57 protein-coding genes (2 of these 57 only partly in view) are annotated in these 55793 nt (G+C 71.9%); 4 read left to right on the top strand and 53 right to left on the bottom strand.

The window, feature by feature from the left end:
- The 53 genes from EIM48_RS11880 to EIM48_RS11620 all read right to left on the bottom strand — a co-directional run.
- Positions 1 to 276: the 5' portion of a flagellar motor protein gene (locus tag EIM48_RS11880; protein WP_019397891.1), read on the bottom strand. It extends 465 nt beyond the left edge of the window; the window shows 276 of its 741 coding nt (coding positions 1-276); it begins with the start codon at positions 274 to 276; its stop codon lies off the left edge, out of view.
- Positions 277 to 388: 112 nt separating this feature from the next.
- Positions 389 to 2296: a chemotaxis protein CheA gene (locus tag EIM48_RS11875; RefSeq protein ID WP_125111735.1), complete on the bottom strand. Its 1908-nt coding sequence runs from the start codon at positions 2294 to 2296 to the stop codon at positions 389 to 391.
- Between the two features lie 3 nt (positions 2297 to 2299).
- A complete protein-coding gene (locus tag EIM48_RS11870) occupies positions 2300 to 2929 on the bottom strand; it encodes a protein phosphatase CheZ (protein WP_019397897.1) in 630 nt (209 codons plus the stop codon).
- Positions 2926 to 3318 carry a chemotaxis response regulator CheY gene (gene cheY / locus EIM48_RS11865; RefSeq protein WP_019397898.1) on the bottom strand — a complete coding sequence of 131 codons (393 nt, stop codon included), beginning with the start codon at positions 3316 to 3318 and terminating at the stop codon, positions 2926 to 2928. Before cheY ends, EIM48_RS11870 begins: the two co-directional genes overlap by 4 nt.
- Before the next feature lie 26 nt (positions 3319 to 3344).
- Positions 3345 to 4085 carry an RNA polymerase sigma factor FliA gene (locus EIM48_RS11860; RefSeq protein WP_019397899.1) on the bottom strand — a complete coding sequence of 247 codons (741 nt, stop codon included), beginning with the start codon at positions 4083 to 4085 and terminating at the stop codon, positions 3345 to 3347.
- On the bottom strand, positions 4082 to 4915 hold the full coding sequence (locus tag EIM48_RS11855) for a P-loop NTPase (RefSeq protein WP_019397900.1): 834 nt from the start codon (positions 4913 to 4915) through the stop codon (positions 4082 to 4084). Before EIM48_RS11855 ends, EIM48_RS11860 begins: the two co-directional genes overlap by 4 nt.
- 37 nt (positions 4916 to 4952) lie before the next feature.
- A complete protein-coding gene (gene flhF, locus EIM48_RS11850) occupies positions 4953 to 6311 on the bottom strand; it encodes a flagellar biosynthesis protein FlhF (RefSeq protein WP_125111734.1) in 1359 nt (452 codons plus the stop codon).
- Between the two features lie 171 nt (positions 6312 to 6482).
- Positions 6483 to 8528, bottom strand: a complete 2046-nt coding sequence (gene flhA / locus EIM48_RS11845) for a flagellar biosynthesis protein FlhA (protein ID WP_125077144.1) — start codon at positions 8526 to 8528, stop codon at positions 6483 to 6485.
- 41 nt (positions 8529 to 8569) lie between these two features.
- Positions 8570 to 9706: a flagellar biosynthesis protein FlhB gene (flhB, locus tag EIM48_RS11840; protein ID WP_019397615.1), complete on the bottom strand. Its 1137-nt coding sequence runs from the start codon at positions 9704 to 9706 to the stop codon at positions 8570 to 8572.
- 68 nt (positions 9707 to 9774) lie between these two features.
- Complete coding sequence (fliR, locus tag EIM48_RS11835; RefSeq protein ID WP_019397614.1) at positions 9775 to 10569, bottom strand: flagellar biosynthetic protein FliR; 795 nt, start codon at positions 10567 to 10569, stop codon at positions 9775 to 9777.
- A gap of 15 nt (positions 10570 to 10584) precedes the next feature.
- Positions 10585 to 10854 (bottom strand): flagellar biosynthetic protein FliQ, encoded by a 270-nt coding sequence (locus EIM48_RS11830; protein ID WP_125111733.1) that lies wholly within the window; start codon positions 10852 to 10854, stop codon positions 10585 to 10587.
- A gap of 1 nt (position 10855) precedes the next feature.
- A complete protein-coding gene (gene fliP / locus EIM48_RS11825) occupies positions 10856 to 11623 on the bottom strand; it encodes a flagellar type III secretion system pore protein FliP (protein WP_125111732.1) in 768 nt (255 codons plus the stop codon).
- Position 11624: 1 nt separating this feature from the next.
- A complete protein-coding gene (fliO, locus tag EIM48_RS11820; protein ID WP_028915060.1) occupies positions 11625 to 12026 on the bottom strand; it encodes a flagellar biosynthetic protein FliO in 402 nt (133 codons plus the stop codon).
- 2 nt (positions 12027 to 12028) lie between these two features.
- Entirely contained in the window at positions 12029 to 12361 is a 333-nt protein-coding gene (fliN, locus tag EIM48_RS11815) for a flagellar motor switch protein FliN (protein WP_019397610.1), read from the bottom strand.
- On the bottom strand, positions 12358 to 13371 hold the full coding sequence (gene fliM, locus EIM48_RS11810; protein ID WP_019397609.1) for a flagellar motor switch protein FliM: 1014 nt from the start codon (positions 13369 to 13371) through the stop codon (positions 12358 to 12360). The genes fliN and fliM overlap by 4 nt, the downstream gene beginning before the upstream one ends.
- Positions 13372 to 13384: 13 nt before the next feature.
- Entirely contained in the window at positions 13385 to 13903 is a 519-nt protein-coding gene (locus tag EIM48_RS11805) for a flagellar basal body-associated FliL family protein (protein ID WP_028915059.1), read from the bottom strand.
- Positions 13904 to 14174: 271 nt separating this feature from the next.
- Complete coding sequence (locus tag EIM48_RS11800) at positions 14175 to 15326, bottom strand: flagellar hook-length control protein FliK (protein ID WP_125111731.1); 1152 nt, start codon at positions 15324 to 15326, stop codon at positions 14175 to 14177.
- Positions 15323 to 15778, bottom strand: a complete 456-nt coding sequence (fliJ, locus tag EIM48_RS11795) for a flagellar export protein FliJ (RefSeq protein ID WP_028915057.1) — start codon at positions 15776 to 15778, stop codon at positions 15323 to 15325. Before fliJ ends, EIM48_RS11800 begins: the two co-directional genes overlap by 4 nt.
- A complete protein-coding gene (fliI, locus tag EIM48_RS11790; protein WP_019398885.1) occupies positions 15775 to 17181 on the bottom strand; it encodes a flagellar protein export ATPase FliI in 1407 nt (468 codons plus the stop codon). Before fliI ends, fliJ begins: the two co-directional genes overlap by 4 nt.
- The gene (locus EIM48_RS11785) at positions 17178 to 17801 is read right to left on the bottom strand and encodes a FliH/SctL family protein (protein WP_019398886.1); all 624 of its coding nucleotides are present in this window, start codon (positions 17799 to 17801) and stop codon (positions 17178 to 17180) included. Before EIM48_RS11785 ends, fliI begins: the two co-directional genes overlap by 4 nt.
- Positions 17798 to 18787 (bottom strand): flagellar motor switch protein FliG, encoded by a 990-nt coding sequence (gene fliG, locus EIM48_RS11780; protein WP_028915055.1) that lies wholly within the window; start codon positions 18785 to 18787, stop codon positions 17798 to 17800. Before fliG ends, EIM48_RS11785 begins: the two co-directional genes overlap by 4 nt.
- Positions 18788 to 18800: 13 nt before the next feature.
- Complete coding sequence (fliF, locus tag EIM48_RS11775) at positions 18801 to 20501, bottom strand: flagellar basal-body MS-ring/collar protein FliF (protein WP_125111730.1); 1701 nt, start codon at positions 20499 to 20501, stop codon at positions 18801 to 18803.
- Positions 20502 to 20518: 17 nt separating this feature from the next.
- Positions 20519 to 20896, bottom strand: coding sequence for a flagellar hook-basal body complex protein FliE (gene fliE / locus EIM48_RS11770; protein ID WP_125111729.1), 378 nt, complete (start codon positions 20894 to 20896; stop codon positions 20519 to 20521).
- A gap of 207 nt (positions 20897 to 21103) precedes the next feature.
- Positions 21104 to 22393, bottom strand: coding sequence for a CDP-glycerol glycerophosphotransferase family protein (locus EIM48_RS11765; protein ID WP_199728418.1), 1290 nt, complete (start codon positions 22391 to 22393; stop codon positions 21104 to 21106).
- Positions 22390 to 23520 (bottom strand): DegT/DnrJ/EryC1/StrS family aminotransferase, encoded by a 1131-nt coding sequence (locus EIM48_RS11760; protein WP_028915052.1) that lies wholly within the window; start codon positions 23518 to 23520, stop codon positions 22390 to 22392. The genes EIM48_RS11765 and EIM48_RS11760 overlap by 4 nt, the downstream gene beginning before the upstream one ends.
- A 76-nt stretch (positions 23521 to 23596) precedes the next feature.
- Positions 23597 to 25105 (bottom strand): glycosyltransferase, encoded by a 1509-nt coding sequence (locus EIM48_RS11755; RefSeq protein WP_158675214.1) that lies wholly within the window; start codon positions 25103 to 25105, stop codon positions 23597 to 23599.
- The gene (locus EIM48_RS11750; protein WP_125111727.1) at positions 25102 to 26379 is read right to left on the bottom strand and encodes an ATP-grasp domain-containing protein; all 1278 of its coding nucleotides are present in this window, start codon (positions 26377 to 26379) and stop codon (positions 25102 to 25104) included. Before EIM48_RS11750 ends, EIM48_RS11755 begins: the two co-directional genes overlap by 4 nt.
- Positions 26370 to 27923 carry a CDP-glycerol glycerophosphotransferase family protein gene (locus EIM48_RS11745; protein WP_158675213.1) on the bottom strand — a complete coding sequence of 518 codons (1554 nt, stop codon included), beginning with the start codon at positions 27921 to 27923 and terminating at the stop codon, positions 26370 to 26372. Before EIM48_RS11745 ends, EIM48_RS11750 begins: the two co-directional genes overlap by 10 nt.
- Entirely contained in the window at positions 27920 to 28387 is a 468-nt protein-coding gene (locus EIM48_RS11740; RefSeq protein ID WP_084220825.1) for an adenylyltransferase/cytidyltransferase family protein, read from the bottom strand. Before EIM48_RS11740 ends, EIM48_RS11745 begins: the two co-directional genes overlap by 4 nt.
- Before the next feature lie 52 nt (positions 28388 to 28439).
- On the bottom strand, positions 28440 to 29153 hold the full coding sequence (locus tag EIM48_RS11735; RefSeq protein WP_199728417.1) for an acyltransferase: 714 nt from the start codon (positions 29151 to 29153) through the stop codon (positions 28440 to 28442).
- Positions 29154 to 29163: 10 nt separating this feature from the next.
- Complete coding sequence (locus EIM48_RS11730) at positions 29164 to 30621, bottom strand: sigma-54 dependent transcriptional regulator (protein ID WP_125111725.1); 1458 nt, start codon at positions 30619 to 30621, stop codon at positions 29164 to 29166.
- A complete protein-coding gene (locus tag EIM48_RS11725) occupies positions 30618 to 30998 on the bottom strand; it encodes a response regulator transcription factor (RefSeq protein WP_019398891.1) in 381 nt (126 codons plus the stop codon). Before EIM48_RS11725 ends, EIM48_RS11730 begins: the two co-directional genes overlap by 4 nt.
- 23 nt (positions 30999 to 31021) lie before the next feature.
- Entirely contained in the window at positions 31022 to 32452 is a 1431-nt protein-coding gene (gene rpoN, locus EIM48_RS11720; RefSeq protein ID WP_125111724.1) for an RNA polymerase factor sigma-54, read from the bottom strand.
- Between the two features lie 208 nt (positions 32453 to 32660).
- The gene (locus EIM48_RS11715) at positions 32661 to 33302 is read right to left on the bottom strand and encodes a response regulator transcription factor (RefSeq protein ID WP_019398893.1); all 642 of its coding nucleotides are present in this window, start codon (positions 33300 to 33302) and stop codon (positions 32661 to 32663) included.
- Positions 33303 to 33394: 92 nt separating this feature from the next.
- Positions 33395 to 33976, bottom strand: a complete 582-nt coding sequence (locus tag EIM48_RS11710; RefSeq protein ID WP_125111723.1) for a PilZ domain-containing protein — start codon at positions 33974 to 33976, stop codon at positions 33395 to 33397.
- Complete coding sequence (locus EIM48_RS11705; RefSeq protein ID WP_125111722.1) at positions 33973 to 34206, bottom strand: hypothetical protein; 234 nt, start codon at positions 34204 to 34206, stop codon at positions 33973 to 33975. The genes EIM48_RS11710 and EIM48_RS11705 overlap by 4 nt, the downstream gene beginning before the upstream one ends.
- The gene (locus tag EIM48_RS11700; RefSeq protein ID WP_028915045.1) at positions 34206 to 34502 is read right to left on the bottom strand and encodes a hypothetical protein; all 297 of its coding nucleotides are present in this window, start codon (positions 34500 to 34502) and stop codon (positions 34206 to 34208) included. The genes EIM48_RS11705 and EIM48_RS11700 overlap by 1 nt, the downstream gene beginning before the upstream one ends.
- Positions 34499 to 34909, bottom strand: a complete 411-nt coding sequence (gene fliS / locus EIM48_RS11695) for a flagellar export chaperone FliS (protein WP_028915044.1) — start codon at positions 34907 to 34909, stop codon at positions 34499 to 34501. Before fliS ends, EIM48_RS11700 begins: the two co-directional genes overlap by 4 nt.
- A 101-nt stretch (positions 34910 to 35010) precedes the next feature.
- The gene (gene fliD / locus EIM48_RS11690; protein ID WP_125111721.1) at positions 35011 to 36354 is read right to left on the bottom strand and encodes a flagellar filament capping protein FliD; all 1344 of its coding nucleotides are present in this window, start codon (positions 36352 to 36354) and stop codon (positions 35011 to 35013) included.
- A 96-nt stretch (positions 36355 to 36450) separates the two neighbouring features.
- The gene (locus EIM48_RS11685) at positions 36451 to 40023 is read right to left on the bottom strand and encodes a glycosyltransferase (RefSeq protein ID WP_125111720.1); all 3573 of its coding nucleotides are present in this window, start codon (positions 40021 to 40023) and stop codon (positions 36451 to 36453) included.
- Positions 40024 to 40258: 235 nt separating this feature from the next.
- Positions 40259 to 41095 (bottom strand): flagellin, encoded by an 837-nt coding sequence (locus tag EIM48_RS11680; RefSeq protein ID WP_125111719.1) that lies wholly within the window; start codon positions 41093 to 41095, stop codon positions 40259 to 40261.
- 323 nt (positions 41096 to 41418) lie between these two features.
- Positions 41419 to 42621 (bottom strand): flagellar hook-associated protein FlgL, encoded by a 1203-nt coding sequence (flgL, locus tag EIM48_RS11675; RefSeq protein WP_125111718.1) that lies wholly within the window; start codon positions 42619 to 42621, stop codon positions 41419 to 41421.
- Positions 42618 to 44495 (bottom strand): flagellar hook-associated protein FlgK, encoded by a 1878-nt coding sequence (gene flgK / locus EIM48_RS11670; RefSeq protein ID WP_125111717.1) that lies wholly within the window; start codon positions 44493 to 44495, stop codon positions 42618 to 42620. The genes flgL and flgK overlap by 4 nt, the downstream gene beginning before the upstream one ends.
- A 3-nt stretch (positions 44496 to 44498) precedes the next feature.
- Positions 44499 to 45608, bottom strand: coding sequence for a flagellar assembly peptidoglycan hydrolase FlgJ (gene flgJ, locus EIM48_RS11665; protein ID WP_125111716.1), 1110 nt, complete (start codon positions 45606 to 45608; stop codon positions 44499 to 44501).
- A complete protein-coding gene (locus tag EIM48_RS11660; RefSeq protein WP_125111715.1) occupies positions 45608 to 46738 on the bottom strand; it encodes a flagellar basal body P-ring protein FlgI in 1131 nt (376 codons plus the stop codon). The genes flgJ and EIM48_RS11660 overlap by 1 nt, the downstream gene beginning before the upstream one ends.
- Before the next feature lie 9 nt (positions 46739 to 46747).
- Positions 46748 to 47437, bottom strand: coding sequence for a flagellar basal body L-ring protein FlgH (flgH, locus tag EIM48_RS11655; RefSeq protein ID WP_125111714.1), 690 nt, complete (start codon positions 47435 to 47437; stop codon positions 46748 to 46750).
- 27 nt (positions 47438 to 47464) lie between these two features.
- Positions 47465 to 48250, bottom strand: coding sequence for a flagellar basal-body rod protein FlgG (flgG, locus tag EIM48_RS11650; protein ID WP_019398905.1), 786 nt, complete (start codon positions 48248 to 48250; stop codon positions 47465 to 47467).
- A gap of 255 nt (positions 48251 to 48505) precedes the next feature.
- Positions 48506 to 49255: a flagellar basal body rod protein FlgF gene (locus EIM48_RS11645; protein WP_019398906.1), complete on the bottom strand. Its 750-nt coding sequence runs from the start codon at positions 49253 to 49255 to the stop codon at positions 48506 to 48508.
- 111 nt (positions 49256 to 49366) lie between these two features.
- Positions 49367 to 50587, bottom strand: coding sequence for a flagellar hook protein FlgE (gene flgE / locus EIM48_RS11640; protein ID WP_125111713.1), 1221 nt, complete (start codon positions 50585 to 50587; stop codon positions 49367 to 49369).
- A 32-nt stretch (positions 50588 to 50619) separates the two neighbouring features.
- Positions 50620 to 51288 (bottom strand): flagellar hook capping FlgD N-terminal domain-containing protein, encoded by a 669-nt coding sequence (locus EIM48_RS11635; RefSeq protein ID WP_028915036.1) that lies wholly within the window; start codon positions 51286 to 51288, stop codon positions 50620 to 50622.
- 11 nt (positions 51289 to 51299) lie between these two features.
- Complete coding sequence (flgC, locus tag EIM48_RS11630) at positions 51300 to 51707, bottom strand: flagellar basal body rod protein FlgC (protein WP_019398909.1); 408 nt, start codon at positions 51705 to 51707, stop codon at positions 51300 to 51302.
- 13 nt (positions 51708 to 51720) lie between these two features.
- Positions 51721 to 52140, bottom strand: coding sequence for a flagellar basal body rod protein FlgB (gene flgB / locus EIM48_RS11625; RefSeq protein WP_028915035.1), 420 nt, complete (start codon positions 52138 to 52140; stop codon positions 51721 to 51723).
- 101 nt (positions 52141 to 52241) lie between these two features.
- A complete protein-coding gene (locus EIM48_RS11620; protein ID WP_019398911.1) occupies positions 52242 to 53189 on the bottom strand; it encodes a chemotaxis protein CheV in 948 nt (315 codons plus the stop codon).
- Between the two features lie 95 nt (positions 53190 to 53284).
- On the opposite strand from EIM48_RS11620, the gene flgA reads away from it, so the two are divergent.
- From flgA to EIM48_RS11600, 4 genes are all read left to right on the top strand, one after another.
- Positions 53285 to 53929, top strand: coding sequence for a flagellar basal body P-ring formation chaperone FlgA (flgA, locus tag EIM48_RS11615; protein WP_028915034.1), 645 nt, complete (start codon positions 53285 to 53287; stop codon positions 53927 to 53929).
- Between the two features lie 89 nt (positions 53930 to 54018).
- On the top strand, positions 54019 to 54324 hold the full coding sequence (gene flgM / locus EIM48_RS11610) for a flagellar biosynthesis anti-sigma factor FlgM (RefSeq protein ID WP_125111712.1): 306 nt from the start codon (positions 54019 to 54021) through the stop codon (positions 54322 to 54324).
- Between the two features lie 5 nt (positions 54325 to 54329).
- The gene (locus tag EIM48_RS11605) at positions 54330 to 54674 is read left to right on the top strand and encodes a flagella protein (protein WP_019398914.1); all 345 of its coding nucleotides are present in this window, start codon (positions 54330 to 54332) and stop codon (positions 54672 to 54674) included.
- An 84-nt stretch (positions 54675 to 54758) separates the two neighbouring features.
- Positions 54759 to 55793, top strand: partial view of an ATP-binding protein gene (locus EIM48_RS11600; RefSeq protein ID WP_019398915.1) — the 5' portion only. 153 nt of this gene lie beyond the right edge of the window; only the first 1035 of its 1188 coding nucleotides appear in the window; its start codon is at positions 54759 to 54761; its stop codon lies beyond the right edge, outside the window.

The following is a 55793-nucleotide window of genomic DNA, read 5'->3' as shown; positions in this document are numbered from 1 at the left end:
GCCCTGGCGGCGGGCGATGTTGCTCCATTCCAGGATCTGCGCCATCAGCGCGGCGCGGTCGGCGGCCGGCGGGCGCAGCACCCAGCCGACGATGCCCAGGGCGCGCTTGAACACCGGCGGCGGGGTGTGCACGAAGATCGCGGCGAAGGTGCCGAGGATCACGATCACGAACGCGGCGGCCGACCACAGCGAACCGAGGCCGGCGCCCTTGAGGATGGCGCCGCCGATCAGCGCGACCAGGGCAAGGAGCAGACCGATGAGGCTGAGGATGTCCATATGTCGGGTTATCGGCGCACGTGGACTGGGACTTGAGCGGGAACGCCCGCCGGCATCGCCGCCGGCGCGCGGCTGCGCGGAACGGCGCACGCGCACGGCGTGCGCCGCGCGCTCACGGACTGCTGGCGCGCAGGCCGTCGACGTCCAGGATCAGCGCCAGGCGGCCGTCGCCGATCAGGGTCGCGCCGGCATAGCCGGGCAGGCCGCGCAGGGCCTTGGGCAGCGGCTTGATCACCACTTCCTCGCGGCCGCGCACCTGGTCGACGATCAGGCCGAAGCGGGCGTCGCCCATCTGCAGCACGACCACGGTCAGGGCGCCGTTGCCGGACAGCGGCTCCAGCCCCAGCCAGCGGCGGAGGTCCACCAGCGGCAGGGTATGGCTCTGGCGGTCCATCACCGGACGGCCGTCGAACCAGCCCAGCGCGGAGGGCTTGGCGTGCAGCACCTCCTGCACCCGCGCCAGCGGCAGGGCGTACACCGCCTCGCCGGCCTGCACCAGCAGGGTGGGCAGGATCGCCAGGGTCAGCGGGACGCGGATCAGGAAGCGGGTGCCGCGGCCGAGCTCGGACTGGATCTGGATCTGCCCGCCCAGCTCGCGGATGCGCGACTGCACCACGTCCATGCCCACGCCGCGGCCGGAGATGTCGGTGACCTGGGTCTTGGTGGAGAAGCCGGGCAGGAACACCAGCTGCAGGCATTCGTCCGCGCCCAGGCGTGCCGCGGCCTCCGGGTCGATCAGCCCCTTCTCGCGCGCCTTGGCGCGCAGGCGCTCCGGATCGATGCCGGCGCCGTCGTCCTGGACCTCGATGGTGACGTAGTCGCCTTCCTGCTGCGCGGCCAGGCGCAGCCGGCCCACGCGCGGCTTGCCGGAGGCCTCGCGCACTTCCGGCGCCTCCACGCCGTGGTCGATGCCGTTGCGCACCAGGTGCACCAGCGGATCGGCCAGGGCCTCGACCAGGTTGCGGTCCAGCTCGGTGTCGGCGCCAACCATCTCCAGTTCGACTTCCTTGGCCAGCGAGCGGGCGACGTCGCGCGCCACCTTCGGGAAGCGCGAGAACACCTTGCCCACCGGCTGCATGCGCGTGCGCATGACCGCCGACTGCAGGCGCGCGGTGGCCACGTCGAGGCTGGCCACGGCGCGGTCGAGTTCGTCGTCGCGCAGGCGCGCGCGCAGGGTCTTGAGCCGGTTGCGCGCCAGCACCAGCTCGCCGATCAGGTTGACGATCGCGTCCAGGCGGCGGGTGTCCACGCGCACGGTGTGCTCGGCCTCGCCCGCGGCGGCGGCGCGCGGGGGCGGGCTGGCCGGGCGCGGGGCGGCCGGCTTCGGCACGGGGTTGGGAGCGGGCGGCGGCGCAGCGGCCGCCGGTGCCGGGGCCGGCGCGGCGGCCGGCAGCGGCTTGGCCCCGGGCGGCGCCTTGCCGTGCAACTGGTCCAGCAGCGCCTCGAATTCGTCGTCGGTGATGGTGTCCGCAGCCGCGGTGGCCGGCGCGGGCGCGGCTGCGGGCTTGGCGCCGGGCGCGGCCTTGCCGTGCAGCTGGTCGAGCAGGGCCTCGAACTCGTAGTCGCTGATCAGGTCGTCGCCGCCGGCCGGCGCGGGCGCCGCCACGGGCTGCGGCGCGGCCTGCGGCTGCGGCGCGGGCGGCGCGACCAGGGCGAACTGCGCGATCAGCTCCGGCGGCGCGTGCTCCGGCTCGGTGCCGGCGGCGACCGCGTCGAGCATGGCCTGCAACCAGTCCAGCGAGCGCTGGGCGGCGTCGAAGTGCAGCGGGTCCAGTTCGGCGGTGCCGGAGCGGGCGGCGCCCAGGGTTTCCTCGGCGGCGTGGCACAGCTCGACCATCGGCTGGATGCCGAGGAAGCCGGCACCGCCCTTGAGGGTGTGGAAGCCGCGGAACACCGCATTGAGCTGCTCGCTGTCCTGGGGCGCGCGCTCCAGCTCCACCAGCTGCTCGCCGAGCCGGTCCAGGATCTCCTGGGCCTCGACGATGAAGTCCGCGGCGATTTCGGGCGTCACACCGCTCATGGCTTACAGCCCCAGTTCCGACAGCAGGGCGTCGGCGTCGTTCTGGCTGACCGCATGGGTGTCCAGCCCGGCCACCGCGGGGCCCGCCAGCGCGGGCTCGCGCGGCTCGGCGCGCGGCGGCAGGCCCAGTTCGCCGAAGCCTTCGTGGACGCGGCGCACGATCCCGGCGACGCGGCGGATGATCTGCCCGGTCAGGTCCTGGTAGCTCTGGGTCAGGGCGATCTCGGTGAGGTTGCGGCGGATGCGGTCCAGCACCTGGTCCTGGCCGTCGGTCACGCCTTCGGCGCGCAGGCCCTCGACCAGGGCGCGGCATTCGTCGGCCAGGTCCAGGGTGCGGTGGGTGGCCTGCTCGGTCATGCCGATGACGTGGTCCAGGCGCGCGCAGGCGTCGTCCAGTTCGACCCCCTCCACGCCATGGTCGTCGGCGCCGGGGACCTCCGGCAGTTCGCCCAGGGCCTGGCTCAGTTCGCGCGCCAGCCGGCCGAGGCCCTGCACGAGCGGACGGGTGCGGGCGGCGGCCAGGGCGTCGATCTCGGCGCGCAGTGCGCTTTCGTCGCCGCGGTCCAGGGCTTCCAGGGCGTCGTGCAGGCGCTGGACCAGCGCCGCACGCTCGGGGGATGCGGTGGTGCTCATGCCGTCGCCGCCAGCCGTTCGAAGATCTTGTTGAGCTTCTCCTCGAGGGTCTGCGCGGTGAACGGCTTGATGATGTAGCCGTTCACGCCGTTCTGCGCGGCCTCCAGGATCTGCTCGCGCTTGGCCTCGGCGGTGACCATCAGCACCGGCAGGGTCTTGAGCTTGGGGTCGGCGCGGATGCTGCGCAGCAGCTCGATGCCGGTCATGCCCGGCATGTTCCAGTCGGTGATGACGAAGTCGAACGGCTGCGCGCGCAGGGCCGCCAGCGCGGTGTGGCCGTCGTCGGCCTCGGCGGTGTTGCTGTAGCCCAGATCGTTGAGCAGGTTCTTGACGATGCGTCGCATCGTCGAGAAGTCGTCCACGATCAGGATCCGCATGTTCTTGTTCACTTCGTGCTCCGTTTGGCGTTGCGTGCTCAGTCGTCGTCCAGACCGGCATCACGTGATTCGTACTGGGACAGGCGGCCGCGCAGGCGCAGCACGGCCTGGCCGTGGATCTGGCACACCCGGGACTCGCTGACCCCGAGCACCGCGCCGATCTCCTTCAGGTTCAGCTCCTGCTCGTAGTACAGCGACAGCACCAGCTGTTCGCGCTCGGGCAGGTTGGAGATGGCCGCCGCCAGCTCGCGGCCGAAATCGCTGCGCTCCAGCAGCTGCTGCGGGGTGGGGCTGTTGCTGTTGACCTGCACGTCGCCGTGGTCCTCCACGTGCGAGTCCAGGCTCAGCACCTGGCCGCGAGAGGCGTCCTCCAGCAGGCGCAGGTACTCCGGCAGTGGCATGTCCAGCTTGGCCGCCACTTCCTGCGGCGCGGCGGCGCGGCCGGTGGCCTGCTCGATCTCGCGCACCGCGGCGGCGGCGTCGCGGGCGCGGCGGTGCACCGAGCGCGGCACCCAGTCGCCGCGCCGGATCTCGTCGATCATCGCGCCGCGGATGCGGATCGAGGCGTAGGTCTCGAACGAGGCGCCCTGGTCGGGGTCGTAGCTGCGGCTGGCCTCAATCAGGCCGATCATGCCGGCCTGGATCAGGTCGTCGACCTCGACGCTGGCCGGCAGGCGCGCCGCCAGGTGGTGGGCGATGCGCCGCACCAGGTCGGCATGCCGGGTGATGGCGTCGTCGTTGCTGCCGCGCACGGCGCGGTATTCGGCCACGGCATTCATGCGACCGCGCCTTGCCGGATCATCCGGTCGACGAAGAACTCGATGTTGCCGCGCGGGGCGGTCGGCGCCTGCCAGCGCGCCGCGCGGCGGGCGATCTCGGCGATGGCGCGGGCCGAGGGGCTGGCCGGGTAGGCGGTGGCGACGGCCTGCTGGCGCTGCACCGCCATGCGCAGCCAGTCGCACTGGGGCACCGCGCCGAGGAAGTTCAGAGAGACGTCGCCGAGGAAGCGCTCGCATACCCGCGACAGCTTGTCGTACAGGCCGCGGCCCTCGGCCGGGCTGCGCACCATGTTGGCCACCACCTGGACCCGGTCCACGCCGCGCTCGCGGGACAGGACCTTGATCAGGGCGTAGGCGTCGGTGATCGAGGCCGGCTCGTCGCAGACCACCACCACCGCGTCCTGGGCGGCCTGGCAGAAGGTCAGCACGCTGTCGGTGATGCCGGCGGCAGTGTCTACAACCAGAATGTCAAGATCACGCTGCAGGTCATTGAAAACATTGACAAGTCCCACGTGCTGGGCTGGCTGCAGTTCGGCCATGTGCCGGCGCCCGGAGGCGGCCGGCACCACCAGCATGCCGTTGGGGCCTTCCAGGATCACGTCCTCCAGCTCGCAGCGGCCGGCGACCAGGTCGGCCAGGGTGTGCTGCGGGGACAGGCCCAGCAGCACGTCGACGTTGGCCAGGCCCAGGTCGGCGTCCAGCAGCAGGGTGCGCTTGCCCAGCGCCGCCAGCGAGGCGGCCAGGTTGACCGACAGGTTGGTCTTGCCCACGCCACCCTTGCCGCCGGTGATGGCGATGCTGCGGACGGGGGCGAGCGGTGCGTGGTTCATCGTCGGGCGGAAGGGGCTCGGGGTTGCGGGGCGGGACTCAGGCGACGGCATGGTCGGCCTCCGGGATGTTCGGCTTATCGGCAGCCCGGCGCAGATCTTCAAGGCGAAGCACCAGGCTGGCGGCATTGGCCCGGTGCAGGTCCTCCGGGACCCGCTGGCCGTCGGTCACCCAGGTCAGCGGCAGCTGGTGGTCCACGACCACCGACAACGCGCTGCCCAGGCGCCCGGTCTCGTCGACCTTGGTCAGGACCACGCCCTGCGGGCGGGCCGGGCCGAAGCGGCGCACGACCTCGTCCAGGTCGGCGAAGTGGGAGTTGGCCGGCAGCACCAGCAGGGTGCTGACGTTGCGTGCGGCGCGCAGCCAGTTGAGCTGGTTGGCCAGGGCGCGGTCGCGCTGGCCGAGGCCGGCGGTGTCCACCAGCACCAGGCGGTAGTCCTGCAGGCGCTGCAGCAGCTGGATCAGGGCCGCGTCGCTGTCGGCCTCGTGCACCGCGATGCCCAGCTGGCGGCCGTAGCCGTACAGCTGCTCGCGACCGCCGATGCGGGAGGTGTCGGTGGTGACCAGGGCGATGTCGCGCGGGCCGTGCTCGGCCACGAAGCGGGCGGCCAGCTTGGCGATGGTGGTGGTCTTGCCGGCGCCGGTGGGGCCGACCAGGGCGATCACGCCGCCGGCCTCCAGCGGGTCCACCGGGCACACCGGCAGGCGCCGCGAGATCAGGCCCAGCATCAGGCCGCGGCCGCGGTGCATCGGGGTGTCGGCCGGCAGTTCCAGGACGATGTCGCGGGTGATCCCGGCGTCGAAGCCGTAGTCCTCCATCAGTTCCATCGCCGCCAGCCGCACCGGCGAGCCGCGCAGGCGCTCGTCGGTCAGGCGGTGCATCTCGCGCTCGATCATGGCGCGCATCTGCGCCAGTTCCTCGCGCATGGCGCGCAGCTGCTCGTCGTCGGCCGGCGCCACCGGGGCCGGCACCGCGGCCAGGGTCGGGGCCGGACTGGCGGCCGGGGGCGCCGGTTCCGGGGCGGGCGCAGGCGCCGCGGGGGCGGGACCGGCCGGGGCGGCAGGATGCGCCATGACCACCTCCGGCGGCAGCACCGAGACCGCGCGCGCGGTCGGGGTGGCCAGGGCCGCGGCCATGGCGGCGGCGAAGTCGTGCGGGGCAGGGGCAGGGGCGGCGGCCGGCGTCGGGGCCGCGGGCGCGGGCACCGGTTCACTGGCGCGCTGGGCCTCGATCAGGGCCCGCTGCACCGCGTCCTCGTCGTAGTTGCTGGCCGCGACGATCTCCACCCCTTCCTCGGTGCGGCGGTTGGAGAGGATCACGGCATCCGGTCCGTGCTCGGCGCGGACCATCCGCAGCGCGGTACGCATGTCGGCGGCAACGAAACGCTTGATTTTCATGGTTAGGGGCCGTGATTGGTGATTGGTGATTGGTGATTGGAAGAAGCAGATGCCGGGCCTCCGCGGCCTGTCCGTATCCGTGTTCTTGTTGCCTTGTTCATCCCACTTCCTTCCCAGTCCGCCGCGATCCGCTTTTTCCAATCACGAACCACGAATCCCCAATCACGGCTTTCAGTTGATTGTTCCGACCAGCTTCAGCCGCTTGTCCTCCGGTACCTCGGTGTAGGCCAGCACCGACAGCGACGGCACGCTGTGGCGTACCAGCCGCGCCAGCGAGGCGCGCACGGTGGCCGGTACCAGGACCACCGCCGGTTCGCCCTTCGCCTCCTGCCGCCCGGCGCACTCGGCCAGGCTTTGCTGCAGGCGTTCGGCCAACCCGGGCTCCAGCGCCGCGGCGCCGTTGCCCTGCGCGGACTCCTGCAAGACCCGTTCCAGAGGCGCGGCCAGGGTGAACACCGGCAGCTCCGGCGAGGCGCCGGCGATCTCCTGGACGATGAAGCGGCCCAGGCTGTTGCGGACCGCGGCGGTGAGCACGGCCGGGTCCTGGCTGTAGGCGCCGTGCTCGAGCAGGGCCTCGGCGATCTTGCGCAGCTGGCGCACCGGGATCCGCTCCACCAGCAGGTTCTGCAGCACCCGTGCCACCACCGACAGCGGCAGGGTCTTGGGCACCAGGTCCTCGGCCAGCTTCGGCGCGCTGCGGGCGAGGGTGGCCAGCAGCTGCTGCACCTCCTCGTGCCCCAGCAGCTCCGGGGCGTGCTCGCGCACCAGGTGGGACAGGTGGGTGGCGACCACGGTGGCCGGGTCGACCACGGTGTAGCCCAGGGCCTCGGCCTGGGCGCGCTGGTGCGGGTGGATCCACACCGCGTCCAGGCCGAACGCCGGGTCCTTGCCCTTGATGCCGTCGATCGGGCCAAGCGCGCCGCCCGGGTCCAGGGCCAGTTCGCGGTCCGGCTGGATCTCGGCGGTGGCTACCGGCACGCCGTGTACCAGCAGGCGGTACTGGTTGGCCTGCAGCTCCAGGTTGTCGCGGATGTGCACCGGCGGGATCAGGAAGCCGATCTCGTGGGTGAGCTTGCGGCGCACGCCCTTGATCCGCGCCATCAGCTCGCCGCCCTGGGTCTTGTCCACCAGCGGGATCAGGCGGTAGCCGACCTCCAGGCCCAGCGGATCGACCGGGCGCAGCTCGTCCCAGTCCAGCTCGCCGGCCGCCTGGCCCGGGGCGGCCGCCGGCCCGGCGGCCTCGGCCCGCGCCGCCGCGGATTCCTCCTGCTGCTTGCGCTGCCACAGCTTCCAGGCAGCAAAGCCGAGCACCGCGCCCAGCGTCAGAAAAGCGACGTTGGGCATGCCCGGCACCAGGCCCACCGTCACCAGGATGGCCGAGGCCACGCCCAGGGCGCGGTACTGGCCGAAGGCCTGGCCGACCACCGCCTGGCCCATGTCCTGGGCGCGCGAGGCGCGGGTCACCAGCATGGCCACGGCCGAGGACACCAGCAGCGCCGGCAGCTGCGCCACCAGGCCGTCGCCGATCGACAGCAGGGTGTAGGTCGAGGCGGCGTCGGCGGCGGCCATGCCGTGCTGGAACATGCCCACGGCGAAGCCGCCCAGCAGGTTGATGAACAGGATCAGGATGCCGGCGACGGCGTCGCCGCGGATGAACTTGCTGGCGCCGTCCATCGCGCCGTAGAAGTCGGCCTCCTCGCGGACCTCGTCGCGGCGGGCCTTGGCCTCCTCGCGGGTGATCAGGCCGGCATTGAGGTCGGCGTCGATCGCCATCTGCTTGCCGGGCATGGCGTCGAGGATGAAGCGCGCGGTCACCTCGGAGATGCGCCCGGAGCCCTTGGTGATGACCACGAAGTTGATGATGGTCAGGATCGCGAACACCACGATGCCGACCGCGTAGTTGCCGCCGACCACGAACTCGCCGAAGGCGGCGATCACCTTGCCGGCGGCGTCGCCGCCGGCCTGGCCGTGCAGCAGGATCACGCGGGTGGACGCCACGTTCAGCGCCAGCCGCAGCATGGTGGTGGTCAGCAGGATGACCGGGAAGATGGTGAAGTCCAGCGGCCGCTGCACGTAGACCACGGCCAGCAGCACCACCAGCGAGATGGCGATGTTGAAGCTGAAGAGGGCATCCAGCAGCAGCGGCGGCAGCGGCACCACCACCATGGCGAGCAGGGCCAGCACCAACAGTGGCGCGCCGATGCCATTGCGGGCCATTTCCAGCAGGCGGCGGGACAGCGGCTGGGAAGCGGTCGCGCTCACTTGCCGTCATCCTCCGGGAATTCCCTGACCTCGACCGTGCCCAGCTGCGGCGCGCGCCCGGTACCGGGGCGCCAGGCGCGCAGCTGGTACACGTAGGACAGGACCTGGGCCACGGCGGCGTACAGTCTCACGGGGATCTCCTTGTCGAGCTCACCCTCGCGATACAAGGCGCGTGCCAGAGGCGGCGCGGACACGATCGCCACGCGGTGGGCGTCGGCCACCTCGCGGATCCGCATCGCCAGCTCGTCCACGCCCTTGGCCACCACCTTCGGCGCGCGCATGCTGCCGCCGTCGTACTTCAGGGCCACCGCGTAGTGGGTCGGGTTGACCACCACCACGTCGGCGGTCGGCACCGCCTCCATCATCCGGCGCTGCGACATCTGGAACTGCATCTGCCGGATCTTGCCCTTGACCTGCGGGTTGCCGTCGGCCTCCTTCATTTCTTCGCGCACTTCCTGGCGCGTCATCTTCAGCTTGCGGAGCCGGTTCCACTTCTGGTACGGCGCATCGGCCAGGGCCAGCAGCAGCAGCGCCACCGCGGCGGCGCCCAGCAGGCGGCCGGCGAAGTACAGGCCGGTGCGCGCGGCGTCCTCCAGCGACTGCCCGGGCATGGCGCGCAGCACGTCGAAGCCGTGCACCAGCACCAGGCCGCAGGCGGTGCCCAGCAACGCCACGCGCAGCAGCGACTTGGCCAGTTCCACCAGGCCGTCGCTGCTGACCATGCGCTGCAGCCCGGCCAGGGGGTTGAGGCGCTCGGGCTTGGGCGCCAGTGCCTTGAGGTTGAACTGCAGGCTGCCCATCAGCACCGGCGCGACCAGGCAGGCCAGCAGCGCCACGCCCAGCAGCGGCAGCACCACCGCGAACAGCTTCAGCAGCAGCATGCCCATGTGCCCGAACAGCAGGGACGGGTCCTCCAGCATCCCCAGGTCGGGCGCCAGCGCGTTGCGCATCCAGCCGGCCGCGCCGCGCGCGAACATTGGACCGCCGGCGATCACCGCCACCACGCCGGCGCCGAACAGCGCCGCGTTGCCCAGTTCGCGCGAACGCGGGACGTTGCCTTCCTCGGCCGCCTTCTGCAGGCGTCTGCCGGTTGGCTGTTCGGTTTTTTCCTGGCCGTCCTCGTTCTCGGCCATGCCGGTCTCCGGCGCCGGAAGGGGGCCGGCGCGGGGCGGTCAGTGCAAGTTCCGTTCCAGGCGCCGGCTCAGGGCGCGGGGACGGCCATGCCGGCGTCGAACGCGGTGTCGAACAGCGCCTGCACCGGGCGCGCGATCTCGCCGGCCAGCAGCGACAGCAACAGCATGCCGGTCAGCACCGCCACCGGCAGGCCCAGCTGCACCGGATGCAGCGAAGGCGCGGCCTTGGCCAGCACGCCGAAGGTGAGGTTGGTGGCCAGCATCGCCATCATCAGCGGCAGGGCCAGGCCCAGGCCGCCGCGCAGCACCGCCGGGAACAGCTGCACCGGCACCGACAGCCCGGCCGCGGCATCGGTCCAGCCGGCGCCGATCGGCAGGGCCTGGTAGCTGCGCACCAGCATCGCGACCATGGCCAGGTGTCCGTCGCTGGCGAAGAACAGCAGGCCGAAGGCGAGGTAGAACCACTGCGCGACCACGCCGGAACTGGTGCCGCGCAGCGGGTCGTTCATCTGCGCGAACGCCAGGCCCATGCCCTGGGACACGATCTCGCCGGCGAACGCCCCGGCCTCGAACATCAGGCGCAGGCAGAAGCCCATGGCCACGCCCACCGCCAGTTCCCGGGCCACGCCCAGCACGCTGGCCGCGTCCAGGCCGGCGAACTCCGGCACCGGCGGCAGCATCGGCGCCAGCGCCATGGCCAGGGCGCCGGCCACCAGCACCCGCACCCGCACCGGTACCGCGCGGGTGCCGATCAGCGGCATCGCCATCAACATCGCCCCGGTGCGCAGCATGGTCCACATGACCGTGCCGATCATGCCGAAGGCCTGCTGGCCGTCGACCACCATCTGGGTTGCCGGATCCACCGCGCGCTCCCGTCCTCAGCCGATCAGGTGGGGGATGCGCTGGAACAGCGTGGTGGTGTAGTCGACCAGGTAGGCCAGCAGGAAGCTGCCCAGCGCGAACAGCGCCGCGGTCATGGCCACGGCCTTGGAGATGAAGGCGATGGTCGGCTCGTTGATCTGGGTGGCGGCCTGGACGATGCCGACCAGCACGCCCACCACCAGCATGGTGACCAGCAGCGGGCCGCCCACCCACAGGGCCACCTCGAGGGCGCGGCGCAGTTCGGTCAGGGCCAGTTCCGGGCTCATCTCAGACCCCGTTGAAGCTGGCCGCCAGGGTGCCGACGGTCAGCACCCAGCCGTCCACCAGCACGAACAGCAGGATCTTGAACGGCGCGGAGATCAGCATCGGCGAGAGCATCATCATGCCCATCGACATCAGCACGCTGGCCACCACCAGGTCGATCACCACGAACGGGATGAAGATCAGGAAGCCGATCTCGAACGCGGTCTTCAGCTCGGAGGTGACGAACGAGGCCGCCAGCACCGGGAACGGCACCGCGTCCGGGCCGTTGTAGGTGTCATGCCCGGCCAGGCCGGCGAAGGTCATCAGGTCGGTCTCGCGCACCTGGGCCAGCATGAACGCGCGCAGCGGCGCGGTGCCCAGGTCCCAGGCGCTGCGGAAGTCGATGTCGCCGTTGAGGTAGGGGCCGAAGCCGGCGTCCCAGGCCTTCTGCCACACCGGCATCATGACCATCGCGGTCAGGAACAGCGACAGCCCCACCAGGATCTGGTTGGAAGGGGTCTGGCCGGTGCCCAGCGCCTGCCGCAGCAGCGCCAGCACGATGATGATCCGGGTGAAGCAGGTCATCACCAGCAGCAGCGACGGCAGCAGGGTGATGCCGGTCATCAGCAGCAGGGTCTGCAGCGGCACGCTCACCGGGGCGTCGCCGATGCGGCCCACGGTCACGTTCGGCAGGGATGGCACCTGCGGCGCCGCCGGCGCGGCGGCGGCCAGCAGCGGCAGGCAGGCCAGCACCAGCACCACGACGGTCAGGAGCAGGCGGCGGGAGTTCATGTCAGCGGGTCCGGCGCAGCCGCTGCGACAGCAGCTGGGCGAAGTTGGGGAGTTCCTTGAGGTTGGGCAGGCGCGGCGCCTCGGGCGCGGGCAGCGGCTCGGGCAGCTCGTGCAGCAGGGTCACGCCGCCCGGGGAGACGCCCAGCAGCAGCTGGCGGCCGCCGACCTCCACCACCACCGCGCGCTCCTTGGTGCCCAGGTGCAGCGAGGCGACCACGCGCAGGCCGTCGGCGGGACGGAAGCCGGAGCCGGGCATGCGCTTGAGCAGCCAGGCCAGGCCGACGATCAGGCCCAGCACCAGCAGCAGGGCGAAGAACGCGCCGAACAGGCCCGGGCCCTGGGCCTGCGCCGCCGGCCGCGCGGCCTGCGCGGCGGGGGCGGCGGCCAGCAGCAGCGGCAGGATGCTCAACGCAGCCTCCGGATCCGCTCGCTGGGGCTGACCACGTCGGTCAGGCGCACGCCGAAGCGGTCGTTGATCACCACCACCTCGCCGTGGGCGATCAGGGTGCCGTTGACGTACACGTCCAGCGGTTCGCCGGCGCCGCGTTCCAGCTCGATCACCGAGCCCTGGTTGAGCTGCAGCAGGTTGCGGATCGGCATGCGGGTGCGGCCGACCTCCAGCGACAGGGTCACCGGCACGTCGAGGATGACGTCCAGGTTCAGGTCGCTGGCGCCCTGGACGGGCTCGGACTGCAGCGCGTCGAATTGCGCGGTCGCGGCAGGGGCTTCGGTGCTCATGCGGGCATTTCCTCGGGGGCGGCCTGGCGCGGCTTTTCGGCGCCGGGCGGGTGGGTCTGGACGATCTTCACCGCGTTCCTGCCGTTGGACAGGCCGAACTGGCCGGTGAACACCGGGATGTTCTCCACGCACACCGGGACGGTGGTGGACAGCTCGATCGGCAGCACGTCGCCGACCTTCAGCTGGGTGAGCTGGCGCAGGTCGATGCGCTTCTCCGCCAGCACGCTGGAGATGGTCACCTCGGCCAGCTGCAGCTGCTCGCGCAGGGTGGCGTTCCAGCTCTCGTCGCGGTCGATGCGGTCGCTCTGGATGCCGGCGTCGAGCAGCTCGCGGATCGGCTCGAGCATGGAATAGGGCAGGGTGACGTGGATCTCGCCGCCGCCGCCGTCCAGCTCGACGTGGAAGCGGCTGACCACCACGTACTCGCGCGGGGTGACGATGTTGGCGAAGTGCGGGTTGATCTCGGAGTTGATGTACTCGAACTCCACGTCCATCACCGGTGCCCAGGCCTCGACCAGGTCGGTGAAGGTCTGGCGCAGCATCAGCTGGATCACCCGCATCTCGGTGACGGTGAACTCGCGGCCCTCGATCCGGGTCGGGTAGCGCCCGTCGCCGCCGAAGAAATTGTCCACCACGGTGAACACCAGCTTGGGCTCGAACACGATCAGGCCCATGCCGCGCAGCGGCTTGAAGCGCACCAGGTTGAGGTTGGTCGGCACGTACAGCGAGTGCATGTACTCGCCGAACTTGATCAGGTCGATGCCGCGCACGGAGATGTCGGCCGAGCGCCGGATCAGGTTGAACAGGCCGATGCGCCACAGGCGCACGAAGCGCTCGTTGACCATCTCCAGGGTGGGCATGCGCCCGCGGATGATGCGGTCCTGGCTGGCGAAGTCGTACGGCCGCGCGGTGCCCGGGTCCGGCTCCGGCTCGGTGTTGACCGCGCCGGAATCCACGCCGTGCAGCAGGGCGTCGATCTCGTCCTGTGAGAGCAGGTCGTTGATGGTCATGGGCGCGCGCGGCTCACTGGGTCACGAAGCTGGTGAACAGCAGGGCTTCGGCGCAGGGCTTGCCGGTCTCGGCGCGCATCAGCTTGCGCACCTCGGCCAGGGCCTCGGCCTGCAGCGCTTCCTTGCCGGCGCGGTCGGCGATGCCCTCGGCGGTCTGCTGCGCCAGCAGCATCAGCAGGCGGGCGCGGATCGCCGGGGCGTGGCGTTCCAGCTCCGCCAGCTCGTTGTTGTCGCGGGTCATCAGCTGGATCTCCACCTGCAGGTACTTCGGGCCCTCGATGCCGCCGTTGAGGTTGACCACGAACGGCGGCTCCAGCGCCAGGTACTGGGCCGGGGCCGGCAGGCGCGGCTTGGCCGCCTCGGCGGCGGCCTGCTCGGCGGCCTTGGCGCGCTGGGAGCTCCAGTACCAACCGCCGCCGGCGCCGCAGGCCACCAGCACCGCGACCAGGGTGATGACCAGGGGCAGCTTGCCGCCGTCGCGGGGAGTACTGTTCGGCGAGTTGCGGGGGGTCCTGTCGGCTGCGGTGGCCACGCGTCGATCTCCTGTGGTTTGCGGCAAGGCCTATGCAAGCGGCGTGCCGCAAGCGCGGCGACGGTTTGACGACGAGCGGCGGCGGAGCCGGCGAAGGTCCGGCGCGTGGCCGCACGGCCGGCATGGCCGGGGCCTGGCGATCGGGATTGCGACAGGCACCTGCGCCCCGGCCGCGGACGCGGCCAGGGCGGGGCAGCAAACACGCACCATCGAAGCAGCGCGGCGGACCAGGTCCGGGGACAGCGGTGCCGCGCGACCGGCACCGCGACGGTCAGGCGTAGGCGTCGAGCAGGCCGCGTCGGGCCATCCGAACCGGCTGGGCCGTGGCCGCCGGTTCGTCGCCGTTTGCTTCGCCGCCACTCCCCTGGCGGCCTTGCGACGCCGCTTCGCGGTCGCCAGCCTGGCCGTGGCCAACCCCGGCATGGGCCAGCTCGAAGCCATGCTGGCCCAGCATCTCGCGCAGGCGCGGCAGGCTCTGCTCCAGCGCCTGGCGGACCTCGGCCTGGGCGCTGCTGAAGTCGGCGCTCAGGCGGTCGCCATCCAGCTGCAGGCGCACCTCGACCGGGCCCAGGTCCTGCGGCGAGACCCGGATGACGGCATGGCTGATCTTCTGCCCGGCCAGCCACTCCACGTGGCTGCCGACATCCTCGGCGAAGCCGGCGTCGCCCAGCTGCGGGGTAGGCAGGTGCGCCGGGGTGGCCGGTAGCGCGGCGGCGGGTGCGGCCACTGGCGCCGGGTTGGCCAGCGGCAGCACGAAGGCCGGTGCCTGCGATTCCGGGCCGGTCTCCGGGACCAGCGCCTGCAGGTGGCGCGCGGCGCCGGCCAGGGTGTCCAGGGCCTCGCCGGCGGCATCCTCCTGCGGCAGGGGTTCGGCAGCGGGGGACGGGGCGGCGGCCAGCGGGCGCGCGGCGGGGGCGGCCAGGTCCGGCAGCAGCGGGGCCGTGGCCTTGCCGGCCGCGGCGGGCTCGCCTTCGCCGGCATTGCCCGCAACAGGAGCGGGAACGGCGGCGCCGGCGGCCGGGGCCGGCGGCGCCGGTTCCGGCGGTTGCAGCAGCCAGGCCAGGCCCGGCGGGGGCCAGTCGCTGGCGGCGGCTTCGCCATCGCTGTCCGTGCCCGGGGTTTCCTCCGTGGCCGCCGGCGCGGCGGTGGCCGCCTCCGCGGATTCCTCCGTAGCCGGGCGGGCCTCGCCGGGGGCGCCCGGCAGCTCGTCCCGGGCCGGGGCCTCGTCCTTGCCCGGCTGGCGCGCCGGGGCGTCGGCGCGGGCAGGGCCCTTGCGCGCGGCGCCGGCGTCCTGCGGGCCTTCCAGCAGGCGCGCGAAATCCTGGCCCTCGCCGCCGGCGGAGGCGCCGCGCGGGGAGGGCGGGGCGCCTGCCGGGGCGGTCTTCGGCGCCGGGGCGACGGCGGCAAACAGGCTCGGGGTCACTGCGACTCTCCTTCCTGCCGGGCCTGCTGCGCGGCGCGCACGCGGCGCGCGCCCAGGTCGTCCATCTCGCGCTGGCTGCGGCGCTCGTCGGCCTTGCGTTCCTGGGCGCGGTAGCTCGCCGCCAGCTGCTCCAGCACCGCCTTGTCGCGGCTGGCCAGCAGCAGGCGGGCACGTTCGGCCTCCAGCCGCTCGCGGCTGCGGTCCACGTTCCGGCTCTGCTGTTCGACCGCGCTCTCCAGGCGGTCGAGGAAGGCGCGCCGGTTGGCCAGCTGCGCCGGGCTGATCGCGGACATCTGGCTGGCGGCGTACTCGGCGGCGTAGCGCCGCAGCTCCTCCAGCCGCGATTCCTGCAGTTCGTGCGCACGCTGGCGCTCGGCCAGCTCGCGCGCCACGGCATCCTCGTGCTCCTGCGCGCGGCGCAGCAGCGGATCGATGCGGCGGGACTGCATCATGCGGCGTTCTCCTTGTGCAGCAGGTCGGCCAGGGCCTGGCGGCTATGTTCCAGGTCGGCCGAGCGGGCCACGTCCTGGCCGAGGAATTCGACGATCTGCGGCCAGCGCGCCAGGGCCTCGTCCACCAGCGGGTCGTTGCCGCGCTGGTAGGCGCCGATGGCGATCAGGTCGCGGTTGGCGTTGTAGGCGGCGACCAGGCGCTTGAGCGCGCGGATGCGCTCGCGCCAGGTCTCGTCGGCGATGTCCTGGACCACGCGGCTGACCGAGGACTCGACGTCGATGGCCGGGTACAGGCCGGCGTCGGCGATCCGTCGCGACAGCAGGATGTGGCCGTCGAGGATGGCGCGCGCGGCGTCGGCGATCGGGTCCTGCGGGTCGTCGCCTTCGGTCAGCACGGTGTAGAAGGCGGTGATCGAGCCACGGCCCTTGGCGCCGTTGCCGGCGCGCTCGACCAGCGCCGGCAGCTTGGCGAACACGCTCGGCGGGTAACCGCGGGTGGTCGGCGGCTCGCCCACCGACAGGCCGATCTCGCGCTGGGCCTGGGCGAAGCGGGTCAGCGAGTCCATCAGCAGCAGGACGTTCAGGCCCTGGTCGCGGAACCACTCGGCGATGGCGGTGGCGCGGTAGGCGCCATGCAGGCGCGCCAGCGGCGGGCGGTCGGCCGGGGCGGCCACGACCACGGCGCGGCGCAGGCCTTCCTCGCCCAGCGTGCTCTCGACGAAGTCGCGCACTTCGCGGCCGCGTTCGCCGATCAGGCCGACCACGATCACGTCGGCCGCGGTGAAGCGGGTCATCATGCCCAGCAGCGTCGACTTGCCGACGCCGGAACCGGCGAACAGGCCCACGCGCTGGCCGCGGCCGATCGGCAGCAGGGCGTTGATCGCGCGCACGCCCACGTCCAGCGGCTGGGTGATGGGCTCGCGCGCCAGCGGGTTGATCGCGGCGCCGGCCATGCTCACGCTGCCCTCGGCGCGGACCGGGCCCTTGCCGTCCAGCGGCACGCCGTCGGAGTCGATCACCCGGCCAAGCAGGCCTTCGCCCACTTCCACGCCGCCGCGCCGGCGCACCGGCACCACGCGGGCGTTGGGCAGCAGGCCGTGCAGTTCGGCGCTGGGCATCAGCGAGGTGCGGTCGCCGGCAAAGCCGACGACCTCGGCCTCGACCCAGCCGCCGTCGGCCACTTCCACCCGGCAGGTGGCGCCCATCGGCGCCGCGCAGCCGGTGGCTTCCAGGGTCAGGCCCACGGCGCGGCGCAGGATGCCCTCGCGGATCAGGCCGCGGCCGGCGGCCGGGTCCGGGGACAGGGCGCCCAGGCGCATGGCCAGGCGCAGGTTGCGCGCGGACAGCCAGTCGGCCGGCACGGCGCCGCCGAGGGCGGGATTGCGGTCGGGGGCGGGGTTCATGCGCTGGCTCCGGCCTTGTGGATCACGCTTTCCAGCGCGCCGCGCAGGCGCGCCTCCAGGGTGCCGTCGATGCGCACCGCCTCGGCGTGCACGCGCAGGTCGCCGCGGCCCAGGGTCGGGTCGGGCACCAGGCGCGCCTCGGACACCAGCGCCAGCATCGGGGCCAGGGTCTCGATGTCGTCCGGGTGCAGGCGCACCTCGACCTCGCGGCTGGCGCCACCGACCGCGTCCAGCGCCTCGGACACCAGTTCCGACAGCAGCGCCGGGTCGGCCTCGTAGGCGCGGCCCACCAGGCTGCCGGCGATGCGCACGGCCAGCTCGCCCAGCGCGGCGGTGACTTCGTCCTCGAGGCGGGCGAGGGGGCGGGTGAAGTTGTCGAGGATGCCCTCGATCTGCGCGGTCAGCCGGCGCACCTCGGCCTGGCCCTGGGCGAAGCCGTCCTGGTGCCCCTGGGCGAAGCCGGCCTGGTAGCCCTCTTCGCGCGCTGCGTCCTGGATGGCCTGGATCTCCTCCAGGGTCGGCGGAACCGGCAGCGGCACTTCCTCCACGATCTCCGGCTCCGGTGCCGGGGGCGGTGCGATCTCCAGCTCCGGCGCCATCCAGCGCACGACGGTGCTCATACCAGCTCCTCGCCGCCGCCGCCGCTGAGGTTGATCACGCCCTCATCGGCCAGGCGGCGGACGATGGTCATGATCTCCTTCTGCGCCGCCTCCACGTCGGACAGGCGCACCGGTCCACGCGCCTCCATGTCCTCCAGCAGGATCTCGGCGGCGCGCTGGGACATGTTGCGGGTGATCTTCTCGCGCACCTTGATGTCGGCGCCGCGCAGGGCGATGCCCAGGCGCTCGCCGGAGACCTCGCGCAGCAGGGTCTGCAGCTCGCGGTCGTCCAGCTCGACCAGGTCGTCGAACACGAACATCAGGTCCTGGATGCGCTGGCACAGCTCGTTGTCGACCTTGCCGATCTCGCCGAGGATCGACTGGTCCTGGCCGCCGTCGAGGAAGTTGAGGATGTTGGCCGCGACCTTGACGCCGCCGATGTTGGACGACTTCAGGTTCTGGTTGCCGGCGAACTGTCGCTCCATGATCTCGTTGAGCTCGTTGAGCGCGTTCGGCGGGATGCCGTCGAGGGTGGCGATGCGCAGCAGCACGTCGGCGCGCACGCGCTCGGGCAGGAACTTCAGCGCCTCGGCGGCCTGGTCCGGGTCCAGGTGGGAAAGCACGATGGCGCAGATCTGCGGGTGCTCGTTGCGCACCAGGTCGGCCACCGCGCGCGGGTCCATCCACTTGAGCGTGTCCAGGCCGGTGGTGTTGCGGCCCAGCAGGATGCGGTCTATCAGGCTGCCGGCCTTGTCCGCGCCCAGCGCCTGGATCAGCACGTTGCGGATGTAGTCGTCCGCGCCCACGCCCAGCGAGGTCTGCCGCTCCAGCGCCTGCTCGAACTGCTCCATCACGTCCATGACCTGCTCGCGGCTGATGCCGCTCATGGTCGCCATCGCCAGGCCGAGCTTCTGCACTTCCTTGGCGCTCATGTGCTTGAGCACCTCGGCCGCGTCGCTCTCGCCCAGCGACAGCAGCAGCACGGCGGCGCGCTGCACGCCGGTCAGTTCGGACTGAAGACTAGGCTGCTTCATTTCCCAACCACTCCTTCACCACCTGGGCGACCCGCTTGGAGTCGGCGCGCACGGCCTCGCGGGCGTTGCGCAGGCGGTCCTCGTAGGCATCGGAGGGCAGCGCCGCCGGCGGCTGCGGGGCCTGCAGGCCGAGCTGGGCCGTGTCCTCGGCCAGCGCGGGCAGGTCCTCGCCGTCCTCGACCAGGGAGACCTCGGTGGCCGGCTCGGCTTCCTCCTCCTTCTTTGGCGCGGGCGGGGAGACGATCTGGCGGATGCTCGGGCGCAGCACGCCGAACAGCAGGGCCAGCACCACCACCGCGCCCACCAGCAGGCGCAGGGCATCGCGCACGCGCGGATCTTCCCACCACTTCGGCCCCTCGACCGCCGGCGCGTCGTCGCGCACGAACGGGGCGTTGACCACCGAGACCTGGTCGCCGCGGGCGGCGTCGAAGCCCACCGCCTGGCGCACCAGCTCCTGCAGGCGCGCCAGCTCCTGCTCCGACAGCGGCTGCAGGGCGACCTTGCCGTCCGGGCCGGGGCGCGGCACGTGGTCGACCACCACCGCGGCGGTCACCCGGCGGATGCGGCCGGCCGGCTGGCGGGTGTGCTGCAGGGTGCGGTCCAGCTCGAAGTTGCGGGTGGCGCTGCGCGAGCTGGTGCCGGCGGGCGCGGCCGCGGTGGTGCCGGGCAGCGGGGTGCCGTCGGCCTGCTGCTGGGCGACCGCGCCCGGCGGGGTGTTGCTGGTGGCGCCGGGGATGCCCTGCGGGCCCTCGCCGGCGGTGGTGTTCTCGCTGACCTGCTCGCTGCGCAGCTTCTGCGGCTCGGCGTTGAACAGCTCGCGGGCCTCCTCGGTGACCGAGAAGTCCATGTCCACCGTGACCTCGACGTTGACCCGGCCGGTGCCGGTCAGCGGCTCCAGCAGCTCGCGGATGCGCTGGTTGAACGAGGTCTCCTGGCGCCGCACCTGCTCGAACTGGGCGGCGCTGAGGGCCGAGGCGCTGTCCTGGCCGTTGCTGCTGAGCAGGCGGCCGTTCTGGTCGACCACGGTCACCCGCTCCGGGGCCAGGTCCGGGATCGAGGAGGCGACCAGGTGGACGATGGCGTCCACCTGGTTGCGCTCGAGCAGGGCGCCGGAGCGCAGTTCCAGCACGACCGAGGCGCTGGCCACCTCGCGCTGGCGGGTGAAGGCCGAGGGCTTGGGGATGGCCAGGTGCACACGCGCGTCGCGCACCGGGCGCAGGGTGGCGATGGTGCGCACCAGCTCGGTTTCCAGCGCGTGCTGGTAGCGCGCGTTCTCCACGAACTGGCTGACGCCGAAGCCCGGGTCGCGCTCCATCAGTTCGAAGCCCAGGCGGCCGCTCTCGGTCAGGCCGGAGCCGGCCAGCTTCAGGCGCGCGTCGTGCAGGTTGGCCTCCGGCACGGAGATGGCGCCGGTGGCCTGGTCGAGCTTGAACGGGATCTGCGCGGCGCGCAGCAGGTCGGCGGCCTCGGCCGTGGCCTTGGCGTCCAGCCCGGTGTACAGCGGGGTGTACTGCGGCTTCTGCGACCAGAAGAAGACGTACAGGCCGGCCGCCACCGCCAGCGAGATCGCCAGCAGGGTGCCGAGCTTCCGGCCCAGCTGCATCTCCTGCAGCTTGACCACCGCCTGGGCCGCCTTCTCGGTGGCCTGCTCGCGGTTGAAGCTGTCCTTGGAAAGAGTGATCGCCATCGTGTGTCAGTCCCTGGTCACAGCGGCATGTTCATGACGTCCTGGTAGGCCTGCACCAGCCGGTTGCGGACCTCCACCGTGGCGCGGAACGCCACCTGCGACTGCTGCGAGGCCACCATCACCCGGGCCAGGTCGGCGCCCGGCTCGCCGCGCTCGAACGCGGCCTGCAGTTCGCCGGCGCGGGCCTGGGCGGCATTGACCCCCTGCATGGCATTGGCCAGGGTCTGGGTGAAGCTGGGCACGCCGGAAACGCCGGCGGTCCCCGGCGCCTGCATCCCGGACAGCCCCTGGATCGCGTCGCCGCGGGCCACGTCGCCGGTGCGCGCGGCGGCCTGGCCGAGCTGGCCCTGGTAGGCGCGGATCTGCGACAGGATGGAACTGATCGAGTCGGTCATGGACTTCCCTTCGGCATGGGCCGTGTCGCCGCAGGCAATGCAAGCGGTGTGCCACGAGCGGAACGACGGGAAGCCGGCGGCAGGCGGAATGGGGGGAGGGAGGTTGCACCGCGGCCGGGCGGGTTCCGTGCGGCGGGCGGCAGGCGCCGGGCGCGCGTGCCGTCATTGGCATGGCGCCCCCCCGCGCTCCCGCCCCGGGGGCGGCGGTTACACCCCGGCCAGCTGGCGCACGCGGGCGATGACGCGGCCGGTGTTGCCGGCGTCGAGGTGGCGGAAGAACAGGCGCTGGACCTGGCGGTAGTGCGCGTCCGGCGCGAACGCCGGCAGCGACAGCAGCCGGTCCAGCTCGCGCAGCATGCCGTCGAAGTCGCGCGCCACCGGGCCGGGGAAGGCCAGCTCCATGTCGTAGAGCAGGCCGTTCTGGTGGTCGCGGTAGTGGTCCAGGTCGTAGGCGAAGGACAGGACCGGCAGGTCCAGGTAGAGCGCGTCGATGTAGACCGAGGAATAGTCGGTCACCACCAGCGAGCTGTGGCGCAACAGCGGGGCGATCTCGTGGAACCGGGCGTGGCCCAGGTCCAGCACCGGGGCCGCCGCCTGCGCCCCCGCCTCCGGCAACAGGCCACCGGCGTTGGCCAGGTAGTGCCCACGCACTCCCAGCACCGCACCATGGCGTTCCAGCACCCGGCCCAGGGCCGCGATCTCCGCCGCGGAGAAGTGGTAGCCCAGCTCGCGGGCGACGCTGGCGTCGCGGTAGGTGGGGGCGTAAAGCACCAGGCGGCGGCCGGCGCAAAGGGCCCGCACCCGCTCCAGTTCCGCGCGCAGGGGGGCCGGCAGGTCGGCCTCGGGCTGGACCAGGAAATCGTTGCGCGGCAGGCCCGTGGCCCAGACCCGCTCCGGTGGCAGCGGATGGAAGCTCGCTGCCATGGCATGGGCGTCCACGTCGGAGGAGGCGACCAGGCCGTCGTAGTGGCGGCGCTCCAGGCGGCGGAAGCGGTTGCGGTCGCCGTGCCGGCGCTGCTCCGGATTGGCCAGGGCGAACAGGCGCTTCAGCGGGATGCCATGCCACAGGTTGACCACGACCCGTCGCCGCAGCCAGGGCCTGGGTGCCGAGAAACCGCCATTGCTCCAGGCCAGGGACATGTCCATGGACGTGGAATTGGTCAGCAGCAACACGCCGCAGCGGGCCAGGCGCCACAGGCCGGCCAGGGTGCCGAGCTCGACCACGGTGTCCGGATCCACGCCCGGAGGCGGCGTCGAAGTGCCGCGCACGAACACCCAGGTCCTTACCCCAGGCTCGCCGCGCAGGGCTTCGTGCACGGCGCGGGCGTTCTCCACCAGCTGGCCCGGCTTGAGCGGATGGGCGAACAGCGCCCAGTGGTCGCGGCGCTTGGGCACCAGCAGGTCGAGCAGCCGCCACAGCGCCAGCAGCGGGATCCCGGTCCAGGCGTGCGCGATCCGCCGCCGCCAGGCGGCGCGCAGGATCCCGCCAGCTCTCACGCGGCCTTCTCCCGGGTGAGCGACCTGACCAGGTCGCAGATGCCGGCCACGTCGTCCCCGGAGAGGTCCGGGTGGATCGGCAGGCACAGCACGCGGCGGGCGGCCGCGTGCGCGTTCGGCAGGTTGCCCGGGGCCGCGGAAGGCAGCCCGCGGTACATGGGGAACTCGCTGATCAGCGGGTAGAAATAGCGCCGCACCAGGATGTCGTGCTCGCGCATGACCTGGTAGAGCTCGTCGCGCGACAGCGGGAAGGCCTCGTTGACCATCACCGGGAAGTAGGCGTAGTTGCCCTCCACCCCCGCCACCGGCTGCAGGCAATCCAGCCCGGGCACGCCTGCCAGGTGCTCGCGGTACAGGCCGTCGAGCCGGGCACGGTGGGCCAGGGCACGGTCGATGTGCTTGAGCTGGAGCAGGCCGAACGCGGCGCAGACCTCGTTCATCTTGCCGTTGATGCCCGGCGCCACGACCGTGGTTTCGTTGACGAAGCCGAAGTTCTTCAGGTGGTCGATGCGCTGCTTGGTGCGCGCGTCCGGGCAGATGATGGCGCCGCCCTCGAAGGTGTTGAACACCTTGGTGGCGTGGAAGCTGAGCACCGACAGGTCGCCGTGGCGCAGCACGCTGCCACCTGCATCGCGCACGCCGAAGGCGTGGGCGGCGTCGTAGATGACCTTGAGGTTGTAGATGTCGGCGATGCGCTCGATGGCCTCCACGTCGCACGGCCTGCCGTAGCAGTGCACCGGCATGATCGCGGTGGTCTGCGGGGTGATGGCCGCCTCGATCCGCGCCGGATCCAGGTTGCAGGTGACCGGGTCCACGTCCACGAACACCGGCTTGATCCCGTTCCACAGCAGGGAGTGGGCCGTGGCCACGAACGAGTAGGGCGTGGTGATCACCTCGCCGGTGACGCGCAGCGCCTGCAGCGCGGTGACCAGGGCCAGGGTGCCGTTGGCGAACAGGGCGATGTGCTCCACCCCCAGGTAGGCGCACAGGGCCTTCTCCAGGGCCTGGTGCATGCTGCCGCCGTTGGTCAGGATGCGGCTGTCCCAGATCCGCTGCAGGTAGGGGATGAACTCCTCCAGCGGCGGCAGCAGCGGGCTGGTGACCGGGATCGGGCGGGACGGTTTCATGGCGTGTGTCCTGGAGGGCCGGCGGCGTCCGGCGCGGGCATCGATGCAAGTCCCGTACCGGTGCCGCCGGCGGCGGTCATTTGACGAGCAGGGCCAGGCCCCCGGCTTCGGACGACAGCTCCAGCCGGCCGCCGCGGCCCTGCATCGGCAGGCAGGCCCGCCATTCCGGCATCAGTACGTGCCAGCCCACCCGGTACCGGCCGCAGGTCCCGTCGGGCGCGCGGTAGTGCATGACCAGCCCGTACAGCCCTGGCGCGGCCGGCAGCCGGTCCGGCGGCAGCGAGTAGCGCCAGCGGTGCGCGCCCGCCCGCCCCTCCGCCACCAGCTCGTGGACGCCCTCGCCATAGAGCGACTGCAGTTCGAAGGCGATCCCGCAGCGGGCCATGATCCCCTCGTGCAGGTGCAGGTCCAGCCCCAGGCCGTTGTCGTCCAGCGCCAGTTCCCCGACATGGAAGAAGCCGATGACCGGGAAGTCCACGCGCATGACCTCGCGCGGGACCGGAACCTCCGGGTTGTCCAGGAAGGGCTGCTGCCAGTAGCACGCCCCCTCGATCTCCACGATCCAGCTCCGCTCCTGGGTGACGCCGAGCAGGAAGCACAGCGCCTCCACCTCGTTGCGCCGGATCAGCTCCAGGTACAGGCACCGGCGCACGCCGAGCGAGCTCCAGTCCAGGTCGCCGTAAAGGGCCAGCAGTTCGTGCATGCCCTGCATGAAGGCGCGGCGGAAGGAGGGCGAGGAGACGATCCCGGGCGCCGCGTACAGGGCGCGGTGCAGGTTGGCCACCGCGATCTTGCGGCGGTAGGCCGCGGCCGCGGGAATGCCGGCGAAATCGTGCCATTCGATGACCATCGAACGGATCCGGTCGGCGAAGTTCCCGGCCTTCTGCGCGCTCTGGGAGATCGAGGCGGCCGCGCCCTCGGGGCGGGTGCGCCACAGGTACACCAGGTCCGGGATGATCGCCGTGCGCCGGCTATGCCAGTAGGCGCGGTGGACGAAGGGCCGGTCGGCGTAGAGCAGCCCCGGGTCCATGCCCAGGCCGTGCGCGCGCAGGAACCCGGTGCGGAAGACCTTGTTCCAGTAGAAGCAGTCGTGGATGACGTCGTCGAACTGCTCCACCGAGTCGAAGGTCCTGCGCTGCGACCACACGTAGGGTTCGTACAGGAACCCGGCCGCGGAACGCGCGCCGTCCACCAGCCGCGCGGCGCGCCCGATGGTGATGTCCGCGCCGGTGCGCAGCGCCTCCTCCATCAGCAGCCGGTAGCCGTCGGGGGTGACCACGTCGTCCGAGTCCACCAGCGCCACGTACTCGCCGCGGGCCAGCGAGATGCCGAGGTTGCCGGCGATCGCGCCGCCCTCGTTGGGCTTGCTGATGCAGCTGAAGTTCGGGTGCGCGGCCTCGTACTCGCGGCAGATCGCCAGGCTGTCGTCGGTGCTGGCATCGTCGATCGCGATGATCTCGATGTTGCGGTAGGCCTGGTGCAGGAGCGAATCGAAGCATTCGCGCAGGTAGGCGGAGGTGTTGTAGACCAGCACCACGATCGACAGCAGCGGCGCGGGCGTGGCGGGAGGGCTGGCGGGGTTCATGCGCGCAGGTCCAGGAGTTGCTCGGCGGCGTCGAGGTCGAACACGGGGATGCCGCAGTTGCGGTGGACATCCAGGCGCTCGGCGAAGGAATCGTCGATGAAGATGGCCTCGCTGTCGTCGCCGATCGCCGCGCTCTTCGGCGTGCGGTCGCGGAGATGCTCGATGCGCTCGAACAGTTCCGGGCAGATGCGGTGGCGGCGCAGGCATTCCAGCGGATCGCCGGCATGGCGGGTCAGCAGCACCACGGGCGTGCGGCGGGCCTGCCACTGGTAGAGCAGGGCCACCAGCAGCGGGTTGGCCGCCCCGCGCAGCACCAGGGTGTCGTCTAGGTCGAGGTACACGCGCGAATAGCGCAGGCCGGTGCGGTAGCGGTTGGCCAGGGCCCGGTCCAGGACCACCTCGTGCTCCTGCGGCAGCACCGTGAACGGACGGCCGAGGTGGGCGTAGACATGCAGCAGCGGATAGTTGATGCCGCGCATGCGCGAGAGCGCCATGGATCCGGCTATGCGCGGCGCCACCTCCAGCAGCTTCGGCACGCCTTCGCGGTCCTCGCGCACCTGGAAGAACCAGGCGCCGCGCAGGCGCAGCTCGGCGGCGATCGTGCCGGCCATCGCGACCATGGCGCCGGCATCGGACGCCGGAGCCGAACGCACGCTGATGCCGGACTTCACCCGTGCGCGGCTGCGGGGCGCGGCATGCAGCAGCCGGCCCTCGGCATCGGAGATGCAGTCCACCGTGTATTCGGCCCCCGGCAGGTACTCGCTGAACACGTAGGCGATGCCGGAATCCAGCAGCTGGCGGTGGCGTTCCGGCCCGTCCACGCGTTCGGCGCCCTGGCTGCCCTGGCCAATGGCCGGCTTGGCGAAGATCGGGTATTCCCGGGCCAGCCCCTCCACGTCGGCCGGGACGATGCCCAGGTGGCGCAGGCGGTCGTAGGTCAGGCGCTTGTCCCGGCAGACCGCGGCGGTGCCCGCATCGGGAACCGCCGCCGGCGCGCGCAGCGCGGTTGCCTCGGCCAGCAGAGGGATCACGCTGTCGTGCGCCGGCAGCACAAGGTCGATGCCCCATTCGTCGACCAGCGCGTTCAGCGCTTCCACCAGGCCTGGAGAGCCGGCCTGGGCGTCGATGCGCCGGTACCGGGCATAGGCGAACTCGCCGTGGTCGGACACCGAGGAGGCGCCGTGCAGCGTCACGTCCTTGGCATGGCGCAGTGCGGCGTGGATCTCCAGCCCGATCTCCGAGCCGCACGGGAAGACCAGTACGTTCAGGCGCATGCGCGCGCCTCCGCGGCCGGCCCGAACACCGCTTCCACCACCCGTCGCGCGGCGGCCCCGTCGGCCAGCGCGCAGTACTCCTGGCGGAAGGCGCGGTAGCGCGCGGCGTAGCGGGCCTGCACGGCCGGCAGGTCGCGCAGCAGGGCCAGCAGTTCGGGCGTGGTGCGGGCCACCGGGCCGGGCAGGTCGCGCTCCATGTCCAGGTAGAAGCCGCGGACCTGGCGCGCGTAGAGCTCGAGGTCGTAGCAGTAGAACAGGATGGGCCTGCCGGTCACCGCGAAATCGAAGAAGACCGAGGAGTAGTCGGTGACGAGCACGTCGGCCAGCGCGCACAGCTCGGTGACGTCCTCCAGCGCGGAGACGTCGATCACGTTGCCCGGCAGCCGCGCCGCGTCCAGGCCGGTGGCCAGGTGGTGGCCCTTGACCAGCAGCACCTGGTCGGGAGCCAGCGCGGCGGACACGGCGTCCAGGTCCAGGTGCAGGTCGAAATCGAAGCGCCAGGTGCCTACCGGCCGGTGGTCGCGCCAGGTGGGCGCGTAGAGCACGTAGCGGCGCCCGACCGGCAGGCCCAGGCGCGCGGCGAGCGCGTCGCGGTCGGGGCAGGGCGCCACCAGCGGGTCGGTAAGCGGGTACCCCGCCTCCAGCACCGGCCCGTCGTAGCGGAAGGCACGCCTGAAGGTGTCGGAGGAGTACGGGTTTGCGCTCAGCAGCACGGTCCAGGCGCGGGATTCGCGGTGGAAGTTGTCGCGCGCGTCGGCTTCGGGACCGGCGACCTCGATGTCCCAGCCCAGACGCTTGAGCGGTGTTCCGTGCCAGGTCTGCAGGTACACGGTCTCCGGCTTACGCCCGTGGCCGGCGAACACCACATTGTTCACCCGGTATCCGGCACGTGCGAGCACGCGGTAGTACTCGGGCGACCCCCGCCTTACACGTGGAGGATCGCCCGGAATGGGCTGCGTGCCGTCATAGGCCCATACGCAGCGCAGATCGGGTCGCAGCTCGCGCAGTGCCTCGTAGACGTAGCGGGGGTTGCCCGCGTAGGCCTTGCCCAGGAAGCTCTCGAACAGCACCAGGTCCGGTTCCAGCGGGGCGTCGCGCAGTTCGGTCTGGAAACGTGCCTTCGCGTCCTCGGCATCGGCCACGGCGGCATGGCGCGCGGCCGGCGCGGCGAGCAGCACCAGCGAGCCGGCGCTGTCGCTCAGGTAGGCGGACAGCCCGTGCCCGGCGGCCTGGGCGCGGAAGAAGTGGCGTGCGGCGCCCGCCTCCGGCGCCGGGCAGAGGTGCACGCCGGCATCCCCGGGCGACGCCGCCAGGCGCACGTCCCAGCGCAGCGGCCCCGGCCCGAGCAGCGACGCGACCGGCACCTCGGCGCATGCGTCTCCTCCGGCGTCGGCCCGCAGCGGCACGCACAGCGCACGCGCGTCAGGGCCGCGCGCGCACAGCCGCAGCCAGCGCGCCTCGGCCGGTGCCGCGACGAGCCGCAGGTGCAGCACCGGACCCCCGCCGGCCGCGTGCAGCGCCAGCGCAAGGCGCGGCGCGCTCAACCGCGGCTCCCCAGCGCCAGCACCGCCGCCGCCATGCGCATGGCCGCCGGCTCGGCGGCGGGGTCGCGCACGGTCCCGGTCCGGCGGATCTCGGCCTTCAGCGCCGAGGAGGAAATGTTCTCGGTCCGCGGCAGGTAGCGGACCGGGCAGTGGCAGGCCAGGTGGTCGAAATGGCCGGTCCAGTCCGAGCCCATCACCAGCAGGCCGGCCCCCAGCCGGCGGATGTCCTCGGCCTTCTGTTCCCAGCTTTCCTCGGGAAACACGTCGTCCACGTAGCGGATGGCGCGCAGCACCGCTTCCCGGTCGGCGTAGGACTGGGTGGACTGCTTGCGCTTGAGCGCGTTGAAGGCATCGCTGGACAGACCGACCACCAGGCGGTCGCCCAGCGCGCGCGCGCGACGCAGCAGGTTGACGTGCCCCACGTGCAGCAGGTCGAAGGTGCCATAGGTCAGGACGAGGGTCATGCGGGCTCCGGCGCGGTTATCCGCTGCAGGCGATGCAAGCGTCGTGCCGGGGTCAGTCCCGCGTGGGATGCCAGTAGGCCGAGCGCCGCACGCTGGCGGCGTCCGGCTTGTAGGCGGGCGGGTCGATCGCCAGGTGGGGGCGTTCCCAGGCCACGTCGCGCCGCACCATCCGTGCCGGACTGCCCACGGCGATGCAGTTGTTGGGGATGCGGCCGGTGACGATGCTGCCCATGCCGATGACGCTGCCGTCGCCGATGCGCGCCCCGCCGAGGCAGCGCACGCCGTACGCCAGCCAGACGTGCGCGCCGATGACGATGTCCTCGGCGGGGTTGATCCGCAGGCCGGTGTGGACGTCGAAGATGGGGTGGGCGTCGTCGGTGCGCAGCTGCACTTCCGAGGCCAGCATGCAGTCCTCGCCCAGCACCAGGCGCGTGCCCTCGCTGGCGGACAGGAAGGCGCGGGTGGTGGTGGTCACGCCGGCGCCGACCTCGACCCGGCTGTCCTCGCCCAGGCGGATCAGCGCCGAGAAACTGCCGACCGGGCCGGCCGCGCCGATGCGGCAGTGCGCGTTGGAACCGCGGAACTCCACGGCCACGTTGGCCAGGCGCGCGCCGGCATCCACCTCCAGCGTGCAGTCGCGTCCCTTGAACATGGGCGCCAGCGCGCCGAGCAGGCCGGCAGGCGCGAGCACGCGGTTGCCGCGGTCGTCCCGCCACTCGGCCAGCGAGGCCGAGGCGCGCATCTCCACGGCGGTGGCGGCGGTCACGGCAGGTCCCTCAGCCGGCCAGTTCGGCCTGCTCCCGCTCGATCCCGTACTTGCGCAGCTTCTCGACCAGGGTGGTGCGGCGCAGGCCCAGCAGCTGGGCGGCGTGGGCGACCACGCCCTGGCTGCGCTCCAGGGCCTCGCGGATCAGGCGCAGCTCGATCCCGGCCATGTACTCGCGCAGGTCCAGGCCGTCCTCGGGCAGGGCCGGCGCGACGGCGGGAGCGGGCGCCGGGGCCGGGGCGGTGGCCTCGGCCCCGACCGCGGTCGCCGAGCCCGCGGCTGGCGTCTTCAGTGCCGGCTCCACGCCGGCCGGGACGTGCGCGCGGTAGCGGGCCGGCAGGTCCTCCAGGCGCACCAGGCCGCCCGGGTTGAGCACGGCCAGGCGCTCGACCAGGTTGGTGAGCTCGCGCACGTTGCCGGGCCACGGGTAGCCGGCCAGCGCCGCCAGCGCGGCGTCGGCGAAGCGGATCTCGCCGCGGCCGGAGCGGGCCAGCTGCGCGGAGATGGTCTGCACCAGCGCCGGCAGGTCCTCGGCGCGCTCGCGCAGCGCCGGCATCTCGATCGGGAACACGTTGAGCCGGTAGAACAGGTCCTCGCGGAACTGGCCTTCGGCAATGCGGTCCTCGAGGTTGCGGTGGGTGGCGGCGATCACCCGCACGTTGCACTTGATGGTCTGGTTGCCGCCCACCCGCTCGAAGCTGCGCTCCTGCAGCACGCGCAGCAGCTTGACCTGCATCGGCAGGCTCATGTCGCCGATCTCGTCCAGCAGCACGGTGCCGCCCTCGGCCATCTCGAAGCGGCCCTTGCGCGCGGTCAGCGCGCCGGTGAAGGCGCCCTTCTCGTGGCCGAACAGCTCGCTTTCAAGCAGGTCGGGCGGGATCGCGCCGCAGTTGATGGCCACGAACGGGCCGTCGCGGCGCGCGGACTGCTGGTGGATGGCGCGCGCGCACACCTCCTTGCCGGTGCCGGACTCGCCCAGCACCAGCACCGTGGTATCGAACGGCGCCACCTGCGCGATCATGCGGCGCAGGCGCTGCACCGCGGGGCTGGAACCGGTCGGGCCGTCGCCGTCGCCGGCCGCCTGCTGCTCGGCGTCCAGGCGCTTGAGGCTGGCCCGGCGCAGGCAGGCTTCCAGCTGGGCGTGGCGGATCGGCGATTCCAGCGGCCACACCCCGGCCTCGTGCAAGCCGTGGGCGGCGGCGAAGGCGGCGGTGTCGCCCTCCAGCAGCAGCACCGGCGGCGGCAGCTGGGCGGCGCCCAGCCAGGCGAAGAACGCGCGCGCGGACTCGTCGTCGTCCAGGGTGCCGACCACCACCGCCATCCAGTCGCTCGGGCGCTGGCGGCCGGTGTTGACGTCGGACGGCGAGGCGGCCCAGCGCGGGTTGAGGTCCATGAACTCGAGCAACCCGCACAGGTGCTCGGCACGCGGCCCCTGGCTATCGAGGACGAGGATGCGCGATTCGCTCATGACGCTTGGACTCCGGCTAGGCGCTCCAGGATCGGTACCACTTCCTGGAGGTAGGACAGTTTGCTGACGAAGCCGTCGGCACCGGCGCGGGTGGCGTGCTCGCGGTGCTCGGCGTCGTCGAAATGGGAGGCGATGACGATGAAGGGCGGCTCGTCCTGGGCCTTGATCAGGCGCGTGGCCTGCAGCCCGCCCATCTCGGGCATGGCCAGGTCCATCAGGACCACGTCCGGGCGCAGGGCCTCGGAGCGCTCGATCGCCTCCAGCCCGTTGCCGGCGGTGCCGGCCACCTCGAGCCACTCCAGCTTGCGGAAGTGGCGCAGGACGGCATTGATGAATCCCTCGTGATCGTCGACCAGCAGGACGCGGATCTTGCGCATCGGGCTACTCCGGGGGGCGGGGGTCAGACGGCGCGCGCCAGCGCGGCGGGGGCGGCGGCGCGGCGGCGCTCGCGCGCGGTGGGGATGGAAAGCTGTTCGCGGTACTTGGCCACGGTACGCCGGGCGATGTGCACGCCCTGGCGCGCCAGCAGCGCGGCGATGGCGTCGTCGGCCAGCGGCCGGCCCGGCGGCTCGGACTCGATCAGGCGCTTCACCATCGCCCGCACCGCGGCGCCGGAGACGTTGGCGCCCTCCAGGCGCACGGCGAAGAACTGCTTGAGCTCGAAGGTGCCGCGCGGGGTCTGGATGTACTTGCCGCTGGTGATGCGCGAGACGGTGGACTCGTGCATGCCGATCTCGTCGGCCACTTCCTTGAGGGTCAGCGGGGCGATCGCTTCCTCGCCGCGGGCAAGGAAGGCGGCCTGGCGCTCGACCAGGACCCGGGTGGTGCGCAGCAGGGTCTCGTAGCGCATGGACAGGCCGCGGGTCAGCCAGCGCGCCTCTTGCAGCAGTTCGCGCATGGCCGCGGCGCCTTCGCCGTCGCCGGCGTGGGCCAGGGCGCGCTCGTAGCCGGCATTGATCGCCACGCGCGGGGCGGTGGCGGGGTTCAGCGCCACCCGCCACTGGCCGTCGGCATGCCAGGCCACCACGTCGGGGACCACGTAGCCGTCCGCCGTCTCCACCGCCTCCTGCAGCGGACGCGGTTGCAGCGACAGGATCAGGCGCACCGCCTCGGCGACATCGGCCTCGTCGACATCCAGGCGGGCGGCGATGGCGGCATGGTCGTGCGCGGCCAGCGCATCGACGCAGGATTCCAGGATCCGCGCGGCCAGCGGCCGCCCGGGGCAGGGCGCGGGCAGGGCAGCCAGCTGTGCCTGCAGGCACTCGCCGACGTCGCGCGCGGCCAGTCCGGCCGGCTCGCCGTGCAGCAGGCGCTGGCGCACCGCCTCGATGCGCGCGGCGGCCACGTCGAAGCGGGCGGTGGCGCGCAGCAGCAGGGCGGAGTGTTCGCCTTCCAGGTAGCCGGACTCGTCGCAGTGCTCCAGCCAGAAGGCGGCGATCTCCAGCTCGGCTGGCTCCAGTTCCAGGGCCAGGGCCTGCAGCACGCGCACGCAGGGGTCGCTGGAGCCGGGCTCGGCGATCCGCTGCATGCGGTCCTCGCCTTCGCCGCTCCAGCTGGCGCCGGGCACGTCCCACATCGAGGGTTCGGGCAGTTCGTCGAAGGCGGCGGTCTCGACGCCGGCCACCGCAGCCGGCTCGACGTCCCCGGCGGCCGGCGCCTGGGCTTCGGCCTGGGCTTCCTCTTCCAGCTCCAGCAGCGGGTTCAGTTCCAGCGCACGGGTGACCTCCAGTTGCAACTGCTGGGCATTGAGCTGCAGCAGCCGGATCGACTGCAGCAGCTGCGGCGTCAGGTTGAGCTGCTGGCCCAACTGCGCGGACTGGATGGCCTTCATCTTGCTTTTCCCCATTCGGCGCCGGTTTCGTTACGCCGATATGAAGCATCCTGCCCCGGTTGCGTCGGCGGAAGAATCGGGGGGTGCCTGATTCCTGAGGGGGTAGCCCCTACAGCGTGTAGGGTTTTTACCTACAGCGTCGTTGAAATCCTGACGCAGTGCGCATTTCGGGGACGGTGGCGCCGGAATTTCGCCGCGCCGGAACGGCTCAGCCCAGCTCGTGCTGGTGCTTGACCGCCAGCAGCACCAGTTCGCTGGCGCGGCGGCAGCCCAGGGCCTCCATCATGCGCGCCCGGTGGGTCTCCACCGTCTTGACGCTGATCCCGAGGCTGCTGGCGATTTCCTTGCTGCTGAGGCCGCGGCCGATCTGGGCCAGGATCTGGCGCTGGCGCGGGGGCAGGGCGGCCACGCCCTCGGGGCGGGCCTGGCGCGAGCGCCCCAGCAGCGGGGCGATCATGCGCGAGGAGATGCGCGGGCTGAGGAACACCTCGCCGTTGGCCGCCGCGCGCAGCGCCAGCTCCAGTTCCAGCGGGGCGGCATCCTTGACCACGAAACCGGCGGCGCCGCGGTCCAGGGCGTCGCGCACGTGCAGCGGGTCGTCGTGCATGGACATCATCACCACCCGCGTCTCCGGCACCTTCTCGAGGATCCCGCTGAGGGCCTCCAGGCCGGTGCGCCCTGGCAGGGACAGGTCGAGCAGGACCAGATCGGGGCGGTGGATCGCGGCCAGGTCGATGGCCTGGTCGGCGTTGGCCGCTTCGGCGACCACGTCCACCCCTTCGAAGGTCTGCAGCAGGCGGCTGAGGCCCGCGCGGACCAGGGTGTGGTCGTCAACGATCAGAACTCGCACGGCTTGCTGCCGATCCCCGGGAAAATTCCTGCCACCTTAGCCCATGGGCGTGGGCTTTTGTAGCCATCCGCGACCGCGTTCGCGGTTCAAGCCTAGCGGCGGCGGGCGTCGGCGACCTGGCGGCGGTGCATGCGGAACAGGTGGCGGCCCATGGCCTCCTCCAGTCCCGGGGGCAGGGCGGGGAAGCGCAGCCAGACCCAGCTGGCCTGCGGCCCGCGTGCGGCGGCGCTGACGATCACCGGCAGCTCGACGTCGTCGGGCAGCCAGTCGGCCGGCTGCAGGCGCACGCTGCCGGCCGAGTCCGGCTCCGGCAGGGCGGCGTCGGCCGCCAGCTGCAGGCGCAGCCCGCGCACCGACCAGCGCAGCGGCGTGGGCGGCAACGGCGGATTGGCCTGGCGCACCAGCCGCCCCAGCAGCACCAGTACCAGGTCCAGCTTGGCGTCAAGGCGCTGCGCCAGCAGTGGCAGTTCGCCGCGCTTTTCCTCGCCGGAGTCCTCGCTGCCGCGCAGGTCCTCGACCTGGGCCAAGCCCTGCAGCAGGGCCTCGGCCTGGGCGGTGCGCGCGGTGGCGTCGGCCAGGTAGCTGGCCGGCAGGACGGCGTCGCAGGTGAGCACGTCGCCGAACAGCTCGTGCTCGGCGGCCTGCGCGGTGGCGGGCCAGGCGGGATTGTTCATGCACTACCTCCGGGGGCTTGGCCGTGGTCGAGCTGCAGGATGTTCTGCAGCTGGAGCAGGCCCCGCAGCACCAGCTGGGGGGCGGTGAGGCTGAAGGTCTCGATGAACTGGCGCAGGTGCAGCTCGTATCCGGCCAGCATCTCGCCGGCGGCCCCGAAGTCCTCGCGTTCCAGCGCCTGGCGCAGGCAGGTCAGATCGTGCAACAGGGCGGCCAGCGTGGCGGCCGCCATCAGCGCGCCCCGGCGTAGGCGTGTACCGCGCGGTTGGCCTGGCGCTGCTGGCGCATCAGCGCCTGCAGCCGGTCCTGGCGGACGCGCATGGCGGCGATGACCTGCTGCTGGCGCTCGTGCAGCGCCTGCACGCCCTCCCGCAGCGCGGCGGCACCTTCCATCCGGCAGAACTCGTCCACAGCCCGGTCGTAGGCGTCCAGCATGGGCGGCATGGCCTCGATCTGGTCGCGCTCCAGCGCCTCCCGGATCCGGTCCATGGCCGCATGCAGTTCCGCCAGGCGGGCCGCGGCGCTCATGACGGCATCGCCACGCGCTGGGCCTGGGGAATGGAATTCCAGGCCGATTCGATCTCCACCAGCAGGTCCAGCGACTCGCGCAGCGGCGCCGGGTCGTTGTGCAGGTTGGCCTCGGTCAGGCGGCGGATGATGTAGTCGTACAGCGACGCCAGGTTCGAGGCGACCTGGCCGCCGGCCTCGTGGTCCAGCGAGCCGCTGAGGTGGCCGAGGATCGCGCAGGCCTCGCCGATGGCCTTGCCCTTCTGGGCGACGTCGCCCTGGTCAAGGCACGCCTGGGCGCGGCGGATGCGCTGGCCGGCGCTCTCGAACAGCAGCGCGATCAGCTGGTGCGGATCGGCTTCCGCGACGCGGGAGGAGATCCCGGTGCGGCGGTACTGGTCGGCGAGGTTGCGCTTGGCGGCGTACATGGTGGGGATTCCTCGGGCGTTCTACGACCGGTGGCGGACGGAGCAACCGGTCACACCCCTGTTATCGGCGGCCCGGGCCATGGCTTGAGCTGGCTCCCGGATCAGTCCTTGCTGGCCTGGGCCAGCAGTCCGTTGAGCGAGCTGGCGCTGCCCTGCAGCTGCACGATCATGCTTTCCATGGCGGTGAACTGCGCCAGGTAGATCGAATGCAGCTTCTCCATCCGCAGGTCCAGCTGGTCCAGCTGGTCGTCCAGGCGCTCGCGCTGCTTCTTCAGGCTGTCGGTGCGCTGGGCGATGGTGCCCTCGTCGCTGTCGAGCTGGGCCTTGAGCAGCGTCTTCAGCGGAGTGGTGAGCGCGCCTTCGGCGCCGAACAGCCGCGACATGGCCTGCGGCTCCGACGCCAGGGTGTCGCCCAGCTTCGCCTTGTCGAAGCTCATCGTGCCGTTCTTGTCGACGCTGATGCCCAGGGCCTTGAGCGCCTGCGAGTTGCCGCTGGTCAGGGTACGCAGCTGCTGCTGCAGCCCGCGGACCAGGATGTCGCCGGTCAGGGCGGAGGCCGTCCTGGTGTTGGCGTCGTAGCTGCTGGTCGACTTCAGGACCGAGCCGAGGCTGTTGTAGGCCGAGACGAACGACTCGATGGCCTTCTCCAGCGCCGAATTGTCCTGCTTCACGTCCAGGCGGAACGTCTCGCCCGGCTTCGCCGCGGCGAGGGCCAGGGTCACCCCGGGCACCAGGCCGCTGATGCTGTTGCTGGCGGAGGTGCGCTCGAAGCCGTCCACCCGCACCCGGGCGTCGGCGGCGGCCACCTGTTCGGCCAGGCCGCCGCCGGCCCCGTTGCTGACCGCCAGCAGCCCGCCGTCGCCACCGCTGGCGGTGATCGACAGGGCATTTGCGACGCCGGTTTCGCGGGCGGTGAACACCAGATGTTCGCCGTCGTCGGCGGTGATGACGGTGGCGCTGACCCCCTTGCCGCCGGCCGCACGATTCACGGCGCGGGCAATGTCGGCCAGGGTGGCGCCCTCCGCGAACGCCACGCTCAGGCTCTGGTCGTCCTCGCTGCCCCAGGCGATGGTCAGGGTTCCGCTGCCGATCACCGCGCCGGGCGCGTGCCCGGCCGAGGACAGCTTCTGCGCCGTGGCCACCGACAGCACCTCGACCGCATAGCTGCCGGCCATGCCTTCGGACGAGCCGGTGGCGGTGAAGCCGGCGCCTTCCTGCACGGTGGCCTGGAAGGCGGGCTTGTCCGCGGCGGACGCGAGCTTGTCCAGCGCGGTCTGCAGCGAACTGAGGGCGTTCTTCACCTGGCCCACCGCCGACAGCTTGGCGTCGACCGTGCTGGCCTGGCTCTTGATCCGGGCCTCGGTGGGCAGGCGCGCGGCCTGCACGAGCTGGGCCGCCAGGCTTGCGATGTCCAGCCCGGAACCGCCCGTCGAGATCGATGCCATGGTGTTTCCTCGCTTGTCCAGGTTGCGCTGCCGCGCAGTGCTCCGGTGTCGATAGCGGCCGCCGGCGGCGCATCTTGAGGCGCCGCCGGCCGGACCTCAGTCGGGCAGCCAGGTGGCCAGCCAGGCGCCGGCACTGGCCTCGTCCAGCATCCAGTCGCGGTGGACCGCCTCGCGCAGGGCCTCGCCGGCCCGAGCGGCCGCGTCCAGGTCGCTGAGGTGCATGCGGATGGCCTCCATCCAGTCGCGGAAGCGCCGCTTGACCCGGGTGACCGGCAGGCCGTCGCGGAACGGCTCCACGTCGCTGCACACCACCGGGAATCCGCAGGCGCCGAACTCCAGCAGGCGCAGGTTGCTCTTGCAGCGGTTGAACTGGTTGTCCTCCAGCGGCGCGATCGCCAGGTCCAGGTCCAGGGCGGCCAGGCGCGCCGGGTACTGCTCGATCGCCACGCCCGGGTGGTACTCGTGCACGTACGGGCGCAGCCGCTCCGGGCACATGCCCATGAACACCCACTCGACCTCGCCGGCAAGCGCTTCGACCACGTCGGCCACCATTTCCAGGTCGCCGCGATGGCCGATGCCGCCGGCCCAGCCCACGCGCGGGCGCTTGCCCTGGCGCCGGCCGCCGCGCAGTCCGCCCCACCACTCGGCCGGCAAGCGGTTGCGCGACACCCGGATGTCCGGGTGCAGGACGCGCAGCGCCTCGGCCAGCGGCTCGGTGGAGACCACCAGCCGGTCCACCTGCTTGAGCGCCGCACGCATGCTCTTGAGCACGTCCTGCGGCAGCTGGTTGCGATGCGCGCTCTTGAGCGGCACGTTGGGCAGGTAGTCGTCCAGCTCGGCCACCTTGAACACGTCGCTGAAGCCGGTCATGCGCCGCTGCGACTCGGCCTGTTCGGGCAGCATCTGGCGCTGGAACACCACCGCCTGCGGCGCCATCCGCTCCAGCTCCACCGGGCTCAGGTAGCGGTCGCCGACCCTGGCATCGGCCACCCCGTGGGCCGACATGGCCCGGGCCGGGTGGATCACGCGGTAGTAGCCGCAGCCGTGGCGGTCGGCGGGCAGGGCCAGGACCACGGGCAGGGGCCGCCAGGGCAGGGGATCGTGGTTCAGCCACGACGCGGTCTCGACCTGGAACGGCCGCTCGCCCAGCGAAAGGTTGAGGTTGTGCGCCGGGTCGCGCGCCAACCGCGGCAGCCATTGCCGGTACAGCTCCTCCAGCGAGGCCTTGGCCCGCTGCGCCTTGTCCTCCAGCGGCGCGGTGTCCACCCGGGCGCGGCTGGCGCCACCCTCGTGCAGGACCAGGGCATGCGGGGTCCAGACCACCAGGTAGCCGGCCTGGCCCACCCGCAGGCAGAAGTCCACGTCGCTGTGGGCGTGGCGCAGGTCGCCGCCACGCAGGCCACCCACCTCGTGGAACACGGCAGTCCGCACCATCAGGCAGGAGCCGGGGACCGCGGAGTAGTCCTGGTCCACCTGCAGGCGGTACATGTAGCCGGCGTCCTGCGGCTTGTGCCCCTCGAACGCAGGCGCCGCACCGATCCCGGCGCCCAGCACCAGGCCGGCCGCCTCCACGCTGCCGTCGGGCTTGATGAGCTTCGGCCCGACCACGCCGACCTCCGGCCGCTGGGCGTGGTTGAGCATGGTGTCCAGCCAGTCGCCGTCGACGATGGCGGTGTCGTTGTCCAGCAGCAGCAGGTACTCGCCGCGCGCTTGCGCGGCGGCGGCGTTGACCAGCGCCGGATAGTCGAACGGACCGGGATGGCGCAGCACGCGCAGGCGTTCGCTACCCATGGCCTCGATGCCGTCCAGCCAGCGGCACGCCGCCTCCTCGGTGCTGCCGTTGTCGACGACCAGCACCTCGTAGTTCGGGTAGCGGGTCTTCTCCAGCAGGGTGTCGAGGCAGCGCTGCACCAGGGCGAACTGGTCGCGGGTCGGGACCAGTACCGACACCAGCGGCTGGTCGGGGTGGCCATAGCCGACGCGGTACAGGCCGGGCAGGTGGCTGGCCACGCTCGCCCCCTCATAGCCGCGGTCGCGCAGATGGCGCAGGATCGCGCGCTCCTCCTCCGGCAGGCTGCGCAGCACCTGGAGCGGAGTGACCAGCAGCGGCTCGTGCACGTGGCCCAGGCCGGCGAAGCCGCCCGATTCGACCAGGCGCAGCAGCAGGTCCAGTTCCGCGGCCTCGCCGTGCTCCGGCGCCAGGCCGCCGGCCTCCAGCAGCACCTTGCAGTTGTACAGCCAGTGGCGGGCGTGGCTGCCCGGGGCGGACAGCAGCAGGTCGAGGTTGAAGTCCGGGCGGAACAAGGCGGAGAGGCCGCCGCCGGGATCGCGCTGCACCGCGTCGGCGTACACCGCGCGCAGCTCCGGATTGGCGACCAGGTTCACCGCCATCAACTGCATGGCCGGGGCCACGAACTCGCAGCCGGCATCGACCACCATCAGCCAGTCGCATGCGCCGGCCGCGGCGATCGCGTTGGCCGCGCCGGCCGCGCCGGCGGAAGCGCCGGCTGGCAGGGCCTCGATGCCCTGCGCTGCGTCGGCCGGCAGTGCGGTGCCGTCCGCGGCGACGCACCAGGTCTTCAGGTGCGGATACAGCTCCCGGGCCTGGGCCAGGCTGCGCAGCGTGCGGCCCAGGCGCAAGGGATCGCTGCCGTTGACCAGCACGCCGATGACCGGGTTGGCTTCCTGGGCCAGGGCGCCGGCAATGATCTGCGCCTGCGCCGGCAACGGCGTGCGCGCCTCCAGCCAGCCACGCAGGCCGCCCGGGGCCGCTGCCACCGGCTGCCTGGCACGCACGGCCTCCTGGGTGGTCTCGATGAACTTGTGCAGCTGCTTCCAGAACCGGTCCTCGATCTTCACGACCAGTTCGCGGATGCGTCCGCACTGCGAACGCGCCAGCTCGAGCGATTCCTGCGAGTCGTCCCAGGCGAAGCCGCCGCCGCCGAGGTCGGCGACGGTCTGCGGCGTGACCGCCAGGTTCTCGTACCCGGGCGCGACCAGCGGCACCACCGGGCAACCGCACATGATCGCCAGGCGGCAGGTGGTGGAGGACTCGTAGGTGTAGAGCACGCGCGCCTGGCGCAGCACGTCCGCCAGCTCGTCCAGCCCCAGCCGGTTCTCCGGCGAGAGCACCACGATGCCGGGCGGCAGGCGCGAGAAGTCCACCTCCGAGGCGGGCACGCGGTTGAGGTAGAGCAGGTCCAGCGTGCGCTCGACCTCCGGCTGCGGGCTGAAGCGCTCCGGATCCACCATCGGCACGGTAAGCAGCTGGCCCGGGCGCTCCGGGTCCATGAACTCCCTGCGGTGGTAGATGTACAGGTCGTCCGGGCCGGGATCCATCGGCTTGCCGCCGATCACGCCCTCGCGGTTGAGCATGTAGCGCACCGCCACCGCGGCCGGGATCGGCGAGCCCTGCACGATTTCCGGATAGATGGCGATGCCCGGCCGGCCTTCCGCCACGTGCCGGGCGATCATCTCGTCCGTGAGCACGGGCGTTTTCAGCGCCGGGTTGAGCACCTTGGCCCCCACCAGGTAGGCGTCCGCGCCCTCGAGGTTGAGCGCATGGCACAGGTAGTGGACGCACTGCACCCCGGACGAGGCCTCCTGGTAGTCGGGAGCCATCAGGTAGTAGGGGAAGCGCAACCTGCGGTGGAGTCTGCTCTGGTACATGGATCACCCGGGGAGTGGATGGCCGCGCGGCCCGGACCGGCGCGCGCCGTGGGGCGGCACCCGGACCGGATCCCGGAAGCGGGGCCATCCGCCGCCGGGCCGTCGTCGCGCAGCGGCTGCCGCCGGCGACCGGGAAGCTGATGCAAGCCGCGTGCCGCCGCCGGGCGCCGGAAAAAGGGAAGCCCACCCCGGTGGGACCGGGGCGGGCCTGGTGCGGTTACCGCGCTGGCCTGGCTTACTGCAGCAGGCTCAGGACGTTCTGCGGGATCGCCTTGGCCTGGGCCAGCATCGCCGTACCGGCCTGCTGCAGGATCTGGTTGCGGGTCAGTTCGGCGGTCTCCTTGGCGTAGTCGGCGTCCTGGATGCGGCTGCGCGAAGCGGCCATGTTCTCGGCGCTGACCTGCAGGTTGGCGATCGCGGAGCTGAAGCGGTTCTGGATCGCACCCAGGTCGGCGCGGGCCTCGTTCACCGACTGCAGGGCGGTGTCCAGGGCCGACAGGTTGCTGGCGCCGCTGCCGGCGGTCATCGCCTCGACGCTGAAGGACGAGGAGGTGATCCCGCTCAGGGCCGTCTTGATGTCGTTCAGGGTGACGTCGATCTTGTCGTGGTCGGTGTCGTTGGCGCCGACCTGGATCGAGATCACCGTGCCGCTGGTGTTCAGCAGGTGGATGCCGTTGAACTTGGTGTTCTCGATGACGCGCGAGATTTCGTCCTTCAGCTGCTGGACTTCCTTCTGCAGCGCCGCCTTGTCCTCGTTGGAGTTGGTGCCGTTGGCGGCCTGCACGGCCAGCTCGCGGATGCGCTGCAGGTTGTTGGAGATTTCCTGCAGGGCGCCTTCGGCGGTCTGCGCCAGCGAGATGCCGTCGTTGGCGTTGCGCGCCGCCTGCTCCATGCCGCGGACCTGGGTGGTCATGCGCTGGGCGATGGCCAGGCCGGCCGCGTCGTCCTTGGCGCTGTTGATGCGCAGGCCCGAGGACAGGCGCTGGATCGTGGTCGCCAGGCTAGCGCTGTTGGTGCTCAGGTTGCGCTGCGCATTGAGCGACATCACGTTCGTGTTGATGACTTGTGCCATTTTGAGTCTCCTCTAAGCGATTCATCCCGGCGGGTAGGACTGCGTAAGCCTTGGCCGGACCTCCGCAGGGGGGTCATCAATCTGACCGGTGCCGCTGCTGTATTCATTAACGGCGGCAGGGTTCGAAGCTTTAGCGCCGCGCCGGGATTTTTTTCTTATGCGCCAGGAACTTGCATGGCCCCAAAGGGCTTCTTTCCGGGCGCGTCCGGCTACGGTATCGATTAACGGCAGCGGCTTCCCCGGCTTTAGGGGGAGGAGCGAAAAAGAAAAACGGCGCGGTTGCCCGCGCCGTTCCGTTTCCAGGTCAGGAGGCCCGCGCGCGCTCAGCGCAGCAGGTTGAACAGCGATAGCCCCTGCATGCGGGTGAACACGGTCTGCGCCGTCTGCAGCGCGGTGCTCTCCAGCTGGAAGCGGGTGATCGCGTCGGCGTAATCCAGGTCGCGCATGCCCGAGAGGGTGGTCTTGAGCGTCACCGCGTTTGCCTCGCGCAGCGCGGCCGAGTCCTCGATCAGCGCCATCTGCGCGCCGCCGGAAGCCCGCGCGTCGATCATTGCCTCCGCGGCGCGCGCGATGTCGCGCATCGAGGACTGCAATGCGTTGCGGCGGGCCGCGCGGTCCGCCCCGGTCACCACCGGCGCTTCCAGCGCATCCACCAGCTGCTGCACCGTGGCGAACACGTCGCGCGTCCCGGACGGACCGATCTGCAGTTCGTCGCCGTCCGCGGGCTGCCCGCTGATCGAAACGCGCAGGCCACCGAACTCGATGTCCGTCTTCGCCGTCCAGGTCCCCGCGGCGACCGCGTTGCCATTGGCGTCGGACACCTCGTAGCCGTCGCCGCCGGTGAAACGGATCGTGTAGCTCTCGCCGTTCCAGCCGCCGGCGGTGCTGCGGCTGAAGCTCTCCAGCACGCCGGTGCCGGTGTTGGACGCGGCCATGCGCGCGTCCAGCACGCCGTCGCCGGTGCGGATGCGCATGAACACCTCGCTGCCCGGCAGCGTGTCCTGCACGAAGGTGCCGGGCGCGATCTCGACCTGGCGCTGGGTCTGGTCGCCGTTGTAGGCCACGCCGCCGGCGACGCGGGTGAACGGCGCGACGTCGTCGGCCGCGCCGCCGAACAGGTAGCGGCCGGCGCCATCGTCGCTGTTGGCCAGGCTGATCAGGTTGTCGCGGATCGCGCGCAGCTCGGCGGCGATGGACTTGCGGTCATCGTCCGAGAGCGTGTCGGTGTTGGCCTGCACCGCCAGCTCGTTGATGCGGATCATGTCGTCGCCGATCAGCGCGAGGACGTTTTCCTGCAGGCCCAGGCGGTGGTTCACGGTGTTGGCGTTGAGCCCGAACCGCTCCAGTTCGGCCAGCGAGCGGTCCAGGCCCACGGCGGCGCCCACGCCGACCGGGTCGTCCTTGGCGGTGATGTTTTTCTGCCCGGTCGCGACCTGCTGCTGCAGCTGCGAGAGCTTCTTCTGCCGCGCCAGCATGGTGGCCAGCGACAGGTCGTACATCAGGCTGGTGGAGATGCGCGAGTTCATCGGCGGACGGCGCTCAGGATGGACTGGAACAGGTTGTCGGCGGTGGAGATGATCTGCGCGGCGGCCTGGTAGGCCTGCTGCAGGCGCAGCATGTTGGCCGCCTCCTCGTCGAGGTTGACGCCGGCCACCGCGTCGCGCGCGGCCCTGGCGTCGTCGTGGATCACCTGCTGCGCGTCGGCCGCGTACTCGGCCTGGCGCGCGGCCGAGCCGACCATGGTGGTGAGGCCGCCGACCGCGCCGTTGAGGCTGATGGTGCCGCCGCTGACCACGCGCGCGTCGTCCAGGTTGGCCAGGCGGGTGGCATTGCCGTTGTCGCCGCTGCCGGGTGCCGCGCGCGAGATGGTGAACTGGTCGCCGGCCGCCGGGATGCCGTCGAGCACTACGCTCCAGCCGTTGGCGCTGATGCGCTGGCCCGGGGTGAAGGCGAACGGGCCGGCGCCGTCGATGGTGTACTGCCCGGCGTCGAGGAACTCGATGACCGCGTCCTGCAGCAGGGCGGGATCGGAGGCGTCCTCCACGCGCAGGCCGGACAGCGCGCCGCTGCCCACGTTGGACAGCGCGGCGTTGCCACGCACCGGCGTGGCGGCGGCAATGCGCGACGGATCGGAGATCGCCACCGAGAAGCCACCCGGCGCGCGCGCGGTCGGCTGCACCAGGAAGCGGTCGCCGATCGCGGCGGTGCCGGAAACCTGCAGCGAGATGCCGGCGACCACGAACGGGTCAGCCGCGGTGCCGCTGCCGGTCATCGGCAAGGCCTCGCCGGTGTCGGCGCGCATCGCGATCCAGCCGGTATCGCCCAGGCGCAGCACCAGGTTCTGGCCGTCGAGCGCGGACACGTCGGCGACCTGGGCCTGGAGGGTGGCGCCGCCGCCGTTGCCGGCGTGCGCGTTGACCTGCGGCGCCGGCACGTCGAAGAAGGCGCCGCCCAGGTTGCCGTACAGGTCCATGCCCGCGGCATGGCCCTGGTTGAAGGTGGTCGCCATCGCCACCGCGATCCGGCCCAGCTCGGCGGCTGCCGGGTCCAGCACGGTGTTGCGGAACTCCAGCAGGCCGCCCATCCGGCCGCCCAGCACGCGCTGGTCCAGCACGGTCCGCGAACCGCCGCCGTCCAGCGCCAGCTGCAGGCGCTCGGGACGGTAGGGATCGGCCACGGTGGTCAGCTTCGAGGCCTGCACGCCCACCACCAGCGGCTGGCCACCGGCGGTGAACACGTTGATCGCGCCGCCGTCCTGCATGACCGCGGTGCCGCCGGTGTAGCCGACCAGTTCGGCCACCAGCTGGTCGCGGCGATCCAGCAGGTCGGGCGCGGCCTTGCTGGCGTCCGAGCCGACCTCGCCGTTGATGCGGGCGATCTCCGCGGCCAGGCGGCTGATCTCGCTGGCGCCGGCCAGCAGGCTGTTGTTGATCTCCGAATCCAGCGAGGCGATGTGGCCGTCGAGCTGGCGGAAGCGGGTGGCCAGGGCGTTGGCCTCGGCCAGCACGTTCTGGCGCTCGGCGGTGGCGGCGGCGTTGGAGGACAGCGCGCTGACCGAGTCGAAGAAGTTGGACCAGGCGCCGGCGAGGTTGGTGGCGCTGTCGGAAAACAGCGCGTCCAGGCGCGAAGTCAGGGCGGAAAGCTGCTGCAGGCGCGCCAGTTCACCACCGCTGTCGAGCAGGCGCGAGGTCGCCAGCTCGTCGGCCATGCGCCGGATGTCGGCGACCTTGGTGCCGCTGCCGACGTAGCCGTAGCCGTAGTCGATCGGCGTGCGCGTGGCGAAGTCGACGCGCTGCCGGGTATAGCCCTCGGTGTTGACGTTGGCGACGTTGTGGCTGACCGTCGAAAGCGCCCGCTGGAACGCGAGCAGGGCGCCGGTGCCGGTGGACAGGACGGGCATCGCTTATCTCCTGGTGAAGCCGGCCACGTCGGCCGCGGCCAGCGCGCCGCCGGCCGCGCGCGCGGCCACGCCGGCGATCGCCTGCATGGCGCGGTTGACGGTCGGGCCATTGGCGATGGCGGTGATCTTGGCCGCGTAACCCGGATCGGTGGCATAGCCGGCGTTCTGCAGCGCCTGGGCGAAGCGGCGGACGTCGCCGCCGGCCTGCAGCGCCTTCTGGTAGCGCGGGTTGTTCTTCAGCAAGCGCACGTAGTCGGCGAAGCTCTCGGCCGGGGAGGCGTAGGCACGGAACTGCGCGGTCTCGGTGCGGCGCACGCCGCCGGCGTATTCGTGGGTGCGGGTGGTGGCGCGCTCGCCGCTCCAGCCGTTGGCCTTGATGCCGAACAGGTTGTTGGCGCTGCCGCCGCCATCGCGCTGGATCTGGCGCCGGCCCCAGCCGGTTTCCAGCGCGGCCTGGGCCACCAGGGCGCGCGCGTCCACGCCCAGTTCCCGGGCCGCGGCCTGGGCCTGGTCCCAGATGCTGGCGACGAAGTGCTCGGGGCTGCGCGGCGCGAACTCCGCCGCCGCCCGGGCCGCGGCGCCCTGCGGGACCATGCCGGTGGTGGCCGCGGCGCCCTCCGGGCCGGCCATCAGGCGGCGGACCAGCGCGTCCAGCGGCGAGCCGTCGCCGGCATCGCCGCCCTCGCGGCCGGCGATCAGGTCCAGGGCCCGATCGGCGCCGGGGGAGAGAACGTCCATCGTCCCGGCGGCACTGGCGTAGGCCTGGGCCGCGGCGGCGGCACGGGTCGGGCCGGGACGGACGTCGATGCGGGTATCCAGCGCCTTGCCGCCGCCGGCGTCGATGCCGCTCTGCCGGGCCAGCTGGCGCGCGATCATCGGCGCCAGCCCCAGGCCCTTGCCGGAAGTCAGCGCCTGCGCCAGCTGCTGGTCGTACATGTCGCGGAAGACCTGGTTCTCGTTGGGGAACAACGAGTCGCCGAAGCTGGCGTCGCGCATGCTCTTGACCAGCATCTGGGCGAACTGGCCTTCGAGCTGGCGCGCGGCATGTTCCACCCGCGCGGCGTCGGGAGCGGACTGGGGCGCCAATTCCAGCGGGCGGGCGTCGATGCGCATCAGATCACTTCCAGCTCCGCGCGCAGCGCGCCGGCCTGCTTCAGGGCCTCGAGGATGGCGATCAGGTCGCCCGGCGCGGCGCCGACCTCGTTCACCGCGCGCACGATCTCGTCCAGGGTGGTGCCGCCCTCGAAGCGGAACATGCGGCTGCCTTCCTGCGCGCTGCTGATGGAGGAGGTCGGGGCGGCCACGGTGTGGCCGCCGGCGAAGGCGCCGGGCTGGCTCACCTGCACGCCCTCGTTGATGGTCACGGTCAACGCGCCGTGGGTGACCGCCGCCGGCATCACCCGCACCTGCGAACCGATCACCACCGTGCCGGTGCGGGCGTTGACGATGACCTTGGCAGGCGCGGTGCCCGGGGTCAGTTCCAGGTTCTCGATCTGGGAGAGGAAGCTGATGCGCATGCCCGGGTCCGACGGCGCGGACACGGCCACCGTCACCCCGTCCACCGCGCGCGCCACGCCGGGGCCGTACATGCGGTTGATCGCGTCGACCATGCGCGCGACGGTGGTGAAGTCGGTGCGGTGCAGGTTGAGGGTCAGGTCGCCGCCGGCCTCCAGCACGTTGGGCAGGGCGCGCTCGATGGTGGCGCCGTTGGGGATGCGCCCGGTGCTGGGGATGTTGACCGCCACGCGCGAGCCGTCGCGGCCCTGGGCGCCGAAGCCGCCGACCACAAGGTTGCCCTGGGCGATGGCGTAGACCTGGCCGTCGGCGCCCTTCAGCGGCGCCATCAGCAGCGAACCGCCGCGCAGCGACACCGCGTTGCCGATCGAGGACACGGTCACGTCGATGGTCTGGCCGGGCTTGGCGAACGGCGGCAACTCGGCGTGGATCGCCACCGCGGCCACGTTCTTCAGCTGCGGGTTGACGTTGGCCGGCACCTGCACGCCCAGCTCGGCGAGCATGTTCTTCAGGCTCTGCACGGTGAACGGCGCCTGGCTGGTGCGGTCGCCGCTGTTGTCCAGGCCCACCACCAGGCCGTAGCCGACCAAGGCGTTGCTGCGCACGCCGCCGACCTGGGCCAGGTCCTTGATGCGCTCGGCCTGCGCCGGCGCGGCCACCAGGGCCAGCAGCACCAGCGCGCAGGCGAGGGCGCGCAGGCCGGAAATGGGGTTGCGGGACGTTGCCATGGGGCGACCTCAGTACGGGTACAGGCCGGAATTGAAGAAGCGGCTCAGCCAGCCCATCGCGTTGGACTGGGCCAGCGCGCCGCGGCCGCCATAGACGATCCGCGCCTCGCCGACCCGGCTGGAGGGCACGGTGTTGTCGCGCGAGATGTCCTGCGGGCGGACGATGCCCTGGATCTGCACCAGCTCGTCGCCCTGGTTGAGGCGCAGGTTCTTCTGCCCCTGCACGACCAGGTTGCCGTTGGGCAGGCGCTGGATCACGCTCACGGTGACGCTGCCCTGCAGGCGGTTGCTCTGGCTGGACTTGCCCTGGCCGTCGAAGCCGCGCTCGCCGTTGGCCGAGGCCGAGAGGATGTCGCGGCCCTTGAAGCTCACCGGCCCGCCGAACAGCGAGGTCACCCCGGTGGACAGCTCGCTGTCCTTGCTGACCTGGGTGGTGGCGCTGGTCTGCGCGGTGGTGGACTCGACCAGGGTGATGGTCAGCAGGTCGCCGACGTCGCGGGCGATGCGGTCGCCGTACAGCGACAGCCCCTGGCCGCCGGCGTAGATCGCGCCGGGCGTTGGCGCGGCCTGGGCCGGCATGCCCGGGACGATCGGCGCCAGCGGCGGGTAGGGGCGCACGTCGCCGGCGGCCGCGCAGCCGCCCAGCAGCAGCACGGCCGGCAGCGCCAGGACGAGGGCGGAACGGGGACGCGGGTTCATGGCGGGACTCCAGCGGCGCTAGCGCGGTCAGACGTTGTTATTGAGGAAGCCGAGCATCGAGTCGGTGGTGGAGATGGCCTTGGCGTTCATTTCGTACGCGCGCTGGGTCTCGATCATGCTCACCAGCTCCTCGACCACGTTGACGTTGCTGCCCTCCAGCGCACCCTGTTCGATCAGGCCCAGGCCATTGAGGCCGGGCGTGCCGTTCTGCGCCGGTCCGGAGGCGGTGGTCTCCACGTACAGGTTCTCGCCGCGTGCCTGCAGGCCGGCGGGATTGATGAAGTCGGTGAGGGTCAGGGCGCCGATCTCCAGCGCCTGGCCGTCGCCGGCCATCTGCACGGTGATCGTGCCGTCGGTGCCGATGGTCATCGACTGCGCGCCCTCGGGGATCTGGATGCCCGGCTGCACCGGGTAGCCGCTGCTGGTCACCAGCTCGCCCTGGGCGTTGACCTGGAAGCTGCCGTCGCGGGTGTAGGCCGAGCTGCCGTCGGGCATCAGCACCTCGAAGAACCCGCGGCCGTTGATCATCACGTCCAGGGCGCGGCCGGTCTGCTGCGGGTTGCCCTGCTGGAAGTCCTTGGCGGTGGACACCACGCGCACGCCGGTGCCCAGCTGCAGGCCGGATGGCAGCTGGGTCTGCGCCGAGGTCGAGCCGCCGGGCTGGCGCACCTGCTGGTACAGCAGGTCCTCGAAGTTGGCGCGGTCGCGCTTGAAGCCGGTGGTGTTGGTGTTGGCCAGGTTGTTGGCCACCACGGACATGCGCGTCTGCTGCGCATCCAGACCGGTCTTGGCGACCCAGAGTGCCTGATTCATGACGCGGAACCTCACGTGACGGATTGACGCCACCCCTGATGCATGGGGCGTGCCAGAACCGCGTCGGAGGCCCGTCGCGCTGGCCGTGGCGGCATGCCGTCCGCGCGCCGGGACGCCGTCGCGGCCGCGACGGGGCCGCCCGGGCGTGCGCAGGGGCAGGGCACGGAAGCAAAGGAACGGGCGCCTTGCCGACGGGGCGGGCGGCGCCCGGATGTCCCTCCGGCGGAGGGCACCGGCAGGGGACCGGAACGGCCGTCAGCCGCCCAGGCGCAGCATGGTGTTGGCCGAGCGCGCGTTCTCGTCGCCGGTCTTGATGACCTTCACCTGCATCTCGAACTGGCGCTGGATCTGGATCATCTGCACCAGCGCGCCGGCGGCGTCGACGTTGCTTTCCTCGATTACGCCGGTGGTGAGCACGGTGCCGGGTGCCTGCTGCAGCGGCTGCTGCGGGGCGATGTTGCGCATCAGGCCGTCCAGGCCGCGCTGCAGCTGCTCCGGTCGCGCCTCGACCACCTTCAGACGCCCCAGCACCGCCATGGTGTCGGCGCCTTCGCCCAGCGGGATGATGGACACGGTGCCGTCCTGGCCGATCTCCAGCGCCTGGTGCGGGGGCAGGGCGATCGGGTTGCCGTCCTGGTCCAGCACCGGATGGCCGCCGGCGGTCACCAGCTGCCCGTTCGGGGTCAGCGACAGGTTGCCGGCGCGGGTGTAGGCCTCGCCGCCGCCCGGCGCCTGCACCGCCAGCCAGCGGTCGGCGTGCAGCGACACGTCCAGCGGATTGCCGGTGACGCGCTGCGCGCCGACGCTGGAATTGAACCCCTGGTCCACGTGCAGCGCCGCCACCCGCGACGGATACCCGGCACCGCGCACCGGGAAGGCCTCGGTATTGGCCAGCACCGCCTTGAACCCGGCGGTATCGGCATTGGCCAGGTTGTGGCTGACCGTGCCCTGCGCCTGCAGCGAGGCGCGGGCGCCGGTCATCGCGATGTAGAGCGCTTTGTCCATGGGCGGGCCGTGATTCGTGATTCGTGATTGGAAAGAGCCGGCTGACCGGAATAGTGATGGTGGTTGGAGGAGCGCGTTGGCCTCCTCCAACCACCAATCACCAATCACGAATTACCGGATGTTGATGACCGTCTGGGTGGCCTGGTCCTGGGTCGAGATCATCTGCGCGTTGGCCTGGAAGTTGCGCTGCGCGGTGATCATGTTGACCAGCTGCTCGGTCAGGTCCACGGTCGAGGCCTCCAGCGCGCCGGACTGGATGCGGCCGAAGTCCGACGAATCCGGGGTGCCGCTGCGCGGCGTGCCCGAGGAGTAGGTCGCCGCCCACATGTTGTTGCCGACCGCCTGCAGGCCCTGCGGGTTGACGAAGTTGGTCAGCACGATCTGGCCCAGCGGCACGTCCTCGCCGTTGGAGTAGCGGGCATAGACCACGCCGTCCTCGGACACGTCGATCTCGGTCAGCTTGCCGGAGGCCACGCCGTCCTGGTTGACGCTGCGCAGGGCGAAGTTGCTGCCGTACTGGGTGCTCCCGCTGATGTCCAGGCTCAGCTCCAGGGTGCCGGCGCCGGTGCCCGGCGCGTAGGGATCCATGGCGACGCGGCCGTCGGCCGGGGACACCAGGGCGCCGTTGGAATCGAACTGCAGCGTGGTCGGCGCGCCGACCGGGTTGCCGTCGATGTAGTTGTAGACCTGCCACTCGTTCGGGTTGGCGGTCTTGACGAAGTACGAGGCCTGCACGTGCGGCACGCCCAGCGAGTCGTACACGGTGACGCCGCCGCTGCCGGCGTTGTAGCTGTTGGCATCGGACGGGTCGAACGGCTGCACGGTCGGCTCGGTGGCCGCGCCGGGCAGGGTGACCATCAGCTCGACCAGGCTGCTCTGGCGCGGCGGGCTGTCGGTGGTGGCCAGCTTCAGGTCGGTGGTGCGGCCGACGTCGAAGCCGCCGCTGGCGTTGGGCGCGTACACCTGCAGTCGCGCGCCGTCCGGGGTGATCACGTAGCCGCTGCTGTCGGGCTGGAAGTTGCCGGCGCGGGTGTAGAGGGTGTCGCCGTTCTTGACCACGGTGAAGAAGCCTTCGCCGTCGATGGCGAAGTCCAGGCTGCGGCCGGTCGGGTCGATGTTGCCCTGCGCGAACTGCGGGGCGATGTTGCTGACCTTCACGCCCGAGCCGATCGCGTTCCGCGCCAGGCCGTAGCTGGTGGTGGAGAACAGGTCGGCGAACTCGGCACGCGAGGTCTTGAAGCCGACGGTGCTGGCGTTGGCGATGTTGTTCGAGGTGACGTTGAGGTCGGCGTTGGCCGCGTTGATGCCGGACAGCGAGGTGGTGAAGCTCATGGCGGACTCCTGCGGAATTCGGGTGGTGCGGCTCAGCTGATGCGGAGCACGTAGTCGAGCGGGACGGTGCCCAGGCCCGGGAGGTCGAGGAACAGGCCATCGCTGCCGGCGGTGACGCTGTCGACCTTGCCGCGGACGTAGGTGTCCAGCGCCTTGGTGCTGCCGTCGTTGGCGGTGTACTTGGCGGTGATCCCGTAGCTGCCGGCGGGCGCGCGCTCGCCGAGGTGGTTGGTGCCGTCCCAGGCGAAGGCAACCTCGCCGGCGCGGTTGGCCGGGACGCTGAACTCCTTGACCGTGCGCCCGGTGGCGTCGGTGACGGTGAACTGCACCGTGCCGGCGTCGGGCGCGGCGACCGCACCGCTGGCGCCGCCGGATTCGCCCAGCGCGACCTTCGCCGACGGCACCAGCACCTCGTGCCCGACCAGGGCGGCGCCGCGCAGCAGCTGGTCGCTGCTCAGCGCCGACGAGAACGCCTTGACCTGGGTATTGAGGGTCTCGATGCCCTGCACGGTGGAGAACTGCGCCAGCTGCCCCAGGAACTGGCTGTTCTCCATCGGGTTCAGCGGGTCCTGGTGCTTGAGCTGCTCGGTCATCAGGCGCAGGAAGTCGGCCTGGCCCAGCGAGTCGCTCTTGGCGCCGTTGCCGGTCGCGGCCGGGGCCAGCCCGAGGCTGGAATAGATGTCGCTGGCGATCGCGCTCATGCGGTATGTCCTCAGCGGCCCATGGTGAGGGTGGCGATGGCCAGCTCCTTGGCCGTGTTGATGACCTCCACGCCGGCCTGGTAGCTGCGCGAGGCGGAGATCAGGTTGACCATCTGCGCCACCGGGTCCACGTCCGGGGCGAACACGTAGCCGTCGGCGTCGGCCAGCGGGTGGCCGGGCTCGTAGCGGCGCACGGGCGGGGCCTCGCTCTGCGCGATCTCGCGCACGCGCACGCCGGTCAGGGCCGGGTCCGAACCGCTGGCCTGCGCCTGGAACACCGGCTCCAGCGGCTTGTAGACCGCCTCCGGCGAGCCGGCCACCGAGTCGGCATTGGCCAGGTTGGAGGCGATCGTGCTCAGCCGCACCGACTGCGCGTGCAGCCCGGAGCCGGCGACGTCGAAGATCGGGAGGTTGCTCATGCTCGGACTCCTGTTACTGGCCGGTGATCGCGGTGAGCAGGGTGCGCACCTTGCCCTCGACGAAGCTCAGCGAGGCGCGGTACTCCAGCGCGGCGCGGCCGTAGGCGGCGCGCTCCATGTCCGGGTCGACGGTGTTGCCGTCGAGGCTGGGCTGGGAGGCCTGGCGGGTGTACTGGAACGGAGCCGCGCCGGTGGCGATGGCGTCCTGGATGTGGCGTTCGTGGGTCGCCGCGGGCACGCCAGGCCCGCCGGCGGCGCGCCCTTCGCGGGCGCGGGTCGCGGCGTCCAGGGCGGCATTGAAGTCCAGGTCCTGGGCCTTGTAGCCGGGGGTGTCGGCATTGGCCAGGTTGCTGGCGATCAGCTTCATCCGCTGCTCGCGCAGGGGCAGGGCGTCGGCGTGGACACCCATATAGGAAGAGATCGGGTTGAACATGGCGACTCCATCGCGGAAGGTCGCCAGTGCTCAGGCAAGGCGCGTGCCAGAACGCGCCGGAAGTCCGTTGCCGGGGCCGCGCGGGCGCCGGCCGGAGGGGCTCAGGCCGTCTCGGCGGCGACCTGGCGCAGGCGCGTCAGCACGTGGTCGGCCAGCTCGTGGGGGCTGTACTTGGCGACGAAGGCATTGGCGCCCACGCGCTCGACCATGGCGTTGTTGAACACGCCCGACAGCGAGGTGTGCAGCAGCACGTACAGCCCCGCCAGGCCCGGGTTGCGCCGGATTTCCGTCGTCAGGGTGTAGCCGTCCATCGCCGGCATCTCGATGTCGGAGATGATCATCGCGTAGCGCTTGCACGGGTCCTCGCCGCTGGAGAGCACCTGCAGGAGGTGTTCCAGCGCCTGGCGGCCGTCGGACAGCAGGGTCACGCCGACCCCCAGCTGGTCCAGCACGCTGCGGATCTGCTGCCGGGCCACGCGCGAGTCGTCCACCACCAGCACCTGCATCGGCGGGGCGTCGGCGGGCAGGGCCATCTCCGGCTCCAGGGTGGCGTCCATCCGCGCCTGGGTGATGTCGGCCAGCACGCTCTCCACGTCCAGCACCTGGATCAGCTCGCCCTGGAAGCGCGTCACCGCGGTCAGGTAGGTGCTGTCGGCGCCCAGGTCCGGCGGCGGATGGATGTCCTCCACCGCGATGTTCACGATCCGCTCCACGTCGCTGACCAGGAAGCCCTGCACCGAGCGGTTGAACTCGGTGACCACCAGGTACTGGGTGCCCTCGTCGCCGGGCGCCAGCCGCTCCGGGTGGCCGATCGCCAGGCCCAGGTCCAGCACCGGCACCGAGCGGCCGCGCACGTCGGCCGCGCCGGCGAACTGCGGCGGCAGGCCCGGGAGCTGGAACAGCGGCGGCCGCCGCAGCACCTCCTGGACCTTGAACACGTTGACGCCAAAAAGCTGGCGCCCGCCCAGGCGGAACAGCAACAGCGCCAGGCGGTTGTGGCCGGCCAGCCGGGTACGCTGGTCGATGCGGTTGAGCAGGTTGTGGGTCATGCCCGCGGTATCGGCCGGGGGCGGCGACGCTTGAGCCGGGCGTCTGGCACGCCGCTTGCAAGAGCCGGGCAGATTCCCCGCGACCGAAGGCCTGCATGCTCCGCCCGCGTCGATTCCTCGCACTCCTGCTCGCCTGGCCGGTGGCCTGGGCGTCGGCCACCGCGTACCAGCCGGTGGACTCGATCCGCGAGGCCGCGCTCGCCGCGGTGGGCGGTGAGGGCGAGGCCAGCCTGGACCCGGCGCTGCGCATGCCCGCCTGCGCGGCGCCGCTACAGGGCCGGCAGTCCACCGCGTCCACCGTGGAGGTGTCCTGCCCGGGCGGCTGGCGGCTTTACGTGCCGGTCCGCCAGCGCCGCAGCCAGCAGGTGGTGGTGCTGGCGCGCGGCGTGTCCGCCGGCGAGACCCTGGCCGCCGACGCCCTGTCCACCGCCCAGCGCGACGCCTCGCGCCTGGCCGGCACCCCGCTGTCGGACCCGGCCCAGGCCGTGGGCCAGGTGGCACGCCGCGCCATGGCCGCCGGCACCGTGCTGGGCGCCGGCGACCTGGCCGCGCCGCGGATCGTGCGCCGCGGCGACCAGGTCGCCCTGGTCTCGCGCCGCGGCGGGGTGGAGGTCCGGGTGGCCGGCCGCGCCCTCGGCGACGCCGCGGTGGACGAGCGGGTCAGCGTGGAAAACCTTTCTTCCCGGCGTATCCTGCAGGGGCGCGTGGTCCCCGGCGGGGATGTGCTGGTCACTCCCTGAACGCCGGCACGAAATCCGTGCTCCAGCTCTAAAGTTCCCGCCGACGCATGCCGATACCCAGCGCGTACCCCGCCCAAGGACTCATTCCCATGAGCCAGAAGATCGAAGGCAGCCTCCCGCCGCAGGCCGTGCGCAGCACGGTCCAGGTCGGCCGTACTGCCGCCGCCGGCGCCGACCGTTCGGAGCCGGTGGAAGCCACCCGCGCCGGCGACAGCCTGCGCCTGACCGGCGAAGCCGCCAGCCTGCAGGCCCTGCAGCGCGAGCTGGCCGTCACCCCCGCGGTCGACGCCGCGCGCGTGGCCGAAGTGCGCCAGGCGCTGGAGTCCGGCAGCTACCGGATCGATCCGGCGAAGATCGCCGATCGCATGCTCGAGATGGACCGCCTGCTCGGCTGATCCCGATGACCGCCCCGGCCGCCACCGACGCCGCCCTCGACCGCCTGGCCGCCGCGCTGGCCGACGAGCGCCGCGCGTTGCTGGACCACGACGTGGAGCTGCTGATGCGCTCCACCGCCGAGAAGCTGGCGGCCCTGCGCGAGCTGGAGGAAGCCTTGCCCCAGGGCCAGGCCGAGCGCCTGGCCGAGCTGGCCGAAGCCAACCGCCGCAACGGTGCGCTGCTGGCGCGCCGCCGGCGCGAGGTGAACTGGGCGCTGCGCCACCTGGGCCGCGCCGAGAGCGCCCCGGCCTACGACGCCCACGGCCAGGCCCAGCAGCTGCGCGCCAGCCGCGACCTCGCGGTCGCCTGACCCGGCGCGCTCCCCGCCGCTAGAATCCGGTGTTTCACCGGAGCCGCGCCGCGCGCCATGCCATATCGAAACCGCGAAGGCCTGATGCCTTCCCCCGCAATCCTCGACCGCCTGGGCGACAGCCTGCAGGAAGGCGTGCTGCTGTTCAGCGGATCCGGGACCCTGGCCTATGCCAATCCCGCCGCCTCGGCCCTGTGCCAGGACTGCCCACCGGGCGGGACCGACGGCAGCCTGACCCTGGAGGCGCTGCTGCCGCGCGACGCGCTGCCGCAGGCGCGCGCGGAAGGGCGCTGGAGCGGGCACCTGTCCTTCGGCAAGGACTCGATCCTGCTGGTGCACGCGTATTACTGCCCGGACGAGGGCGGCTGGTACCTGGTGCTGCTGACCGACCTGCGCAAGGTGCAGGTGTACGAACAGGACCTGCTGCGCCGCCACGCCGAGTTGAACGTGCGCCTGACCGCGGCCCAGGCCAAGCTGCTGCAGGCCGAGAAGCTGGCCTCGATCGGCCAGCTGGCGGCCGGCGTCGCCCACGAGATCAACAACCCGATCGGCTACGTGCACTCCAACCTGGGCAGCCTGCAGGAATACCTGCACAGCCTGTTCGCGCTGATCGACGCCTACGAGCGCGCCCTGCGCTCGCCAGACCCGCGCGCGATGCTGGCCGAGATCGACCAGACCCGCTCGCGCCTGGACATCGACTTCATCGCCCGCGACCTGCCGCAGCTGATGACCGAGTCGCGCGAGGGGATCGAGCGGGTGACCCGGATCGTCAAGGACCTCAAGGACTTCTCGCGCTCCGAGCGCGACGAGTCGTGGAAGCTGGTGGACCTGCACGCCGGCCTGGAGTCCACCCTCAACATCATCTGGAACGAGCTCAAGTACCACGCCACCCTGGAGAAGGACTACGGCCAGCTGCCCCCGGTGGAGTGCCTGCCCTCGGAGCTCAACCAGGTGTTCATGAACATCCTGATCAACGCCGGCCAGGCCATCGGCGAGCGCGGCACCATCCGCATCTCCACCGGCCACGCCGGCGACGAGGCGTGGGTGGAGATCGCCGACAGCGGCCCGGGCATCCCGCCGGAGGTGATGCAGCGCATCTTCGACCCGTTCTTCACCACC

It is taken from the genome of Pseudoxanthomonas sp. SGNA-20 (genome assembly GCF_003931635.1).
In the GTDB taxonomy this organism is placed as follows: Bacteria; Pseudomonadota; Gammaproteobacteria; order Xanthomonadales; family Xanthomonadaceae; genus Pseudoxanthomonas.
Note: the sequence above shows the minus strand (reverse complement) of the source record. Positions and strands in the feature narration are given on the sequence as shown.

Coding starts and splice junctions, on each gene's coding strand:
- EIM48_RS11875 (WP_125111735.1), bottom strand. CDS start 2,296: ATGAGCGGTGTGACGCCCGAAATCGCCGCGGACTTCATCGTCGAGGCC.
- EIM48_RS11870 (WP_019397897.1), bottom strand. CDS start 2,929: ATGAGCACCACCGCATCCCCCGAGCGTGCGGCGCTGGTCCAGCGCCTG.
- EIM48_RS11860 (WP_019397899.1), bottom strand. CDS start 4,085: ATGAATGCCGTGGCCGAATACCGCGCCGTGCGCGGCAGCAACGACGAC.
- EIM48_RS11855 (WP_019397900.1), bottom strand. CDS start 4,915: ATGAACCACGCACCGCTCGCCCCCGTCCGCAGCATCGCCATCACCGGC.
- flhF (WP_125111734.1), bottom strand. CDS start 6,311: ATGAAAATCAAGCGTTTCGTTGCCGCCGACATGCGTACCGCGCTGCGG.
- flhA (WP_125077144.1), bottom strand. CDS start 8,528: ATGGCCCGCAATGGCATCGGCGCGCCACTGTTGGTGCTGGCCCTGCTC.
- flhB (WP_019397615.1), bottom strand. CDS start 9,706: ATGGCCGAGAACGAGGACGGCCAGGAAAAAACCGAACAGCCAACCGGC.
- EIM48_RS11830 (WP_125111733.1), bottom strand. CDS start 10,854: ATGAGCCCGGAACTGGCCCTGACCGAACTGCGCCGCGCCCTCGAGGTG.
- fliP (WP_125111732.1), bottom strand. CDS start 11,623: ATGAACTCCCGCCGCCTGCTCCTGACCGTCGTGGTGCTGGTGCTGGCC.
- fliN (WP_019397610.1), bottom strand. CDS start 12,361: ATGAGCACCGAAGCCCCTGCCGCGACCGCGCAATTCGACGCGCTGCAG.
- fliM (WP_019397609.1), bottom strand. CDS start 13,371: ATGACCATCAACGACCTGCTCTCACAGGACGAGATCGACGCCCTGCTG.
- fliJ (WP_028915057.1), bottom strand. CDS start 15,778: ATGATGCAGTCCCGCCGCATCGATCCGCTGCTGCGCCGCGCGCAGGAG.
- fliI (WP_019398885.1), bottom strand. CDS start 17,181: ATGAACCCCGCCCCCGACCGCAATCCCGCCCTCGGCGGCGCCGTGCCG.
- EIM48_RS11785 (WP_019398886.1), bottom strand. CDS start 17,801: ATGAGCACCGTCGTGCGCTGGATGGCGCCGGAGCTGGAGATCGCACCG.
- fliF (WP_125111730.1), bottom strand. CDS start 20,501: ATGGCGATCACTCTTTCCAAGGACAGCTTCAACCGCGAGCAGGCCACC.
- fliE (WP_125111729.1), bottom strand. CDS start 20,896: ATGACCGACTCGATCAGTTCCATCCTGTCGCAGATCCGCGCCTACCAG.
- EIM48_RS11760 (WP_028915052.1), bottom strand. CDS start 23,520: ATGAAACCGTCCCGCCCGATCCCGGTCACCAGCCCGCTGCTGCCGCCG.
- EIM48_RS11755 (WP_158675214.1), bottom strand. CDS start 25,105: ATGAACCCCGCCAGCCCTCCCGCCACGCCCGCGCCGCTGCTGTCGATC.
- EIM48_RS11750 (WP_125111727.1), bottom strand. CDS start 26,379: ATGCGCCTGAACGTACTGGTCTTCCCGTGCGGCTCGGAGATCGGGCTG.
- EIM48_RS11740 (WP_084220825.1), bottom strand. CDS start 28,387: ATGACCCTCGTCCTGACCTATGGCACCTTCGACCTGCTGCACGTGGGG.
- EIM48_RS11730 (WP_125111725.1), bottom strand. CDS start 30,621: ATGAGCGAATCGCGCATCCTCGTCCTCGATAGCCAGGGGCCGCGTGCC.
- EIM48_RS11725 (WP_019398891.1), bottom strand. CDS start 30,998: ATGCGCAAGATCCGCGTCCTGCTGGTCGACGATCACGAGGGATTCATC.
- rpoN (WP_125111724.1), bottom strand. CDS start 32,452: ATGAAGGCCATCCAGTCCGCGCAGTTGGGCCAGCAGCTCAACCTGACG.
- EIM48_RS11710 (WP_125111723.1), bottom strand. CDS start 33,976: ATGAACAATCCCGCCTGGCCCGCCACCGCGCAGGCCGCCGAGCACGAG.
- EIM48_RS11705 (WP_125111722.1), bottom strand. CDS start 34,206: ATGGCGGCCGCCACGCTGGCCGCCCTGTTGCACGATCTGACCTGCCTG.
- EIM48_RS11700 (WP_028915045.1), bottom strand. CDS start 34,502: ATGAGCGCCGCGGCCCGCCTGGCGGAACTGCATGCGGCCATGGACCGG.
- fliS (WP_028915044.1), bottom strand. CDS start 34,909: ATGTACGCCGCCAAGCGCAACCTCGCCGACCAGTACCGCCGCACCGGG.
- fliD (WP_125111721.1), bottom strand. CDS start 36,354: ATGGCATCGATCTCGACGGGCGGTTCCGGGCTGGACATCGCAAGCCTG.
- EIM48_RS11685 (WP_125111720.1), bottom strand. CDS start 40,023: ATGTACCAGAGCAGACTCCACCGCAGGTTGCGCTTCCCCTACTACCTG.
- EIM48_RS11680 (WP_125111719.1), bottom strand. CDS start 41,095: ATGGCACAAGTCATCAACACGAACGTGATGTCGCTCAATGCGCAGCGC.
- flgL (WP_125111718.1), bottom strand. CDS start 42,621: ATGAACTCGCGCATCTCCACCAGCCTGATGTACGACCTGTCGCTGGCC.
- flgK (WP_125111717.1), bottom strand. CDS start 44,495: ATGCCCGTCCTGTCCACCGGCACCGGCGCCCTGCTCGCGTTCCAGCGG.
- flgJ (WP_125111716.1), bottom strand. CDS start 45,608: ATGCGCATCGACGCCCGCCCGCTGGAATTGGCGCCCCAGTCCGCTCCC.
- EIM48_RS11660 (WP_125111715.1), bottom strand. CDS start 46,738: ATGGCAACGTCCCGCAACCCCATTTCCGGCCTGCGCGCCCTCGCCTGC.
- flgH (WP_125111714.1), bottom strand. CDS start 47,437: ATGAACCCGCGTCCCCGTTCCGCCCTCGTCCTGGCGCTGCCGGCCGTG.
- flgG (WP_019398905.1), bottom strand. CDS start 48,250: ATGAATCAGGCACTCTGGGTCGCCAAGACCGGTCTGGATGCGCAGCAG.
- EIM48_RS11645 (WP_019398906.1), bottom strand. CDS start 49,255: ATGGACAAAGCGCTCTACATCGCGATGACCGGCGCCCGCGCCTCGCTG.
- flgE (WP_125111713.1), bottom strand. CDS start 50,587: ATGAGCTTCACCACCTCGCTGTCCGGCATCAACGCGGCCAACGCCGAC.
- EIM48_RS11635 (WP_028915036.1), bottom strand. CDS start 51,288: ATGAGCGCGATCGCCAGCGACATCTATTCCAGCCTCGGGCTGGCCCCG.
- flgC (WP_019398909.1), bottom strand. CDS start 51,707: ATGAGCAACCTCCCGATCTTCGACGTCGCCGGCTCCGGGCTGCACGCG.
- flgB (WP_028915035.1), bottom strand. CDS start 52,140: ATGTTCAACCCGATCTCTTCCTATATGGGTGTCCACGCCGACGCCCTG.
- EIM48_RS11620 (WP_019398911.1), bottom strand. CDS start 53,189: ATGACCCACAACCTGCTCAACCGCATCGACCAGCGTACCCGGCTGGCC.
- flgA (WP_028915034.1), top strand. CDS start 53,285: ATGCTCCGCCCGCGTCGATTCCTCGCACTCCTGCTCGCCTGGCCGGTG.
- flgM (WP_125111712.1), top strand. CDS start 54,019: ATGAGCCAGAAGATCGAAGGCAGCCTCCCGCCGCAGGCCGTGCGCAGC.
- EIM48_RS11605 (WP_019398914.1), top strand. CDS start 54,330: ATGACCGCCCCGGCCGCCACCGACGCCGCCCTCGACCGCCTGGCCGCC.